A 51,122-nucleotide genomic window follows, 5' to 3' on the forward strand; every position below is an offset into this window, starting at 1 on the left:
CGACGTGCCGGACTCCATGGAGATGGCCGACGGACCCGAACAGCGCGCCCTCCGGGTGGAGATGTCCGCTGAGATGTCCCGGCTGCTCGACACGCTCCCCGAGAAGCAACGAGAGATACTCGTCCTGAGGGTGGTCGTCGGTCTGTCTGCCGAGGAGACCGCGGAAGCGGTGGGATCCACGCCCGGAGCGGTCCGGGTCGCGCAGCACCGGGCGCTCGCCCGCCTGCGCAGGTGCATGCCCGAGGAGGTGGTCTAGGTGCCCGACGACCCGCGCGACCATCCCTTCGGTCGTCGCGACGATGGCCACGCCGATGGTGCCGACAACCGCGCCAACGGTCACGAGCCCGAGGGCATGGGCACCGACCCCGTGCCGCTGGACGACGTCCGTGAGCCGCTCGACCTCGTCGCCGTGCAGGCGGACGACGAGCTGATCAACGCGCTGTCTGCGGGCCTCGCGGTCACCGCCCCCGGCGTGCACGGCTACGACGCCGACGACCACGTGGCGGCGATGCTCGCCGCGTGGAAGGCGGACGTCGAGTCCGAGCCGATCCCGCAGATCGACCTGGACACCGCGGTGGACGCCGTTCTCGCCGGAAGCCGCCCCGCCGCGCGCCGCCCCAGCACGCGGATGCGGCATCTCGTCCCGGTGGCCAGCGCCGCCGCGCTGATCGTCGTCGCCATCACAGGCGTCTCGATCGCCGCGCACGACACGCGTCCCGGCGACACCCTGTTCCCGATCTCCAAGGTGCTCTACGCCGAGGAGGCGCGGTCCTACGAGGCCCTGGACGTCGTCCACCACTCCCGGGAACGCGCACGGGAGGCCCTCGCCCAGGGCGACAAGGCCGGTGCCGAGGTCGCGCTGGCGGAAGGCCAGGTGGCGGCGGAGTCTGTGCTCGCCGAGCACGGCCGGGGCGAGGTGGAGCAGAAGCTGCACAAGCTCCAGGTCGTCGTGAACGACTCCGAGCAGGGCGTGCCCACGGTCGTCGAGGAGGAGGACAAGGACAACCCCTCCGGCGGGAGCGCGGCGAGCGAGCCGAGCGGGTCGGCCTCGTCGTCGTCGCAGTCGCCGGATCCGTCCGAGAACCCCTCGTCGGCGGCCTCGGAATCGTCCGAGCCCACGGAGCCCGCCCAGGAACGCCCCGGCGACCCGAGCGACCGGCCCGGCACCGGGGAACCCGACCCGTCCACGACGGGCGCCCCGGGCACGTCGAAGCCCGAGCCGGAGCCGACGACGTCGCAGCCGGATCCGCGGGCAGCGGAGACCCCGCCGCCGGGCCAGGGCGAGCAGACGTCCAGCTCGCCGCCCTCGGAGCCGGCGCGCCCGCCGCAACCGACGAAGGAACCCACGCAGGCGGAGCCGGAGCCGTCGACGCACACGTCGGCGCCGTCGCCCTCGTCGGCGGCGGATCGGCCCGCGCCGACGACGCACGAGCCGCCGGCGACCACGTCGGGCGACGACCCGACGAAGCCACCCTCGACCGCGCAGTCGTCACGCACGAAGAAGCCCGGAACGGGCATCTCGGGCGCGAGCATGTCGGCCACCGGAACGGCCACCCCGTCCGGAGAGCCCACCTCCTGAGCAGCCGCGCAGCACGACACGGCCCCGGTCCACGAGGACCGGGGCCGTGTCGCGTCGGGCGAGTTCGTGCGCTCAGCCGTGGGCGAGCTCAGCTGTCGGAGAGCACGGCGTCGGCGTACCCGCGGCAGTACTCCCACGTGACGTAGGTCGCGGGGTCCGGGTCGAACGCGGGCTCGTGCGGGCGCATCTGCCCCTCGTCCAGGAGTTGCTGCAGGCTCGCGCGCAACAGGCTCCACTCGTGGAAGTGCTGGTCTCCGCAGTCTCCGCAGTCCACCACGATGCCGCGCACGCCGCGGCCTTCCAGCAACGCCTGGTACACGGCGAGATCCGCGAGATCGGCGACGACTTCCTCGCGCTCGGCAGGGCTCAGGGCATCGAGGTCGCCGGCGTCGTCCATCGACAGCGCCGGATCCGTCGGGTCGCCTGCGAACGGGTCGGGCGGCAGCGCATCGGGGGACACACCGGCGACGATACTCGCCCGCAGCCCGTCGGGCCCGGTCCCGCGCGCACCTGTGGACAGCTCGGCGGCGCCCGGTCGTGGACCCGGTGGGCGGGTCGGGACGCGTCCGTCACACGACCGAACTCACCTCCGGGGGCGCCCGGATACGATGACACGCAGGCGGCCACCGCGCCGTCCGATCGCGTCGGTCGAACGCGTGACCGCGCATCGCCGAGCCGGGCGAGGAGCACCAGACGCTGTGATGAGCTCAACCGACCTCGACGTCACCTTTCCTCCCAAGTTCGCGATGCTCGGCCTGACGTTCGACGACGTGCTGCTGCTGCCGGCCGAGTCGGATGTCGTGCCGGGAGCTGTCGACACGTCCACCTGGCTCAGCCGCCGGGTGCAGCTGCGGGTGCCGCTCGTGTCCTCGCCGATGGACACCGTCACCGAGTCGCGGATGGCGATCGCGATGGCGCGTGCGGGCGGGCTGGGCGTGCTGCACCGCAACCTCGCCGTGGACGCCCAGGCCGCGCAGGTGGAGGTCGTGAAGCGCTCCGAGGCGGGGATGGTCACCGACCCGGTCACCTGCTCGCCGGAGGACACCCTCGCCGACGTGGACGCGCTCTGCGCCCGCTTCCGCATCTCCGGGGTTCCGGTCACCGACGCCGACGGCTGCCTGGTCGGGATCATCACGAACCGCGACATGCGTTTCGAGATGGACCACACGCGCACCGTCCGCGAGGTGATGACGCCGGCGCCGCTGATCACGGCCCGGGTCGGCGTCACGGCGGAGGCGGCGCTGGGCCTGTTGCGCCGGCACAAGCTGGAGAAGCTCCCGATCGTCGACGGCGCCGGCCACCTGCGCGGGCTCATCACGATCAAGGACTTCAACAAGACGGAGAAGTACCCTCTCGCCACGAAGGACCCGGACGGACGGCTGGTCGTCGCCGCCGCCATCGGGGTGGGGGAGGACGCGTACACGCGGGCGATGACGCTGGTCGAGGCCGGGGCGGACGTGCTGATGGTCGACACCGCGCACGGGCACTCGCGGCGCGTGCTGGAGACGGTCGCCAAGCTCAAGGCGCAGGTCGGCGGCAACGTCGACGTCGTCGGCGGGAACGTGGCCACCCGGGCGGGCGCCGCGGCCCTGGTCGAGGCCGGAGTGGACGCGGTGAAGGTGGGCGTGGGGCCGGGCTCGATCTGCACCACGCGGGTCGTCGCCGGCGTGGGCGCCCCGCAGATCACGGCGATCTACGACGCGGCGCAGGCGTGCGCGGCTGCGGGCGTGCCGGTGATCGGCGACGGCGGCATCCAGTACTCGGGCGACATCGCGAAAGCCATCGCCGCGGGCGCGTCGAGCGTCATGCTGGGCAGCCTGCTGGCCGGCACCATGGAGTCGCCCGGCGACGTCATCTTCGTCGGCGGCAAGCAGTACAAGACCTACCGCGGCATGGGCTCGCTCGGCGCGATGCAGTCCCGCGGGGACGTGCAGTCCTACTCGAAGGACCGCTACGGCCAGGACGACGTGCTGAGCGAGGACAAGCTCGTCCCCGAGGGCATCGAGGGCCGCATCCCGTTTCGCGGGCCCCTGCAGCAGGTGGTCCACCAGCTCGTCGGCGGGCTGCGCTCGGGGATGGGCTACACGGGATCGGCCACGATCGCCCGGCTGCAGAAGGCGCAGCTGGTGCGGATCACGGCCGCCGGGCTCAAGGAGAGCCATCCCCACGACATCACGATGACCGTGGAAGCGCCGAACTACGCCGCGCGGTAGCCGCTGATCGGCAGGGCTACGCTGGCTCCCCGTGCGGGACGCCGTCGAGATCGGGATGGGCCGGGAGGCCCGTCGCTCCTACGACCTCACGCAGGTCCAGATCGTGCCGTCGCGGCGCACGCGCAGCTCCCAGGAGGTCTCCATCGCCTGGCAGCTCGACGCCTACCGGTTCGAGATCCCGCTCGTGACGCACCCGACGGACGCGGTCGTGTCGCCGGCGAGCGCGACCGCGATCGGCAAGCTCGGCGGCCTCGCCGTCCTGAACGCCGAGGGCCTGTGGGCCCGGCACGCGGACCCGGCGGCCGCGCTGGAGCGGATCGTCGAGGCCGCGGCGGACGACGACCCCACGGCCGCGGTGCGCACGTTGCAGGCGCTGCACGCCGCCCCGATCCAGCCGGACCTGCTCACCGAGGCCGTGCGCACGGTGCGCGACGCAGGCGTCACCGTCGCCGCGCGGGTGAGCCCGCAGCGGGCCCGGGAGGTCACCCCCACGCTGCTCGCCGCCGGTGTGGAGATCCTCGTCGTGCAGGGCACGATCATCTCTGCCGAGCACGTCTCGCCGGGTGAGCCGCTGAACCTCAAGGAGTTCATCACCTCGCTCGACGTCCCGGTGGTCGCGGGCGGCGTCGGGGACTACCGCACGGCGATGCACCTCATGCGCACCGGCGCGGCGGGCGTGATCGTCGGGTACGGGCAGTCCTCGGCCACCACCACCGACGACGTCCTCGGCATCGGCGTCCCGATGGCCACCGCGATCGTGGACGCTGCGGCGGCCCGGCGGGACTACCTCGACGAGACCGGCGGGCGCTACGTCCACGTGATCGCGGACGGCGGCATGGCGGGCTCCGGGGACATCGCGAAGGCCATCGCGTGCGGTGCGGACGCCGTCATGCTGGGTGAGCAGCTCGCCGATGCCGCGGACGCCCCCGGCCAGGGGCTGTACTGGACCTCCGCCGCCGCGCACCCCTCGCTGCCGCGCTCGGACGTCTCCGGGTTCGGGCCCGGCGAGCGCGACCTCGAGACCCTGCTCTTCGGCCCGTCCACCTCCCCGTACGGGAACGTGAACCTGTTCGGCGCGCTGCGGCGGGCGATGGCCAAGTCGGGCTACTCCGACCTCAAGGAGTTCCAGCGGGTGGGGCTCACGGTCCGGGCCTGACGCGCGAAACACCTGGTCAGGAATCGAGAAGTCGTCCGAGGACGCCGGGGATCAGGCGCCGGGTCGGTGGCTGTGCGTCGACGGGTCGCCGTCGGTGGTGCGCGGCGGGGGCCCGTGGGCATCGTCGCGCACGCTCACCTGACCGTCCCGCCGGGCGCACATCCGCCCGACGACCACGGCAACGCCCAGGGCGACCGCGCACCAGAGCGCGACGGCACCGAGGACGGCGAGAGCGATGTCCACGTCACTCCTTCGTGAGGCTGCAACACCCGCTGCAATACCCATTGTGGGCCTCACGGGTCGAGTGTCGCCAGGGTGGCCCCACTAAGGGTGAACCGAACCCGTCGTTTGACGTGAATTGTTACTTTTAGTAGTGGATCAGCGACGCCCGAGTGAGTGGAATGCGAAGCCCGCGCGGCGCAGGACGTCCGCGTCGAGGAGGTTGCGGGTGTCGACGACGATCTGCTGCCCGACGAGCCCGGCGAGCCCCGGCCAGTCCAGGGTGCGGAACTCGGGCCACTCGGTGAGCAGGACGAGGGCGTCCGCGCCCTTGGCGACGAGCGCGGGATCGTCGACGACCGTCATCCCGGCCAGCTCGGGGGCGGACGACCCGGCCGGCACCGCGGGGTCGTAGCCGACGAGTTCGGCGCCTGCTTGGCGGAGTAGGGCGGCGACGGCGAGGGAGGGGGAGTCGCGCAGGTCGTCGGTGCCGGCTTTGAAGGTGAGGCCGAGTAGGCCCAGGCGTGTGCGTGAGAGTGATCCGGTGCGGGAGCCGGTGACGGCGACGCGGATCTTGTCGACCATGCGTTGGCGTTGGCGGATGTTGGTTTCGATGGCGGCGCGGAGGAGTCGGAACTCGAAGTCGGCGGAGTCGGCGACCTGGAGGAGGGCGTGGGTGTCTTTGGGGAGGCAGGAGCCGCCCCAGCCGGGGCCGGGGCGGAGGAAGGATTGGCCGATGCGTTGGTCGTAGCCCATGCCTTCGGTGACGTCGCCGATGTCGGCGCCGACGCGTTCGCAGAGTTCGGCGAGGGCGTTGACGTAGGAGAGTTTCATGGCGAGGAAGCAGTTGGCGGCGTATTTGACGAGTTCGGCGCTGGCGGCGTCGGTGAGTACGGTGGGTGCGCCGAGGCGGGCGTAGAGGGCGGCGACGCGTTCGGCGGCGTCTTGGGTGTTGCTGCCGACGACGATGCGGTCGGGGTTGAGGAAGTCGCGGACGGCGGAGCCTTCGCGGAGGAATTCGGGGTTGCTCACGACGGCGACGTCGTTGCGTCCGATGAGTTCGGTGGTGCGTTGTGCCGTGCCGACCGGGACGGTCGACTTGTTGACCACGACGCAGTGCGACGCGAGCGCCGTGCGGATCTCCTCCACGACGGCCTGTACCGCGGAGAGATCGGCGACCCCGCCCACGCCCATCGGGGTGGGCAGGCACAGGAACACGACCTCGGCAGGCCCGGCGGGGCCCTGGAGCGCGGCCGGTGCGCCGACGACGAACGACAGGCGCCCGGCGGCGAGGCCCTCGGAGACGAGCTTTCCGAGGCCGGGTTCGAGGACGTCCACCTCGCCGTGTGACAGGCGCGCGACCTTGGCCTCGTCGATGTCGGCGCACACCACGGTGTGGCCGAGGGAGGCGAGGCACGCGCCGGTGGTGAGACCGACGTAGCCGGTTCCGACGACCGCGATGCGGCGAGCGAACATGGGGTTCCCCTCGGTGTGCGCGGCGCTCGGGGGGAGCGCGGCGGGACGATCCGTGCCCCAGGCTTCCAGAGGTCGGCCGCTCGTGCACCCGCGCTGCGTCACACTCTCGTGGATCACCGGTCCGAGCGTCCATTGTCGACGAACAGTGATCTTTTGCCGAGCGATACCCGCCATCAGTGTGGATCAAATTCACATGTGTGGGGGGTAACGAGATGCGATCGAAGCACTGTGTAACGAGCCCGTCATACCGGCCGATAAGCAGACGGGGCAGGTTGGGTCAGCGAGACGGTGCGAGCGGGAGGGGATATGGACCTGGCACCCGACCCCGAACGGGGGGCTTCCGGCTGGGCCGGGAGCAGGGTGAACGCGATGGAGGCGCCGAGCGCGGAGCGGATCCGGCCCGTCCAGGAGATCGTCGGGCGGGAGGCGCCACGCGCCGGATGGGCGGCTGTACCGGGGATGCGGGAGCCGGCCGTTGCGTCGGTGCCCGTCGCCGTGCCGATGCCGACGGCCGTACCGGCGATGTCGACGGCGGTGTCGACCGCCGTGTCGACGGCCGGACCGGCCGCGTTCGACTCCGCGGTGTCCGCCACGGTGCCCGTGCAGGCGGTCTCGCCGATCGCTGCGCAGGAGATCACGGCGACACCGCTCGGGGCGCCGCGACGGTGCCGCACGGTGTCCCGCGGGGCGCGGCGGGCGATCCTCGTGAGCTGCGACGTCACGGCCTGGATCGCGGCGGTCGCCTGCGGCGCGGTGCTGAACGGCGAGCGCGCGCTGGATGCCGCATCGCTGCTCCCGCTCGGCGTCGTCGCAACCGTCGCCGTCGCCGCGTTGCTGCTGGCAGGCGGCCTGCGCGAGCTGTACGTGGGGCGCTACGGCGTGGGCAGTCCCGAGGACACCGCGAACGTCGCGGTGACGTTCGCCATCGCGGGTGCGAGCGCGTTCGTCGTCGGCGTGCTGGACGCGGCCGCGCCGTGGGCGGTGCCGCTCATCGCCCTGCCGATCGCGCTGGTGCTCGCGGTCGGGGCGCGCCTGTTCTTCCGCCTCAGCCGGGACGAGACCCCACCGGCCGACACCGCGCGCCGCGTGGTGGTGTTCGGTGCCGACGAGCTGGGCCAGCAGGTGCTGGCGTCGATGCTCGCCGACCCCGCCCGCCGCTACCGGCCGGTGGCGCTGCTCGACGACAACCCGGGCCTGGTGAACCGCCGGGTGCGCGGCGTGCCCGTCCGCGGCCGCGCGGACGACGTCGCCACGGTGGCCCGGCTGGAGGAGGCCGACCTGCTCGTGGTCGCGGGCCGCGCGCCCGACGCGCCGGTGACGCGGCGGCTGCAGGCCGCGGCGGCCAAGGTCGGCGTGGAGGTGCGGGTCGTGCCGCCGCTGACCGAGCTGGTCGGCGCAGGCTCGACGCGGCAGGAGGCCGAGCCGCGGCGGTTCGACGCCATCCGCGCGGTGGCGCACAACCGCGCCAAGCGGGTGTTCGACGTGATGCTCTGCCTGCTCGCGCTGCCGGTGCTGCTGCCGGTGCTGGTCCTGCTCACCGTGCTGGTCGCGCTGAGCGGCTCGGACGAGGTGATCTACCGCGCGCCGCGGCTGGGCCGCAACGGCCGCCCGTTCGCGATGTACAAGTTCTCCGGCATGGCCGGGGCCGCTTCGGGCCCGCGGGTCACCACGGCCGGTGACTCGCGGATCACGAAGGTCGGCCGGTTCCTGCGGGCGACCAAGCTCGACGAGCTGCCGCAGATGATCAACGTGCTGAAGGGTGACATGAGCGTGGTCGGGCCGCGTCCCGAGGACCCGCGCTACCTGCGCCACTTCACCGCCGAGCAGCTGCAGGTGCTGCTGGTGCGCCCGGGCATGACCTCGGCCTCCTACCTGCGGTTCGGCAACGAGCAGTCCTACATCGCGCGGGCGAACCCGACCGACGTCGAGCGGTTCTACCTCGACGAGGTGCTGCCCGAGAAGCTGTCGATCGAGCTGGACTACGTGCGCCGGTGGAGCCTGCGTCACGATCTGGCGATCATCGCGCGGACCTTCCGGGGCCTGCTCACATGACCGCCCTGCCCGCCTCGGACGTGCGCGTCGCGGCGAGCGCGGACGTCGATCCGACGGCGCGCATCGGCGCGGGCTCGTCGGTGTGGCACCTCGCGCAGGTGCGCGAGGGGGCCTCCCTCGGCCGCTCCTGCGTGGTCGGCCGGGGCGCCTACGTCGGCTCGGACGTCCGGGTCGGCGACCATGTCAAGATCCAGAACTACGCGCTGGTGTACGAGCCGGCGGAGCTCGCGGACGGCGTGTTCGTCGGGCCCGCGGCGGTGCTGACCAACGACCAGCACCCGCGCGCGGTCGCCCCGGACGGCACGCCGAAGGGCCGCGACGACTGGGAGCAGGTCGGCGTCACCGTCCGCGAGGGCGCGTCGCTGGGGGCCCGGTCCGTGTGCGTCGCGCCGGTGACCGTGGGCCGGTGGGCGACCGTCGGCGCGGGTGCCGTCGTCGTGGCGGACGTGCCCGACCACGCGCTGGTCGTCGGCGTCCCGGCGCGCCAGATCGGTTGGGTGGGCCGCGCGGGGGTGCGGCTGCAGCCCGACGGCGAGGGCGGCTGGCGTTGCCCGCGCACGGGGGAGCGATACCGGGAGGAGAGGGACGGGCTTGAGCTCGCGACCTGAGTACGAGCACGAGGCGATCCCCGCCAGCGGCCTGCAGCTCGGAGACGACGAGCGCGCCGCGGTGGAGCGGGTCCTGAAGTCGGGGATGCTGGCGCAGGGCCCCGAGGTGGCGGCCTTCGAGAGCGAGTTCGCCGAGACGGTGGACGGGCGGCCGTGCGTGGCGGTGAACTCCGGCACGAGCGCGCTGCACCTGGGTCTCCTGGCGCTGGGCGTCGGGCCGGGCGACGAGGTCGTCGTCCCGTCGTTCAGCTTCGCGGCCACCGCGAACGCGGTGGCGCTCACGGGCGCCACCCCGGTGTTCGCCGACATCGAGGCCGACCACTTCTGCCTGGACCCGGACGCGGTGCAGGCCGCGATCGGGCCGCGGACGGCCGCGGTGATGGCGGTGCACCTCTACGGGCATCCCGCGGCGATGGGGCGGCTGCAGGAGATCGCCGCGAAGCACGGGGTCGCGCTGGTGGAGGACGCCGCCCAGGCGCACCTCGCGCGGCTCGACGGCCGGCCCGTCGGGGCGCTGGGCGCGATGGCGGCGTTCAGCTTCTACCCGACCAAGAACATGACCAGCGGCGAGGGCGGCATGGTCGTGCTCGCCGACGAGGCCGCGGCCCGGACGGTGCGGCTGCTGCGCAACCAGGGCATGGAGCGCCGCTACGCCAACGAGATCGTCGGGTTCAACCTGCGGATGACGGACCTGCACGCCGCGATCGGGCGCGCGCAGCTGCGCCGGCTCGCGGGGTGGACCGAGGTGCGGCGCGCGAACGCGGCGTACCTGTCGGGGCTGCTGTCGCGGATCGACGGCAGCGCAGGCGGCACCGGGATCGTCGTGCCCGCGGTCGCCGACGGCGCGGAGCCGGTGTGGCACCAGTACACGGTCCGGGTACCGCACCGCGACGCCGTGCAGGCCGCGCTCACCGCGGCGGGGATCCCGTCGGCCGTCTACTACCCCACACCGATCCACCGGCTCCCCGCCTACGGGCTGGAGCTGGACCTGCCGAACACCGCGCGGGCGGCGGCGCAGGTGCTGTCGCTCCCGGCGCACCCGGCGGTGCCCGCCGGCGGCCTGGACCGGGTGGCCGCGGCCGTCGCCGCCGCCGTCGACGAGGCGAAGAGATCCGCGGCCGCGTGACCGGCGTCCGCGGGACGGACCACGGCGTGCCGGACATCCCGCAGCGCGCCACCCAGGAGGAGGGGACATGACTGCACCGCTGCGTGCGGGGCTGATCGGGCTCGGGCACATGGGCAGACATCACGCCCGTGTGCTCGGGCAGCTGCCCGATGTCGAGCTGGTCGCGGCCGCCGACCCGAGCGCCGAGGCGCCCGGCCGCGGGAGCGTGACCGTGGACGTGGTCGGCTCCGTCCCGGAGCTGCTCGACCGCGGGCTGGACCTGTGCGTCGTCGCGACGCCGACGGTCACGCACGAGGAGATCGGCCTGCAGCTGGCCGAGGCCGGGGTGCCGACCCTGATCGAGAAGCCGCTCGCGCACGACTCGAAGGCCGCGCAGAAGCTGGTCGAGGCGTTCGAGCGCAACGGCGTCGTCGGCTGCGTCGGGCACATCGAGCGGTTCAACCCGGCGCTGCGCGAGCTGCGCCGCCGCCTGGCCGAGGGCCAGCTCGGCGAGGTCTACCAGATCGTCACCCGCCGCCAGGGCCCCTTCCCGGCCCGGATCGCCGACGCCGGGGTGATCCTCGACCTCGCCACCCACGACATCGACCTCACGAGGTGGGTCGCGGGTTCGCTGTACACGTCGGTGTCGGCGCGCACCGCGCACCGCAGCGGCCGGGAGCACGAGGACCTGGTCAGCGCCGTCGGCACGCTCGAGAACGGCGTGGTCGTCACGCACCTGGTGAACTGGCTCTCGCCGCTTAAGGAGCGGATCACCGCGGTGACCGGGGAGAAGGGCTGCCTCGTCGCGGACACCGTGAGCGCCGACCTCACCTTCTTCGCCAACGGCACCCAGACGGTGGAATGGGCGCGGGTGGCGTCGTTCCGGGGCGTCACCGAGGGCGACGTGACGCGCTACGCGTTCCCGAAGCCCGAGCCGCTGGTCACCGAGCTGTCGGGGTTCGTGGCGGCCGTGCGGGGCACCCCCGGGGACACCGTGACGATGACGGAGGCGTTGCGCACGGTGAAGGTCGCCGAGCTGCTGGCCGAGTCCGCCTCGGCCGGGCGCACCGTCGAGGTCCCGGCGCCGCTCCCGGCGCAGCGGTCGGCGATGGACGTCGCCGCGGGGGTGGCCCGGTGAAGGTCGCCGTCGTCGGGCTCGGCAAGATCGGGCTGCCGCTCGCGATGCAGTTCGCGGGGCGCGGCCACCACGTCGTCGGCGTGGACATCGAGGAGCGCGTGCTCGCCGCCGTGCGGGACGCGCGAGCCCCGTTCCCCGGCGAGCCGGGGCTCGCGGAGCGGCTCGCCCGGGCCGTCGACGCCGGGGTGTTCGAGGCCACGGCGGACACGGCGGCCGCGGTCGCGGCCAGCGACGTCGTCGTGGTCGTCGTGCCGCTGTACGTGAACGACGCGAGCGAGCCGGACTTCGCCGCGATCGACGCCGCCACCGCCGCGATCGGCCGCGGCCTGCGGCCGGGCACGCTCGTCACGTTCGAGACGACGCTGCCGGTCGGCACGACCCGGGGCCGGATCGGCGCGCGCCTCACCGAGATCAGCGGGCTCACGCCGGGCGTCGACTTCTTCCTCGCGTTCTCCCCCGAGCGGGTGTCGTCGGGGCGGGTGTTCCGCGACCTCGCGCACTACCCGAAGCTGGTCGGCGGGGTCGACGCCGAGAGCGGCCTGCGGGCCGCCGCGTTCTACGCCGAGGGGCTGGAGTTCGACGAGCGCCCCGACCTCGACCGCCCCAACGGGGTGTGGGACCTCGGCTCGGCCGAGGCCGCCGAGTTCGCGAAGCTCGCCGAGACCACCTACCGCGACGTCAACATCGGGCTGGCCAACCAGTTCGCGCTGTACGCCGACTCGATCGGCGTGGACTTCCGCGAGATCGCGGCGGCCTGCAACTCCCAGCCGTTCAGCCACCTGCACCAGCCGGGCATCGCGGTCGGCGGGCACTGCATCCCGGTCTACCCGTGGTTCTACCTCGCGGGCGATCCGGACGCGACGGTGGTGCGCGCGGCGCGGGCGGCGAACGCGGACATGCCGCGGCGCAGCGTCGAGCTGCTGGAGCGCGTGCACGGCGACCTCACGGGCGCGTCCGTGCTGGTGCTCGGCGCGTGCTACCGCGGCGGGGTGAAGGAGACGGCGTTCTCCGGGGTGTTCGCGGTGGTGGACGCGCTGCGGGCGCGAGGGGCTCTGCCGACGGTGTCGGACCCGCTGTTCTCCCCGACGGAGCTCGCCGCGCTGGGGCTGGAGCCGCACGGTGACCTTCCCGGCCGCCCGGTCGACGCCGCGGTGGTGCAGGCGGACCACCCGCAGTACCGCGACCTCACGCCCGCGGACCTGCCGGGCGTCGCGACCCTTCTCGACGGCCGGGCGATCCTCGACCCGGCCCGGTGGCCAGGGGTCACGGTGGTGCGGCTGGGAGGGGGGCGTCCCTCCTAGCGCTCGTAGGGCCCGATGTCGAACCCGCGGCCCTGCGGGCGCGGCGTCAGGTCGATGGCCACCGGCGGCGCGAGGTCCGAGGTGCCGGTGTCGACCGCGGGGCTCCCCGGCTGGAGGTGGTAGTCGCCCGAACCGTCCTGCTGGTAGTCGACGAACTCCGGATCGGCGACGACGGTGTCGCTCTCGCGCCCCGTCGACAGGAGAATCCGATCCCTTTCGTTGTCCCAGAGGAGATTGTTGTCGAAACGGTTGTTCGGGCCGGAGTCACCGCCCTCACGGATACCATCGCGGCCGTTGCCGACCACGAGGTTGTTCGCCACCAGTGAATTGTCCACGGGCCGGTCGTCGTCGTTCGCCCCACCGATCACGATGCCGCCCTGCTCGTTGTGGAAGACGAGATTGTTGGAGATCGTGACCTCGTCACACGCGTGCCAGCACTGGATGCCGAACCCGGTGCTGTCGTAGGCGATGTTGTTCGCCACGACGCCGCGCTGGTGGCTGATGTAGATGGCGTGGTCGAGATCGTCCTCCCCGCACTTGTACGCGACGTTGCCGAGCACGTCGATGTCGGTGAGGCTGTAGTCGTCGTTGGCGGTGTAGATGCAGTTGCCGGGGATGTCGTGCACGCGGTTCTGCATGAGCCGCACGTGCGAGCCCTTGCTCCACAGCCCGTCGGCGTTCTCGCCGCTGATGTCGAAGCCGACGATGTCGACGTAGTCGCCGTCGTTCTCCCACGCCCCGACGTTGTCGCCCGCGCCGACGATGCGCGTGTCCAGTGACTCGGCGACGTAGACGATGCGCTCGTCGGCGGTGCCGGAGGCCTTGGTCTGGACGTCGCCGTTGTAGGTGCCGTTGCGGACGAGGATCGTCATCCCGGGCTCCGCGCGCTCGGACGCGGCGCCGATCGTGCGCAGGGGCGCGGCGGCGGTGCCGGGGGCCTCGTCGTCGCCGTTCGGGGCGACGACGAGCGACGCCGCGGGCGGCGCGGGCACGGGGGGCGGGGTGTAGACGGTGGGTACGCGCGGTCCGTCGCTGCTGCAGGCCTGGGTGGCGAGCAGGAGTGGGAGCACGGTGGCCACGATCGCGCGCCGGTACCTCATGACACTCCGTCCTGAACCTGCGAACCGCTGCCGCAACGTCGGTACCACAGGTACTCCTTCGCCATGCTACTGATCAGCCCGTTTGGCCGATGTGAGCCGTCGAGCGGGGGTGCTCCTGGCGGAGGGTGACTGTAGATCGGCAGCAGATGGCCCACTATCACTCGTCAGGGGGCAAGGAGGAGGAGCGCAGCTCGCGGTCCGACGCATCGGCGGCCTTCACACAGAAGCGGTACAGGACCGCGTACGCCACGACGTGCCCGGCGGCGAGGGTGGCGATCGCCACGCTCACCGGCGCGCCGAGCAGCCCGCACAGCAGCGGCCCGCCCGTGGTGAGTACGAGCCGCAGCACGACCCAGCCGAGCTCGCGGTGCTGCTGCTCGAGCAGGAACAGCGTCGAGGACACCGGCATCACCGCGCACTGGCCGAGGTAGGCCAGCGCCAGCAGCCGCGCGTACTCGCCGGACTCGCGCCACTCCGGGCCGAACACGACTGCGAACAGCCACGGCCCGGCCACGAGCAGCAGCACTGCTGGAACCGCGCCGGCGAGCAGCAGGCGCCGCACCGCGGTGCGGACGGTGCGCCCGAGATCGCCCTTCGACTCGCGCAGCGCACCGCTGGACTCGCCGGTGAACACCTGCATGACCGCCTGGCCGATGATCGCCGTCGGCCCGGAGATGACCCGCACCGTCAGGCCGAGCAGGCCGGCGCTCACGTCTCCGTACAGGGCCGCGACCAGCAGCAACGGCACTTCGAGCCCCGCCGAGTTGAGCAGCGCCGACGGCATCGCGAGCAGGGGGAACCGGCGGTAGCGTGACACCGCGGCACGCAGCCGGGCGAGCGTGGGCCGCTGCTGGCGCAGCAGGCCGTTGTGCGAGAGCAACCCGCCCATCGCCGCCACCCGCCCGACCCCGAGGCCGAGCAGCAGCCCGGTGCCCCCGGCGCCGGCGACGCCGAACCCGAGCTGGGTGCCGACCTGGCCGACCCCCTGCAGCAGGTTGCGCCGGGCGAGGGCGCCGTAGCTGCGGTCGCGCACCATCCACTCGGAGAACACCAGGTAGGCGCCGATCGCGGCGATCGTCAGCACGACGAGCCACCAGTGGTCCGCGAGGGCGGGCACCCCCAGGAGCTGGGCGAGCGGCTCGGCCGCCACGAGCCCGACGGCCGCGGTGAGCAGCGAGACGAGCACCACGGACGCGAGGGCGGCCCAGGCCACGGCGGCGGCGTCGCGGTCCTCCACCGGGAGCGGCACGGCCGCCTCGAGCGTGGCCGTGGAGGCCACCGCGACGATGCCGACCACGGAGGTGAAGACTGTGAGCAGCCCGAAGTCCGCGGGATCGTAGATCCGCGTGAGCAGCGGGTAGGAAAGGATCACGATCGCCTGCCCGGCGACGCTTCCGGTGACGATGCTCGCCACTCCCCGCAACGCCGCGGGAACGCGCAGTGAACGCACCTGTTCCCTCCGTCGTCGCCGTCTTCGGCACCTATCGTGCCACGTTCCCGAATGGCCGTGCCCGCCCGGCCGGAATGGTCCATCCGGCGGCCTTCGGGCCAGATGTGTAACGTCGGGTGGCCGGACTCCGTCATCAATGACGAACAATGCTTTCGTTGCGGGAGGGCAGCGTGGCCGAACTCACTGCGGTCATTCAGGCGGGCGGGCGGGGAACCCGGCTCAGCCCATATTCGACGGTCTTGCCGAAGGCGCTGATGCCCATCGACGAGCAGACGGTGATCGACAAGCTCCTCGACATGTTCAGCGAGGCCGGGGTCAAGCGGGTGTTCATCACCGTCAGCCGGTTCGGGCCGCTGATCCGCAGCTACTGCGGTGACGGCAGCCGGTGGGGCCTGGAGATCGAGTACATCACCGAGGACGAGCCGCTGGGCACCATCGGCCCGCTCAACGCGCTGCGCGACCGCCTCGTCGAGCCGTTCTTCGTGTCGAACTCCGACGTGTACTCCGACGTGGCGCTCGGCGACGTCGTGAGCGAGCACGAGCACAGCGGTGCGCCGCTGACGGTCGTCGTCACCCACCAGGACGTCAAGATCGCCTACGGGGTGCTGGACCACTCGGACGGCCGCGTGACGACCTTCCGGGAGAAGCCCACCGAGCAGTTCTCGGTGAGCACCGGCATCTACCTCATGGACCCGTCGATCTTCGAGCACATCCCGCCGTCGGGGTCGTTCAACTTCGACGACCTCATGCGCGTGATGCTGGAGCGCGACGCGCCGGTGCACGTCTACGAGCACCGCGGCGTGTGGGTCGACATCGGTCGGATCGAGGACCTGCGCAAGGCCCAGGAGCGGGCGGCGTCGTCGCTGCCCGCGGCGGAGTGAGCCCCGCGGCACCCACCGTGCCGCTGCCGCTCGTCGAGCTGGGGGCCCCGGTGCTGGGCGAGCCCGAGAAGGCCGCGCTCGCCGAGGTGATCGACTCGGGCTGGCTCACGATGGGCGAGCGCGTGCGCCGCTTCGAGCGCGAGTTCGCGGCCCTGCACGGGGTCGAGGACGCCGTCGCCGTCGGCTCGGCCACGGCGGCGCTGCTGCTGTCGCTCGCGGCGCACGACGTCGGTCCGGGCGACGAGGTGCTCGTGCCGTCGATGAGCTTCGTCGCCACCGCCAACGTCGTGCACCATGTCGGGGCCACGCCGGTGTTCGTCGACCTCGAGGCGGCGGACCGCCCGCACATGTCGCTCGCCGACGCGCGGGCACGGGTCACCGGCCGCACCCGGGCGGTGATCGTCATGCACTACGGCGGCTACGCGATGGACGTCCCGGCCTGGCGGGCGTTCGCCGACCGGCACGGGCTCGTGCTGATCGAGGACGCCGCGCACGCGGCCGGGCTCACCGGCCGCACCGGGGTGGCGAGCCATGCCGCGGCGTACAGCTTCTTCACCAACAAGAACATGACCACCGCCGAGGGCGGGATGGTGATCGTCGGGGACGGCGAGCGCCGCGAGCGGGTCCGGCGGATGCGCTCGCACGGGATGACCACCAGCACGCTGGACCGCGACCGGGGCCGCGCCGTCGGCTACGACGTCGTGGACGTGGGGCACAACTTCCGCATGGACGAGCTGCGCGGCGCGCTCGGCCTGGTGCAGCTCGCGCGGCTGCCCGGCTGGAACGACGCCCGGCGCGCGCTCACCGCGCGCTACCGGGAGGTGCTCGCGGCCGAGCTGCCCGGCGTGCGCGTGCCGTTCGCCGCCGACCACCCGACGACCGCGCACATCCTGCCCGTCCTGCTGCCGCCGGGTACGGACCGCCGCGCCGTGATGGCCTTCCTGCGCGAGGCGCGGGTCCAGTCGTCGATGCACTACCCGCCGATCCACGAGTTCGACGTCTACCGCCGCGCCGGTGCGCTCACCCTGCCGCACACCGAAGCCTTCGCGGCGGCCGAGCTCACCCTGCCCCTGCACCCTCTGCTGGCGCCCGCGGACGTCGACCGCGTCGTCCGCACCCTCGCCGAGGCGCTCGCCATCCCACGAGAGGACTCCCCATGACCCCCACCGTCGACCTGGCCGGGCGACGCGTGCTCGTGATCGGTGGGGCCGGCTACGTCGGCTCCGTGCTGGTCGCCCGGCTGCTGGACGCGGGCGCCCGCGTCCACGTGCTGGACCAGCTGATCTACGACAACGACTTCGCGCTGCACCACCTGCTCGACCGCGACGGCATCACCTTCACCCGCGGCGACCTGCGCGACGAGCGGGTCGTGGCCGCCGCCGCGGCGGGCACCGACGACGTCGTGCTGCTGGCCTCGCTGGTCGGCGACCCGATCTGCGCGAAGTACCCGGAGCTGGCCAGCGAGGTCAACGCGGACGGCGCGAGGAGGATCATCGACGCGCTGGACCGCCTGGGCGTGCGCCGGTTCGTGTTCACCTCCACGTGCAGCAACTACGGCATCCACGACTCGGGCTCGCTCGCCACCGAGACCAGCGCGCTGAACCCGCAGTCGCTCTACGCGCGGACGAAGATCGAGGTCGAGGAGCACCTGCTGGCCGCGGCGCCGTCGCTCGACGCGTCGGCGACGGTGCTGCGGATCGCCACGGCGTACGGGATGTCGGCGCGGATGCGCTTCGACCTCACCGTCTCCCAGTTCACCCGCGAGCTCGCCGCCGGCGGGGAGCTGCTCGTCTACGACGCCGACACGTGGCGGCCCTACACACACGTGCGCGACATCGCCAAGGCCGTCATGACGGTGCTCGCCGCCGGGGAGGAGCGGGTGCGCGGCGAGGTGTTCAACGTCGGTGACAACACCCAGCAGTTCACCAAGCGGATGATCGTCGACGAGGTCGCCAAGCACCTCACGAGCCCGCGGGTGGCCTACCGCGACGGCGATACGGACCCGCGCAACTACCGCGTCTCGTTCGACAAGATCGCCGACCGGCTCGGGTTCCGCGTCGACAACACCGTGCAGGCCTCCGTGGGCGCGCTCGTCGCCGCGGTGCAGAACGGGATCTTCGCCGACGCCGCGGGCAACCCGCGCTACGGCAACCACGAGGTGCGCCACCTCGGATGACGTCTCGGATGACACGGGCGGATTCGGCGACGAGCCGTTCAGCGACCGTTCAGGTCGACGCGAGGTCCCTGCCCGGGATGGAGCCCGGGGCCGATATGGTGGTAACACCCAGCGTGATCGGGTCGACACACCATCGGGGGGTACGAGCGATGCGCAACGGTGGCGTGGACGAGCGGGTGGCGGCGACGGGCGGTGCCGATCGGGGCGCTGGCGACGAGGCGGACCGGGACGCGGACACGGACACGGAGCGCCCGGTGGACCGGGGCGGGCGCTGCCCGTCCCACACCCCGTTCGAACAGCCCTGGTGGCTCGAGGCCGTCGCGCCCGGCCGCTGGGGCGCGACGGTCGTGGAGCGCCAGGGCGAGGTCGTGGCCCGGCTGCCGTACGTGCGCAAGCAGAAGCTCGGGCTCACCGTGCTCACCCAGGCTCCGCTCACCCGGTTCGTCGGGCCCTGGCTGCGGCCGTCGGAGGGCAAGTACGAGAAGCGGCTCGGCGTCGAGCGCGAGCTCATGGGGGAGCTGATCGACGGGTTGCCCCCGCACGACGTGTACCGCGGCAACTTCGCGCCCGCCGTCACGAACTGGCTGCCCTTCTACTGGGCGGGCTTCGAGTCCACGGTGCGCTACACCTACCGCATCGACGACCTGAGCGACCCCGACCGGCTGTGGTCCGAGCTCGGCGGCAACGTCCGCAGCCGGGTCAAGCGCGCGGCCAAGGGCGTGGAGGTCCGCACGGACCTGGAGTCCGAGCTCGTCCTGGAGGAGGTGCTGCGGATCAATCATCGCCTGTTCGAGCGCCAGGGCCTCGGGGTGTCGTTCGGCGACGACCTCGCGCGGCGCCTGGACGCCGCCTGCCGCGCCCGCGGTGCCCGCGAGATCGTGACGGCGTCGGACGCCAAGGGCCGCGTGCAGTCCGCGCTCTACCTCGTGCGCGACGCCACCACGACCTACCTGCTCTACGGCGGCACCGACCCCGAGTTCCGCTCCAGCGGCGTCAACAGCCTGGTGGTGTGGGAGGCGATCCGGCTGGCGTCGCAGACGTCGCAGCACTTCGACTTCCTCGGCTCGATGATCGAGCCGGTCGAGCGCGTCAACCGCTCCTTCGGCGCCCGGCAGGTGCCGTACTTCTTCGTGACGCGGGCGCGGCCCCGGGCCAGGGCGGTCTTCGCCGCCCGGCGCGGGGTGCGGAGGGCCCGGCGCGAGGTGCGGCGCGGTGCCGCGCGGCTGGTCGGCCGCCTGCCCGGCGGGGTGCCGCCACGCCCGAGTGGGTGTGCCTAGGGCCGGGAGGCCCGGGGCGACGGCCGCCCGAGGCGTTCGCGCACCGACACGAACGCCTCGGCGAGCAGGTAGCCCGCGTGGCCGGCGCGCACCCGCGCGAGCGCCTCGATGTAGGAGAAGCTGCGCGGGTGCCGCCCGCCGATCATCTCGGTGGGATAGCACTCCAGCGCCTTGACCTTGCGGTCCCACACGGGCTCGACATCGACGAACGTCGTCGGGTTGAAGACGTAGTCGCCGACCTGCGGCGCCTGGTCGGTCGACGACGGCGTCTCGAAGGTGAGGAAGCGCTCCACCGTGGCGCCCAGCCGCGTCATCGGGCGCAGGGCCGCGTAGACGGCCTTGAACACCACCTGGTGGTCGGTGTTCGCGTCGCCGCCGTGGTGGGTGTAGACGACCGTCGGCGAGTGCTCGTCGATCGCGGCCTCGACGGCCTTGATGAGCTCGATGAACGGCACGGACTCCAGGCGCTGGTCCGGGAAGTCGTGGAACAGCACCCGCGCCACCCCCATCTCCTCGGCGGCGGCGAGTGCGCAGTCGCGGCGGGTGGCGCAGCGGGGGGTCTCCGACAGCTTCTCCTGCTCGCCCTCGCTCATGATCAGCACCGTGACGTCGCTGCCCGCCTCGGCGTGCAGCGCGAGCGTGCCCCCGACGCCGAGCACCTCGTCGTCGGGATGGGCGACGACGCACAGCACGCGCTTGCGCATGGGGTCGTCGGACAGGTACCGCGGCGGCGGCAGCTCCAGCCCCGGGACGGCCCGGGCGCGCTCGACGAGGATCGGCACGCCGTCCCCGCCGAACGTGTGCGCCACCGGGTAGGGCGGGGCGAGCGCGCGCACCAGGTCGACGATCTCGTGAGCAGGCTTCGACCAGTCGATCTCGCCGTCCGCCGGGCCCCGGCGGCGGGTGTAGGTGGACTCGGGTCTGCCAGGGCCCTCCTGGCTGATCCGCGGTGCCGTCCCGTCCAGGACGCCGTCCAGGTGCTCGCGCAGCAGCGCGATCGTGGCGTCGTCGGCCTTGCGCAGGACGTCGGCGGCGTAGTCGTCCGGGGCGATCGGGAACGAGCGGGTGCCGATCACGTCGCCGGTGTCGATGCCCGCGTCCATGTAGAACATGGTCACGCCGGTCTCGGTGAGGCCGTCCACGACGGCCCAGATCAGCGGTGACGCGCCGCGGCGCCCGGGCAGCACGGCCGAGTGGAAGCCGATCACACCGCCGGGTGGGACGTCGAGCAGCGCCTGCGGGATGATCTGGGAGAACCCGACGACGAACACCACGTCCGGGGCGAGCGCGCGGATCTCGTCCACGTGGTCGCGGACGCGCCGGATCCTTCGCAGCACCGGGGGCGACGCGAGATCGTCGAACGTGCGGAAGCCGGACACCCCGGCGCCGGCCTCGTCGTCGAGGACGAAGACCCCGACGAGGTCGACGCCCGGGTGCGCGAGCAGGACCTCCACGGTGCGGCGGCCGTCGTCGAGGCCGCCGACGAAGACGACCCTGCGCCGATCGGGGTGGGGATCGGGTCGTGCGTCAGACATGGGTGAGTTCCCCTGTGCGTGCTCGGGCCACCTCCGGGGCGGCCGGGTCCGGTGGATCGGGATCGGCCGGGTGCTCTCGCTCGGGCTGCCCGTTCTCGTCGACGGGCCCCGCGCGGGGGGCGAGGGCGCAGAGCACGATCGCGAAGAAGAAGCCGTGGGTGAGGATCGCCGTGAGGATCGCGGACTCGGCCAGCGCCAGCCCCGGCATCACGAAGATCAGGCAGGAGAACACCCGGTCCAGCCCGCGGGTGGCGTCGTCGATCGCCCAGAGCAGCAGGACGAGGATGATCGTGGCGCCGAGCATCCCGGCGTAGCCGAAGTTGGCGTAGCCGTCGGCGAGCCAGCTCGCGTTGGCGTGGGTGAAGGGGTTGTCGAAGAACTCCGCCCCGACCAGGTCCGGCGGCTCCTTCTGGTACGGGTACGGGAAGAAGTCGGACAGGATCGAGTAGCCGAGCTTGGCCTTCGGGATGGGGTCGAACGTCTGCACGTACCCCATCAGCACGATGCCCGGCGTCACGAGCACGCGGCGGATGAACAGCGACGTGAGGTCGTTGGAGTGCTGCCACAGGTCGATCGTCATGATCACGATCGAGCCGAGGACGCCCGCGCCGAGGATGGTGGGCCCGACGGGGTGGCGGCGCTTGAGGAAGAAGTACGCGGCGAGCAGCGCGACGGGCGCGAGGACGGCCGTCTTGTTGCCCTGCAGCGAGTACAGGTACAGCTGGCCGAGGACGCCCGCGGCGAGGGCGAGCCAGCGCTTCCACACCAGCCCGCGCAGGATCAGCAGCGGGTTGATGATCTTGTCCAGCATCGGGACGACGTAGGCCAGCGCCGGATCGGAGGACTCGGTGGCGCGAAACTCGCCGCGCACGCTGTAGACGTCCTCGAACGACGGCAGCGACCACTTGACCCCGGCGTAGGCCAGCACGATCAGGTTGAGCCCCACCCAGAACGCACCGATGAGCCGCCACCAGTTGGCCGCGGTCATCGGCGCCAGCGGGATGAAGCCGCGCAGGGTGCGGCGGGTGCCCAGGAGCACCACCAGCAGGAAGCAGCCGCCGACCCACATGCCCAGCCGGAACGCCTCGGGCCGGTCCAGCGCGGGCGCCATCTGGGGCACGATGATCCCGGGCAGCACCGCGACGAGGTACAGCAGCCACGCGATCATGTGCGACGGGCGGCGGATCTCGCGCGGCAGCAGCAGCGCGAGCAGCACGGTGACGCCGATCGCGATGCCGTAGTAGACGGGGTCCGGGTCGCGGTAGGCGTACTGCAGGTAGCTGAACAGCGGTGCGATGTGGTTCACGTACGCGTAGTGCAGGACCCCGATGTAGGCCAGCACCACGAGCACGACGATGGGCGCGCGAGCGAACAGGGGGCGCCGGTCGGCGCCGGTCCGAGCCGGCACAGCACCGACCGTACGCGATTCCCCGAGTGGGGGCGGGCACAATGGGGCAACGGCTCACTGGATGAGGTGAGCGGAGCTGTGCGACCACCTCAGGTGATCGACATCGAGTGAAGGGGAGCACCACGTCCGTGAACGACCCCCGGACCCGCCGTCCCAGGATCCGCCATCTGACCTCCGTGCACCGCGTCGAGGACACCCGCATCCTGCGCCGCGAGTGCGCGAGCCTCGTCGAGGCGGGCCACGACGTCGCGCTCATCGCGGGGCAGCCGCCGCACGAGCCCGTCGCGGGCGTGCGCATCATCGGCGTGGGCCTGCCGCGCCACCGCATCGACCGCGCCACCCGCGTCGCCTGGCGGGTGTTCCGCGCCGCCCGCCGCGAGCGTGCCGACATCTGTCATTTCCACGATCCCGAGCTCATCTGGGTCGGCATCCTGCTCACCGTGCTCGGGCACAAGGTCGTCTACGACGTCCACGAGGACGTTCCGCTGCAGGTCATGAACAAGTGGTGGATCCCCAAGCCCGCCCGGGGCGTGCTCGCCGCCGGCGTGCGTGCCGCCGAGTGGGTCGCCGGGCGGATGTTCTCGGCCATCGTCGCCGCGACGCCGTCGATCGCCGAGAAGTTCCCGCCGGAGAAGACGGTCGTCGTGCAGAACTTCCCCCACGTCGAGATCGCGCAGCGCCCCGAGCCCAAGCCGGTGGAGGAGCGGGCCTACGCGTTCTCCTACGTCGGCGGCCTCAAGGCGGTGCAAGGTGCGCGGGAGATGCCGCAGGTGGTGGCCGCCCTGCCCGCCGGGGCGAGGGCGATCGTCGCCGGGTGGTTCGACGACGCGGCGGTCGAGCGCGACGCGCGCGCCCATGAGGGGTGGCAGCGCATCGAGTTCCTCGGCGGCGTCACCCACGAGCGCGCCATCGAGGCGATCCGCGACTCCGTCTGCGGGATCGTCATCGACCACCCGATCAGCAACTACCTGGACTCCTACTCGACCAAGATGTTCGAGTACATGGCCTGCGGGGTGCCCGTCGTGGCCTCGGACTTCCCGCTGTGGGTGCGGCTGGTCGGGGACGCGGACTGCGGCGTCACGGTCGACCCCCTCGACCCGCTCGCCGCCGCCGCGGCCGTCGAGGCCCTGCTCAAGGACCCCGACGAGGCGCGCCGTCTCGGCGCGAACGGCAGGCGCGCCATCCAGGAGCGCTACAACTGGGAGGCCGAGTTCAGGAAGCTGGACGCCCTCTACCCGGCGCTGTACCTGGCAAACTAGCGGGTCCCGCGCCCGGACCCGGCGGATCGGGCGCGCGCCCGGTCCACCGGTCCGCGACGGCGTCGATCGCCAGCGCGGTGCCGAGCACCGCGGCGAGGGCCACGCACGCCCCGCCGATCGCGTCCGTGGCGTAGTGCCAGTTCGCGACCACCACCAGCACCGCGAACATGGCCGCCGCCGCGGCCCCGACGGCCAGCACGATCGCGAGCGCCCGCCGCGGGTCCGGCCGCAGCACCAGCACGGCGAGGATCGCGAGCACCAGCGCCGTGGACGTGGCCCCGCCGGTGTGCCCGCTGGGATAGGCGTACTCGCCGCGCAGCGTGCGCCCGATCAGCGGCTTCGTGAAGGTGGTCACCAGGCCGGTGATCCCGGGGCCGAGCAGCGCGAGCGCCGCGGCGCGCGGCCGCCGCATCCACAGGCACAGCAGGGCCACGACGACCGCGATCGTCACCACCGAGGCGGGGCTGCCGAGCTCGAGCAGCATCCGCAGGGCTCGGCTGCGCGGTGTGACGTCGGTGAGGACGTCGCGGGCGTGGTCGTCGAACCAGCGGGGGTCCGAACCACCGGCGTAGCGGGCCGCGAGCACCAGGAACACCGCTCCTGCCGCGAGCGCGACCGCCAGCGCGCGTCGGCGCACCCCGCGTGGGATCAGCGCGGGCGAGGACGTCCGGACCAGGGGGCGGAGCACCCCACCGACGCTACCGATCCGTGGCGCGCCACCGCCGCGCGAACTTCACGAGGCCCCCCAGGAACCCCGCCCCGTAGCCGACGTGCACGGCCGCGAACACGACCGGCAGCACGGGCAGGTGCCGCCAGCCGTCGCGGGCGGCGATCCGCACCGACACGCCCAGCGCTCCCGCGAGCCACGCGCCGATCCCGGCCAGCCAGAGCCGCCGCGCGGTGCGGCTGAACGGGGCCAGGAGGGCCCCGCCGACCAGGCCCGCGACGAACGCGGGCGGGGCGAAGTGGCGCGCGCTCATCTGCCTCGGGTGCTTCTGCAGCACCCGCACCTTCCACCAGCCGTACTGGCGGTACTGGCTGAAGAGCTTCGTGAGCGAGCCGCGGTTGTAGTACTCGGAGCGGATCGCGTCGGTGAGCAGGATCCGGCCGCCGTGGCTGCGCAGCCGGTAGTTGAACTCGTCGTCCTGGTTGCGGACGAGCTCGGGGTCGAACGGGCCGATGCGGTCGAACACCTCGCGGGGCCAGGCGCCGAGGAACACCGAGTCCACCCAGTGCTCGCCGGTGGCGTAGTGGAACAGCGAGTCGCCCACCCCGAACGGTGAGGACGTGGCGAGCGCCACGGCCTGCGCGACCCTCCCGGACCCGACCGCCTCCATCCGCCCGCCGACGTTGTCCGCGCCGGAGGCGGCCAGCGCGGCGATGCACTGGGTGACGTAGTCCGGCGCGATGACGCAGTGGCCGTCGACGCGGACGATGACGTCGCCCTTCGCGCGCTCCAGGGCGGCGTTGAAGCCGGTCGGGACGATGCGGCCGGGGTTGTCCACGATCTCGACGGTGTGTGCGGGATGCGCGTGCGCGAGGGCCGCGACGGCCTCGCGGGTGTCGTCGTCGGACATGCCGTCGGCGACGAGGACCTCCATCAGCTCGGCCGGGTAGTCCTGGGCCAGCACGGCGCCCAGGCTGCGGCCGATGAACGCGGACTCGTTGCGGACGGGCATGATCACCGTCACACGGGGACGGCCGTCGGGTGCGGTCACGGTCCGATACTGGCCCGGCCGTGTCGGGGCACGCCACGCGGGTCCTGACGGCAGCGCCTACCATCGATCGAGTGATCGCACCGAAGCGCGTTCTCGCTCTGTCACCACACACCGATGACGTGGAGCTGGGATGTGGCGGAACCATCGCCCGATGGGCTGAAGAGGGCACGGATGTCTTCACCGTTGCGTTCTCCACCGCCGAGGCCTCGCTGCCACCCGGCTCCGCCCGTGACCGCCTCGCGGGCGAGTGCGATCTCGCGCTGGACGAGCTGGGCGTCCCCCGCGAGAACCGCACCGTCCACGGCCTGCCCGTGCGCCACTTCGACGGCCACCGCCAGGAGGTCCTCGAACACCTCGTGCGCCTGAACCGCGAGATCTCCCCCGACGTCGTCCTCGTGCCGTCCGGCGCGGACCTGCACCAGGACCACGCCGTCGTCCACGCCGAGGCGCTGCGTGCGTTCAAACACCTCACGCTGCTCGGCTACGAGGCGACCTGGAACACCATCACGTTCCCGGCGGAGGCGTTCGTCGTGCTGGACGAGCGGCACGTCGCCTGCAAGTGGAGGGCGCTGTCGCGCTACGCCAGCCAGGTCGAGCTCGCCCGGCCCTACTTCACCGAGGAGTACATCCGCAGCCTCGCCACCGTGCGCGGGGTGCAGGTCAAGGCCCGCTATGCCGAGGCCTTCGAGGCGATCCGGGTGCGACTGTGAGCGAGGACCGGGTGAGCATCGCAGCGAGCTCCGGCGAGCGAGGAGCGGAGGCCGGTCCGCAGCGAACGATCGATACTGTGAGCGAGGACCGGGTGAGCATCGCAGCGAGCTCCGGCGAGCGAGGAGCGGAGGCCGGTCCGCAGCGAACGATCGACACTGTGACCAAGGACCGAGTGCGCGTCGTCTCCGCCCACCAGCCCAACTTCGCCCCGTGGCTGGGCTTCCTCGACAAGCTCGCCGCGTCGGACGTGATGGTGCTGCTCGACACCGTCCAGTTCGCCAAGCGCAGCTACCAGAACCGCACCCGGGTGAAGGGCCCCGGCGGGCCGCAGTGGCTCACCGTCCCCGTGATCACCAAGGGCCGCTACGACCAGCGCACGATCGACGTCGAGATCGACGAGAGCCGCGACTGGCGCGCCACGCACCCGCGGACCCTGCACGGCCTCTACGCGAAGGCGCCGCACCGCGCCGAGGTGCTGGAGCTCGTCGAGCAGCTCTACGCGGACGAGAAGCTCGCGACGCTCACCGACTTCAACGTGGCGTTGCTGCGGGCCGTCGTGGACCGCCTCGGGATCACGACCCGCCTCGTCGCGGCCTCGGAGCTCGACGCGCCGGGTGCCTCGTCGCGGTTGATGCTCAACTGCACCACGGCGGCGGGCGGCAGCGTGTACCTGTCGGGTCCCACCGGGCGGGACTACCTCGAGCCCGCCATGTTCGACGAGGCCGGGGTGGAGCTGCGCTACCACGCCTTCCGGCCGTTCGAGTACCCGCAGCAGTTCGGGGGCTTCGAGCCGGGGCTGTCCTGCCTGGACTACTTCGCGAACGTCGGCTTCACACCCTGGTGGGAGGGGCGGTGAACCTGCCGCTGTTCCACCGCGACTGGTGGCTCGACGCCGTCGCGCCCGGGAGCTGGGACGCCGTCGAGGTCGCCCGCGGCGGCTCCGTCGTCGCCCGGCTGCCCTACGTGGCGCGCGGACCCCGCCGGATGCGGATGCTCACCCAGCCACCGCTCACCCAGTTCCTCGGCCCGTGGACCGCGCGGACCCCCGACGCGAAGCCTGCCACGGCGCTCGGCGACGAGATGGCGCTGCAGGCGGAGCTGGAGGCCGGGCTGCCTGCGGCCGCGGCGTTCCGCCAGAAGTTCTCCCCGGACGTCACGGGGGTGCTGCCGTTCCTGTGGGCGGGCTACCGCGCCGAGGTCCGCTACACCTACCGGCTGGAGGACCTGGACTCCGAGGAGGGGCTGTGGTCCGGGCTCGCGGGCAACATCCGCCGCGAGATCCGCAAGGCCCGCACCCGCGTCACCGTCCGGGAGGACCTCGGGCTGGACCGCCTGCAACAGGTGTGGGCCAAGACCTTCGCCCGCCAGGGGCTGCCGTCGCCGGACCACGCGCTGCTCGAGAGGATCGAGGCGGCCTGCGCGCCCCGGGACAGCCGGGCCACCCTGTTCGCCGTCGACGACGCGGACCGCGTCCATGCCGTGGCCTACCTCGTCTGGGACGGCGAGGTGACCTACTACCTGCTCGGCGGCGGCGATCCCGAGCTGCGCACGAGCGGGGCGTCGAGCCTGCTCATGTGGGAGGCGATCCTGCGGGCCCGCAAGGTGGGCCGCGTGTTCGATTTCGAGGGATCGATGCTGCAGCCGGTGGAGCGCTTCTTCCGGGCGTTCGGGTCGCGACAGACGCCCTACCTGCTCGTCTCGCGGGTGAACCGGACCGCGGCGGCGGCGCTCGCGGTGCGCGGGCTCGCCCGGCGGCAGGGGGAGATGCTGCGGACGCTGCCCGGCCGCGCCCGGCAGGCCGTCGCCGCCGGCCGCGACACGGCTCGCACCTGACCGGCGGGCCGGGCTACCGGAGCCGGTGCGCCGCTCGCCGCCGCCGGGCGGCGCTGACCAGCGACCGGCCCCGGCGCAGCACGGGGTTCTGCGTGGCCCGCAGGAGCCGGTGCGCCGGCGTCGAGCGGTCCGCCGCCCCCGGGTCCGCCGCGGGCGAGCCCACGTCGCGGCGGGCCTGCAGCGCGTACGCCACGTCCAGCGGGGCGTGCACGAGGTGGTGGTCCATCGACTCGAACCAGCGGGCGCTCGCCGCCGCCTCGGCCTGCCAGCGCGCCACCTCGGGGCGGCGGACGGTGGCGTAGCGGCGCATCGCCGCCTCCAGGTCGCCGGGCAGGTGCAGCGCGGGATCGGACAGCGCGTCCGCCAGGGCGATCGCGTCCTCCAGCGCCAACCGCGTGCCCGAGCCGATCGAGTAGTGGGCGGTGTGCGCCGCGTCGCCCAGCAGGACGACGGGGGTCCCGTCCACGTGGCCGTACCAGCGCTCGTTGGTGAGGGTCGGGAAGTGGCTCCAGCGCGCCGGGTGCTGGCCGGGGCGGTGGTCCAGCAGCGGCTCACCGGCGAGGTGACCGGCGAAGACGCGGCCGAGCAGCTCCAGCGCCGCCGCGTTGTCCATCTCGTCCATGCCCAGGCCGCGCCACGTCTTCTCGGCGCACTCGACGATCACCGTGCTCGCCGCGGGTGCGAACTGGTAGCCGTGGTACCAGAGCCAGCCGGCGTCGGTGCGCTCGCAGCCGAAGGTGAAATCCGTCAGCTCGTGGCGGGTGCCCAGCCAGATGTAGGCGTTGGAACCCGTGGTGATCGTGGTGCCGAAGTCCCCGGCCGCGCGCACCGCGCTCGCGTTGCCGTCCGCCGCGACGACCAGGTCCGCGTCCAGGCTCGCGACGTCCGTGACCGGCTCGGTGAACCGCACGTCGACCCCGACGGCCCGGGCGCGCGCCAGCAGGACGTCCAGCAGCTGCTGGCGGCCGATGCTGTAGCCGTAGCCGCCCAGGTGCACGATCTCGTCCGCCACCCGCAGCTGCTGTCCCGGCCACGTCACGGACCGCGCGCCGATCTCGCGCGCGCTCTCCGGGTCCGTCCGGTGCAGGGCGTCGCGCAGGGAGTCCCAGTAGACGACGCCCCACCCGTAGGTCGTGCCGGGCGGGTTGCGTTCGAGGACCGTGATCTCGCGCGACGGGTCGCGCAGCTTCGCCACCAGGGCGAGATAGAGCCCGGCGGGGCCACCGCCGACGCAGGTGATCTTCACAGGTCCGCCTTCACGTGTGCATGCACCACCCTTGCTCGTTCGGGCGCCGGGCCCCCGCCGTTACCGTGTCCCGGCGACGGCGGCGATCGTCTCCGCGTACCACCGGCGCTGGCGTGCGGTGCGCAGGACCTCGTCGTTGTGCCACAGCACCCCCAGCGTGCCGCCGAACCGCCGGCACTGCCGCGCCACGTCCAGGATCGTCTCGCGGGCGGCGTCGGGGCGGAGCCCCAGGTAGCCGAAGAGCGTCACGTCCATCACCTGGAAGGGCCGCTCGACCAGCCGCAGCCTGCGGCGGCGCAGCAGGTCGAACGCCGGGTAGGGATGGCAGGTGCCGGTGCGGAAACCCGCGATCTCGCTGAACGCGAGCGTGCAGTCGTAGTCCAGCCCGGCGTCGTCCCAGTGGCGCCAGGTGTCCGGGTTGACCCACTGCAGGTAGTGCTGGCGCCCGCCCCACCGCTGCTGGTCCACGCCCTGCGCCTCGGCGAGCGCGCGCAGCCGGCCGAACTCCGCCTCGGTGCGCCCGCCGTCGCGGTAGGTCCCGAACCCGGCGTGCAGGCCCACCTCGTGCCCGCGCTCGTGCACGTGCCCGATCAGCTGCTGCACCCAGGGATGGCCCAGCAGGTCGTCGTGGACCTCGTTGGCGGCGAGGAAGTAGAAGGCGCTCTGCAGGCCGTGGCGCTCGCTCACGTCGCAGAGGAAGTCGAACGTGGCGTGCGGGTCGCGGTCGAAGCGCTCCCGGCGGGCGTCGGTGACCGCGCGGGCGCGCCGCAGCACGAGCCCGGCGTCGCGGCGGTGCACGACGTCGCCTGCGAACTGGCGGGCGAGCAGGCGCGGTCCGCGGCCCAGGGTGGAGAGCGGCTCGTCGACGTCGTGGCTCAGCAGGACGCCGTACGACGTGGGGCGCCGTCGCAGGCCCGGCCACGTGCGCAGCAGTGCGGCCCAGAGCAGTTCGATGCACAGGTCCGCGAGCGGGACGCCGAGCAGCCCCTCGCGACCCGCGATCGACCGGGCCGCGGGGAAGCGGTCGTAGCGGTCCCGCGGGCCGTCTGCGATCTCCTCGTAGCGGGTGAGCAGCGCGAACACCGTGCCGAGGACGTCGACGTGCAGCGTGACGCCCTCCGGTCCCGCCTCGCCGGCGCAGCTCGCGCCCGGGCGCGACCACAACGCAGGGATCCGCTCCCCGAGCGGGGTGTCCTCACCCAGGGTGCCGACGGGCAGCCGGGGCAGCGGACCCGGTGGCAGCGACGCGGCGGTGAGCCACGCCTCGTCCGGGGTCGCAAGCAGCACGTCGGGCAGGACGACCGCACGTCCGTCGGCCGCTTCGCCCACGGTGATCCGCACGTCGGGGCCGTCGTGGGTCCGCAGGCGCCAGTCCAGCCCGAGGCGCTCGCTCAGGACGACGTCGAGGACGTGGCGGCGTTCGGGTTCGCGTCCCGGGGGGACCGCGACGGACAGGGGCGCGCCGATCACTCGATCAAGAGTAACGACAGGTTCGGGACACCGCCGGGCGGGTGACAACCGGTCGGTGCAATGATGGGCCACACTCACACTCCGTGGCGCGTAGAGTCGACCCCGGACCGGACGGTCCCACCCAGACCGTCGAACGGCGACCTCAGGAGCGCAGGTGACACCGCGGCAGTACCTCGACATCCTCCGGGCGCGCTGGCGCATCGTCGTCGCCTGCTTCGTCCTGGGCATCCTGGCCGCCGTCGGCATCACGCTGATCACGCCGCAGCGCTACTCCTCCGAGGTCTCGATCTATCTCGCCGCCCAGACGCCGGCGGGCGACCCCGGCGCCGCCGTGGACGGCGGCGATCTCGTCCGCCAGCGCGTCTCCACCTACCTGGAGATCATCTCCAGCCAGCGGCTCGCCGACGAGGTGGCCCAGCAGCTCGGCGGCACCGTGACCGCCGACCTCGTCCGCTCCGAGATCAGTGCCACGTCCGAACCCGACTCCACGCTGATCACCGCCGTCGTCACCGACGACTCGGCGCAGCGCGCCGCCGACGTCGCCAACGCCGTCGCGGCACGGTTCGCCGCCACCGTCGTCGAGCTCGAGACGCCCCCGGGGACCACCGGCCCGCCGCTGGTCACCGCCCAGGTCTTCCAGGCCGCCCAGCCCGCCACCTCACCGTCGTCGCCGGATCCGGTGACGAACGTGGTCCTCGGTGCCCTCATCGGCCTGCTCGTCGGTTGCGGGCTCGCGGTCCTGCGCCACGTCCTCGACACGTCGGTCAAGTCCCGCGAGCAGGTCCGCGAGCTGCTCGGCGTCCCCGTGCTCGGCGAGATCCAGGCCGATCCCGGCTTCGACCGCACCCCGCTGATGGTCGAGACCGCCCCGGCGACCCGGGCCGCCGAGTGCTTCCGGCAGCTCCGGACGAACCTCCAGTTCCTCGACGTCGACCGCAACCGCCGCGTCTGGCTCGTCACGAGCCCCACGCCGGGGGCGGGCAAGACCACCACCGTCGCGAACCTCGCGCTCGCGCTCGCGGAGGCGGGCGGACGGGTCCTGGTCGTCGAGGCCGACCTTCGCCGACCCCGCGTCGCCGAACTGCTGGGCGTGGACCGCGCGATCGGGCTCACCAACGTCCTGGTCCGGCGGATGCCCGGCGGCCAGGCCGTCCAGCGCATCCGACCCGGCCTGGACGTCCTCGCGAGCGGCCCGCTACCCCCCAACCCGAGCGAGGTCCTCGGCTCGGCCGCGATGGCCGGGCTGCTCACCCAGGCGCGCGACCGCTACGACGTCGTCCTCGTCGACGCCTCGCCGCTGTCCCCCGTCACGGACGCGGCCGCCGTGGCCCGCCAGGTGGACGGCGTGCTGCTCGTCGTCCCGTACGGCAGGGTCACCCGCCAGCAGGTCCGGGTCGCGCGCGAGACGCTGGAGACGGTGTCCGCCCCGCTGCTCGGCGCCGTGCTCACCCGGACCCCGGCCGCCAAGCACCGCAAGGACGGGCCCGACGCCGCCTACCTCGCCGTCCGCTCCGAGCTCGACGTCCCCGCGGGCGAGCGGCCCCTGCTCGCGCCCGCCTGGACGCGCCCTGGCGAGCCGCCGCGCACCAACGGGGCTATGCCGGGACCGTCCGGCGGCCCGAACGGGGGGCCCGCGCGGCCCGCGCCGGTGACCACCGCGATCCCGCGGCAGAGCATGTCCGTAGCCGGGTCCCGACCGGGAGCGCCGGTCGACGGCGACGGGGCCCACCCGGCGATCGTGTCGGCGCCGCAGACGGCCGGGCCCCCACCGGCGCCCGCGGCCGGGCGGCCGACGGTGGCTCCGACGGCCACGTCCGTCGCGAACGCCACGCAGCCGATGACGTCCGCGGCCGTGGCCGGTGCGTCCGAGGAGGCAGGCCCGTTCGCCGCCGCGCGCGCCCCGAAGCCCGTGCCCGACGACGGGAACGGCCGCAAGGCTGCCGACGAGCCGGACGAGAAGTAGCCTCGGCCTTCCCACCGCGGCCCACCGCGACCCGACGCCGGGCCGCTGCGGTCGCGGCGCAGGGCCAGTGACCGGTGCAACGAGGTGACCCGGTGCCGTGACCGAGCCGCAGGAGCCGCCGCCCGACCTGCCGACCTGGCAGCCCCAGGCGGCGTTCGAGGTGCTGTTCGTGTGCACCGGCAACCTCTGCCGCTCCCCGTTCGCCGAGGCGCTCATGCGCAGGCTCATGGTGGACCGGCTCGGTCCCGAGGCGCTCGCGGCCTTCCGCTTCTCGAGTGCGGGCATCCGCGCCACGCCCGGCCACCCGATGCACCCGGGCACGCGCGCCGCGCTCGACGTCTGGGGCGTCCCGGACGACACACCGTTCGCCTCCCGGCGCCTCGACGAGAAGATGATCATCAGATCGGATCTGGTGCTGGCCGTGGAGGAGTCCCACCGCGCCGCGATCGCTTGGCTCGCGGGCGATGCCGTGCACAAGGTCTACGGCCTGCGCCGGTTCGCGCGGATGCTGCAGGCGCTCGACCAGCGACGCCTGCCACCGGACCCGGTGCACCGGGCGCTGCGGATCGTCGAGTGGGCGCCGCGGCTGCACGCCGGCCTGCCGGCGGTGCCACCCGAGCAGGAGGCCGTCCCCGACCCCGTCCAGGGCGGCCCGCAGGAGCACCTGCGCTCGGCGGACCTGGTGTTCGACGCCGTCGCGACGATCGTCGACGTCATCGCCCCGCCCGGCGTCCCGCTGTACGACACCCAGACCTTGTGGTGACCGCCGGCGCCTCCGTGCCGCCCTCCGTGCCGCCCTGGTGCCGACCGCCGGGAAATGTCGGTGGTATCGGTTAGCGTCGCCGCCATGCTTGACCACCTCGGAGTCCAGGTCGCCGACGTCGCCGCCTCGCTGCGGTTCTACCTGCAGGTCTTCGGGCCGATCGGAGCCCACGAGATGATGCGCTTCCCGATGGGGGAGTCGTTCGTCGTCGGCCTCGGGGGCCCGGACGGGCAGCCCGACCTCTGGCTCGTCCCCGCCGGGGGCGCGGAGACGCGCGAGCTGCACGTCGGTCTGCGCGCGCCGGACCGGGCCGCGGTGGACGCCGTGCACGAGGCGGCGCTGGCCGCGGGGGCCGAGGTGCTGCACGCACCGCGCGAGTGGCCCGAGTACCACCCGGGCTACTACGGCGTCTTCCTGCGCGACCTGGACGGGCACAACGTCGAGGCCGTGCACCACGGGGCACCGGCGTAGCCGCCCCGCCGGTCAGCGCGGCGTCGCCTCCGGCGCGGGGTGCGATCCGGGGTGGGCCTCGTCGAGGCGCGCGGTCGCCCACAGCGCCCAGTCGTGCGCGGCCTGCGTGGCGCGGATGCCGTACTCCAGCGCGAGCCGGCCGAAGCCGGCCCGCCCGTCGAGCGCATCCGGCGCGCGGTCGCGCAGCTCCCGCAGCTGCTCGGCGTCCCGTGCGGTGTGCTCGGCCATGCGGCGCAGCACCTCGCGGGCGTCGTCCGGGTCCAGGGCGGAGAGCAGGAACATCCGCAGCACCGGCTCGTTGCGCACCCGCCCGCGGCCCTCGGGCGGGAGGAGCAGCCAGCGGCGCAGCTCGGCGCGGCCCTCCGCGGTCACGGCGTACGTGCGGCTGCCGCGCGGGCCCTCCTCCACCACCTCGACGAGCCCGCGCTCGGCGAGCCGGTTCAGCTCCGGGTAGATGCTCGTGTGCCCGGCCTGCCAGGCGTAGCGGCCCACGGTGCGCTCGAACTCCTTGGTGAGCGCGTAGCCGCTGGCGGGCTCGACGGCGAGCAGGCCGAGCAGGGCGTGGGGCAACGACATGGCGGGATCCTAGCCACACCGGCCGAGTTCGACATGTCGTCACTGGCATGTCTGGGATACGGGGTGTGACCCGGGCGCCGCACCGGGCCCGTCGGCCCCGGGGGCGGCGCGGCTCGCTACATCTAGGCTCGCGGGCGTGCAGCCGCCCACGGTTCTCGTCGTCGACTACGGGGCGCAGTACGCCCAGCTCATCGCCCGCCGGGTGCGCGAGGCGCAGGTGTACTCCGAGATCGTGCCGTCCACGACACCGGTCGCGGAGATCGTCGCCCGCAAGCCCGCGGCGCTGATCCTCTCGGGCGGGCCGTCGAGCGTGTACGCCGACGGGGCCCCGCGCATCGACCCGGAGCTCTTCAGGGCCGGGATCCCGGTGCTCGGGCTCTGCTACGGCTTCCAGGCGATGGCGTTGGCGCTCGGCGGCGAGGTGGCCCCGGACGGCACCCGCGAGTACGGCCGCACGCAGCTTGAGGTGTGCGGCGGGACGTTGCACGACGGGCTGCCGGCCCGCCACCCGGTGTGGATGAGCCACGGCGACTCGGTGGTGCGCGCCCCGGAGGGGTTCACGGTCACCGCGTCGTCGCAACGGGCGCGGGTCGCGGCGTTCGAGGACCCCGCGCGGCGGCTCGCGGGCGTCCAGTACCACCCGGAGGTGGGGCACTCGCCACACGGCCAGGAGGTGCTGCGTCGCTTCCTGCACGAGTTCGCCGCCATCACGCCGGGCTGGACCACGGCGTCGATCATCGACGACACGGTCGCCGCGGTCCGCGAGCAGGTCGGGGGCGGCCGCGCGGTGTGCGGGCTGTCGGGCGGGGTGGACTCGGCGGTCGCGGCGGCACTCGTGCAGCGCGCGATCGGCGACCGCCTCACCTGCGTGTTCGTCGACCACGGCCTGCTGCGCGCCGGCGAGCGCCAGCAGGTGGAGCGGGACTTCGTGGCGGCCACCGGCGCGTCGCTGCACACCGTCGACGCCCGAGAGCGGTTCCTCGCCGCGCTCGCAGGCGTCACCGACCCCGAGGGCAAGCGCAAGATCATCGGCCGGGAGTTCATCCGGGTGTTCGAGGCCGCGACCGCGGACATCGCCCGCGACGAGCAGGTCGGGTTCCTCGTGCAGGGCACCCTCTACCCGGACGTGGTGGAATCCGGCGGGGGCACCGGCACGGCGACCATCAAGAGCCACCACAACGTCGGCGGGCTCCCGGACGACATCGAGTTCGTGCTGGTGGAGCCGCTGCGGGCGCTGTTCAAGGACGAGGTGCGCCGCGTCGGGGCCGAGCTGGGCCTGCCCGAGACCATCGTGCACCGCCAGCCGTTCCCTGGCCCCGGACTGGGGATCCGGATCATCGGCGAGGTCACGCAGGAGCGGCTGCAGACGCTGCGCGCCGCGGACGCGATCGCCCGCGAGGAGCTCACGTTCGCGGGGCTGGACCGCGACATCTGGCAGTGCCCCGTCGTCCTGCTCGCGGACGTGCGCAGCGTCGGGGTGCAGGGCGACGGGCGCACCTACGGGCATCCGGTCGTGCTGCGCCCCGTGAGCTCCGAGGACGCCATGACGGCGGACTGGACGCGCCTGCCCTACGACGTGCTGGAGCGCATCTCCACGCGGATCACGAACGAGGTCGCGGAGGTCAACCGCGTGGTCCTCGACGTCACGAGCAAGCCGCCGGGGACCATCGAGTGGGAGTGACCCACCCGGTCCCGGACGATGCCGCGGGTGACGCGACGGGTGGCGCCTGCGCCCGGCTCAGGTGCTGCGCCGGCGCTGGCGCAGGCCGCTGACCAGCAGCCACGTGCCGACGGCCGCGGCGCCGCCCGCGAGCACCCAGCGCGGGTCGACGGCGCCGAGGTCGAGCGTCACACCGACGAAGGTGGCGACGGCCGCGACCAGGGTGAGGATCCCGAACACCAGCAGCAGCGCGTCCGGGCGGCGGGACGCGGCGTCCGAATCGGGCGCAGCGAACCCGGCGGGCACAGCGGGCTCGGACGTCGTGATGACGTCGTCGAGCGGCAGGTAGCCGGGTACCGCCCCGGGCGGGCCGACCGGGCCGGCCGGTGCCGGGGGCACGAACGGGGCGTCGCGCCGCTCGATCGGCGGGGTGGCCGGGGCCTGCTCGGGCCGCGCGTCGGCCGCCTCGGGGATCTTCTCGTCAGCCACGGTGCACCTCCACGTTGCCGAGCCCGGCGGACAGGTCCAGGACGATCGGGCGGCCGGAACGCACGCCGTCCGCGCCCAGGTCGTCGACCACGTCGAGCGTCGCGCCGGGCCCCCCGGCGCTGCGCCCGTCGAACGCGATGTGGCCGATCCCGACCTCGCCGCGCACCGTCACATCTGCGTTCGGCGGCACGAGGATCTGGACGTCACCCGCGCCGCTCTCGACCGCGGTACGGATCGGTGCGGCGGTCGCGCCCTCGGGCACGGTGAGGTCGAGCCCGCGCAGGTCGAGTTCGAGCGAGCCGGCGTCCATCCGGTACTCCGGCAGGACCTCGGCGGCGGTCACCGGCGCGAAGCGCAGGTCGGTGGCCTGCACGGAGAACCGCTCGTGCGGGAAGGAGAGCACCCCCCACGCGATGAGCGCCGTGACCACCGCGAACGGGATCAGGCCGCGGCCGGCGTGCAGGAACGCGCCGACCAGGAGCCCACCGGCCAGGACGGTGAGCAGCGCGCCGAGCAGGATCGCAGGCCCACCACCGGTGAGGAGCAGGATCGCCCCCGTGAGCCCGCCGACCACGAGCGCGGCCGCGAGCGTGTACGCGGTGACGCGCGGCTTCGGCGGTGCCGGTGGCGCGGGTACGGGCGGCGGCTCAGGGAGGTCCCACAGGGACGGGGCGACGCCCAGCGGGTCCCAGGCGGGCGGGCGCCGTCCCGGGTCGGGATCGGGCGAGGGGACACCCGCCTCGTCGGCCGTGGCCGTCCCCGCGGCCGGGGCGCCGGCGGGAGTCCCGGTCGGTGTCCCCGTCGGGGCCACGGCGGGCAGCCCGGCGGCCGCTCCCGCAATGCCGAGGTGGGCGCGGTTCTGGTGCAGCAGCACGAGCAGCCCGGCCGCGACGATGCCGGCGAGCAGCGCGCTCAGGTTGAAACCGATCACCGAGCCGATCCCGGCCACGGTCGCGATCACCAGCCCGATCGTGGGCAGGACACGGGCCGTGGCCCGCCGCCCCTCGCCGTCGGGCAGCGCGACCCAGCCGGCGATGTAGAGCAGCCCGCCGATCCCGGCGAACGCGAGTGCGGCGAAGGCGACCCGGACGAGTACCGGGTCGACGTCGTAGCGCCGCGCGATCGCCGACGCGACACCCGCGACCTGGCGGTCGTCGGGCGGCCGTGCGGGGCGGGTCTCCCACATCTCCCGCAGCGTGGTCTGAAGGTCCGTCTTCGTCATGGCTCCAGCGTCGGTTCTGCGGGGCCCTCCGGGCCTCGGGGACGGCCCTGAGACACCCCCGAGATTGTCCCGATGTCGCCCCTCGCGAGGCCGTGTGACGATGGGGTCGTGACCGGCCCGACCGCACCACCGACCGCGACACCGACGGTACGCCCGCCGACGCCGCCGCTGCAGCGCCGCCGCAGCGGGCGGTTCGTCGCGGGCGTCGCAGGCGGCGTGGCCGACCATCTCGAGATCGACGTCTTCTGGGTGCGGCTCACGTTCGCCGTCCTCGTCCCGCTCGGCGGGCTGGGCGTGCCCGCCTACGGGTTGCTGTGGATGTTCGTCCCGCAGGAGCGGGGCGACGTCGTGCGGGTCGTCCCGGCGGCCGAGCGCCGCCAGGCGTGGGGCCTCCTGGCGCTGGCCGTCGCGGCCGGGCTGGTGGCCTCCGCGCTCGGTGACAGCGTCGTCGGTGTGGTGCTCGGCCCGCTCGGGGTCGTCGCGGTCGGCGCGGCCGTCGTGTGGCGCGAGGCCGACACGGACCGCGCCGCCCAGCCCGGCACGCCCACCTCGCGCTGGCGGCGCCTCACCAGGCCTGCCGCGGTGCTGCGGGTGGTGTCGGGGATCGTCTTCGTCGCCACCGGGCTGGGCGTGTTCCTGCTCGGCAACCTGGACGTCGGGCAGGTGCGGTTCGGGTTGCTGGCGGTCCTGGCGACCCTGCTCGGCGTCGCGGTCCTGACCATTCCGTGGTGGTTACGGCTCGTGCGCGATCTCGGCGAGGAGCGGCGCGCGCGGATCGTCACCGCGGAACGCGCGGAGATCGCCGCGCATCTGCACGACTCCGTCCTGCAGACCCTCGCCCTCATCCAGCGCCAGGCCGAGCACCCGCGCGAGGTGCTGCGTCTCGCGCGTGGCCAGGAACGCGAGTTGCGCACCTGGCTCTACGGTCCCGGTGGCTACCACTCCCCGGGCGGCGCCGCGCTGGACGCCGGGTTCACCGAGGCGCTGGCCGCCGCCGCGGCGGAGGTCGAGGACACCTACGCCGTCACCGTGGCGCCCGTCGTCGTCGGCGGCGACCGCACCCTCGACGACGGCCTGCGCGCGCTGGTCCTCGCCGCGCGCGAGGCGATGGTGAACGCCGCCAAGCACGCCGAGGTGGCCGAGGTGTCGGTGTACGCCGAGGTCGAGACCGGCGAGGTGCACGTGTTCGTCCGGGACCGCGGCGTCGGGTTCGACCCGGACCGGGTGCCGGAGGACCGCCACGGCCTCGCCGACTCGGTGCGCGCCCGCATGCGCCGCCACGGCGGTACCGTCGCGCTGCGCAGCGCGCCGGGCGAGGGCACCGAGGTGCACCTGGCCATGCCGGTCGACACGCCGCCGGAATCGCCGAACTCGACGCCGGACCGGGCGCCCGTGGAGCCGTCGAGCCGGGCGTCGGCCGGGTCGCCGGTGGAGCCGCCGGACGAGTCGCCGACCGTGTCTCCGGCCGAGGCGCCACGCTCCGAGCCCGTCGCAGAAGGGACCCCACGATGACCGGGCCCACCGCATCGACCACGCAGGACGAGCCCATCCGCGTCGTCCTCGTCGACGACCACGCCCTCTTCCGCGCCGGCGTGCGCGCCGAGCTGGAACGCGGCGTGCCCGACGTGCGCGTCGTCGGTGACGCGGGCTCCGTCGACGAGGCCGTGGCGACCATCCGCCACCTCACCCCGGACGTCGTCCTGCTCGACGTGCACATGCCCGACGGCGGTGGCGCCGAGGTGCTGAGGCGGGTGCGCCCCGAGCTGCCGGGGGTGGTGTTCCTCGCCCTCTCCGTGTCCGACGCCGCCGACGACGTCATCGCGGTGATCCGCCTCGGTGCGCGCGGCTACGTCACCAAGACGATCTCCGCTCACGATCTCGCCGACGCCGTCCGGCGCGTGCACTCCGGGGATGCGGTGTTCTCACCGCGGCTGGCCGGCTTCGTGCTCGACGTGTTCTCGGACCGTCCCGGGGCCGTCCCCACCGATCCCGAGCTGGACAGCCTCACCCCCCGCGAGCGCGACGTGCTGCGCCTGCTCGCGCGGGGCTACGCGTACAAGGAGATCGCGGCGGAGCTCTTCATCTCGGTGAAGACCGTCGAGACGCACGTGTCGAGCGTGCTGCGCAAGACGCAGCTGTCGAACCGCTACGAGCTGTCCCGATGGGCGTCGGACCGGCGGCTGGTCTAGCGGGTCCGGCCGGTCACGGCGTCGAGAGCCGGTTCTCCGCGAGGGCGAGCGGGTCGTAGCCCGGGTTCTGGAACATCTCGTGCATCTGGCGGCGGCGCACGCCCATGTTGCCGCCGTCGTACACCGGGAAGCACAGGACGTCCTGCATGATCCCCGCGATCGGGGTCAGGTCGGTGTAGGCGTCGACGCCGACCAGCCGCATCGCGTCGTAGACGGCCTGGACCGAGGTCTCGGACGCGAAGACCTTCGTGATGTTCGCGAGCTCGCGGTCCTTGCCGCCGGTCTTGTCGAAGTGGTCGGCGGCCTTCCAGGTCAGGTAGCGGGTCGCCTCGATGCGGATCTTGAGATCCGCCAGCATGTAGCCGACGTTCTGGTACTCGATCACGGGGTGTGGGCCGGAGCGGTTGTCGGTCCTGGCGAATCGGTAGGCGTGGTCGAAGGCCGCCCGCATCCGCCCGACGCAGGCCGCGCCGATGGGTGCGCAGGTCCAGGAGAACGCCGTCTTGACGATCTCCAGCCCGTCGCCGGGCCGTCCCAGGATGTTCCCGGCGGGCACCCGGACGTCGGTGAACTCGAGGCGTGGCGAGATGGTGGCGCGGTGGCCGATGGTGTCGATGATCCCGGTGATCTCGACGCCCGGGGTGCCCTTCTCGATGACGATCACGGCGAGCGACTCCTGGGGCGGCGCGTCCGGATCGGTGCGGCAGACCAGGGTGATCACGTCGGGCAGGGCGCGGTTCCAGCCGGTGCCGTTGGTGGTGTAGTGCTTGGCCCCGTTGATGACCCACTCGTCGCCTTCGAGCCGCGCGAACGTCTGGACGCCCACCTTGGGATCGGGTGAGTCGAAGTTCGCCCCGCCGGTGACCTCGGTGAACCCGAAGGCGGCCAGCCGCGGCTCGCTGTCGGTGAAGGGGCGCAGGAAGCGCTCCTTCTGCTCGTGGGTGCCGAAACGGATGATCGGCTGCAGGCCCAGGCCGGTGGCGAGCACGGCCGTCGGCGTGTTGATGTCGACGCGGGCGAGTTCCTCGGCGGCGAGCACGAAGGCGAGCGAGGTGAACAGCTGCCCCCCGTACTCGTCGGGGATCAGCGCCTTGAGGAATCCGGCGTCGACCATCTGCTGGTAGAACGGCTTGATCGCGTAGAAGCGCTCCTCAGGGCCCGGGATGTCCGAGAGGGCGGCGGCGACACCGCTCAGCACGCCGTCGGCGAACTCCCGAGCCCCGGCGCGCAACTGCAGCTGCTGGTCGTCCAGGGTGAAGTCGAGTGACATGTCCGGTTCCTCGTCGGTGGGCCCCGTTCTCCGGCGGCCGGGGCGACGGGACCGAGTGTGGAGCGTCGGTGGTCCGTGCCACTTGGACGAGGACGCAGGGCGCCTGGAACGGGACTGCACGACGCCACGCCGGGCGGTGCTCCAGCGACCGGTCCGCCGGTCACCCGGTCGGCGCGACGGTCCCGGCGGGAGGGCCGTCACCGTCCGCGGAGCCGCGGTACTGCGAGGGCAGGCAGCCGTAGCGGGCCTTGAAGACCCTGTTGAGATGGGACAGGTCGCAGAACCCCCACCTGCTCGCGAGCTCGGTGAACGAACGGTGGCCGCCGCCGGAGCGCAGCTCCCGCGCACACCCCTCGACCCGCAGTGCCATGACGGTCTGGGCGAAGGTGGATCCGGTGCCTTCGTAGAGCCCGTGGAGCTTGCGCACCGAGATCCCGAAGCGGCGGGCCACGTGAGCCGCGGGGAGGTCGGCGTGTCGCAGGTTCGCGGCCACGTAACGATTGATCGACGCCCGCAGCGTCGCATCCAGCCGGGCGCGGCCGGTGTCGCGCAACGCGTCCCCAGCGCCCGCGGTGGCGGCCAGCAGCGCGGTGAACGCGGTGTCGGCGGCATCCGCTGCGGACCGGTCGAGGGATCCGACGTTGTCCCAGATCGACATCATCGTCGAGGCGACGACGCTGGGCAGCCCGCCCGCGCGGGCGTCGTGGGTCACCGCCGTGAAGCCGTGCGGATCGGCGAGCAGCGGCACCAGCTGCGAGCGCGGCACCCGGAACGACACCACGTGCCATTCCCGGGTCGCGGGCTCCCCGATGAACTCGAGGCTGTACTCGCTCGTGGTGTCGAACATCGCGAAGCCGCCCGGCGGGACGACACAGGTCCGGTCGCCCTGGCCCGCGAGGCAGTGCCCGCGCAGCTGGAGGTTGACGAAGACCTGATCGGAGCCCGTCCGCCGGACCTCGGCCTCGCCGTGGGTGATCAGCTGGGTGGTCGAGACCACCTCCGCGCAGTTGGTGCCCGTGAGCGGTGTGGACCGCACCCAGCTGGTGATCCCCGGGTCCCGGGGGCCGGGTGGGCGGTGCGCCGCCCGACGTTCGGTGGCGAGCGGGGTGAAGGCCTCGCAGATCACCTCTCGCCAGTAGCTGAACTGCTCACCGACCGGCCGGTCCGTCGTCGTCCAGTACGGCACCGCCAGCCTCCCAGCCTGGGCATCGGGCGCCGAATCCGCGCCCGGATCGAGGTCGGTACCGCACGATACGCTGGTCCGGAGGCGAGGGCGACGGACCCCGGAGCGCCGTCGCCGCTGCTCAGCGGGCGACTCGGCACCGCGGTCTCGGGCCGGCCATGGGTGATCAGCCGCCGAGCAGGCCCGACGCCACCTTCCCGACCGAGCCGAGCAGGCCACCGCCGCCACCGGCGGTGCCGGTGTCCAGCGAGCCGACGGCGGAGTCGCGGCCCTCGCCCTCGCCGGATCGGGAGGAGCTGCCGTTCCCGCCGCCGAGGAGCCCCCCGACGGGGTCGGTCAGCTTCTCCGTGGTGTCGCCGAGGGTCTTCCCGGTGCCCGCGACGGTGTCGCCGAGCGTCTTCCCGGTGCCCTCCACGAGGCCACCCACCGCCTCGCCCGCGTCCGAGACGACCCCGCCCGCGGGGCCGCCGACGAGGTCACCGACCGCGTCCGTCGCGCCGCTCGCGGTGGCACCGAGTCCCTTCGTCGCGCCCGACACGGTGTCGCCCAGCGTCTTCGTCGTACCGGAGACCGTCTGACCGACGTAGTCGCCCGCGCCGGTCACGACACCGCCGAGGACACCCGGCGTCGTCGCTGCCGACACCCCCGGCACGCCGGTGTCACCGGGCGTGCGTGCGACCGCGCCCGGGAGCAGGATCGATCCGGGGTCGCCGCCACGGGCCGCCTGGGCGGCGGCCTCGAACCCCGCCAGCGACACCGCGTCCTGCGGGAGCGGGGCGAGCCCCGGCAGCGTGCTCGCGCCCCCGTCTACCGCGCCGGCCTCGGGCGCGGGCGAGATCAGCCCCGGCTCCGGCGGGCCGCCGGTCGAGTCGGTGACCACCGCGGCGCCGAGGACCGACGCGATCGCGACGAAGGCGCCCGCGGCGCCACCCGCCCGTCGCCCGAGCCGGCCGGTGATCCAGGACGGCTCGCCGTCCGCGGCCGCGATCTGGTGCCCGCGCGGCTGCAGCGGCCGATCCGCCGCGTGAGGGACCCGGACCCCCTCGCGGCGCAGGAGCGCCACGACCGAGATGACGTTCTCGGGCCGGTCCGTCGCAGGAATCTCCTGCTCGTCACGCTGTCGGGGGACACGCTGGCGCGGAACGGCAACGACATGCGCGTCATTGGGCGGGGCGGGCACGGGGAGCGTCCTCCTGGAGAGTGAATGCCGTCCCGACCGGTCTACCGGAGTGCCGTGATCAGGGGCAATTGCTGTTCGCCCGTTCATCGACCCTCACCCGAACGGCGTTATCGCCGTTCGTCCGCCCAATTCGACCGTTCACCCGATCGCGACGATCTGGAAGGCCTCCGCGTACCGCTCCTCACCGAGTTCGAAGTGGCGCGCCCAGTAGCTGCTCCACTGCCGCAGGCGCGACTCCAGGTCGTCCATGTGTCCGGTCTGCGAGACGTGCGCGCGCAGCGCGGCGACCTTCCGGTCCAGGGTGTCGGTGATGTCGACGATGTGGTCCACCCGTTCCTCGGGTGGCGCCATCAGCCACATCTCCCGCACGGTCCACGCCTCCAGGCCTTCGGCGAGGAGTTCCGGATGGGCGAAGGGGTTGCGCGCATCCGGGTACACGGCGGCGAGCGCGGCCTCCCCGGTCGCCCGGTGGTCGGGATGGGAGGCACCCAGCCGGCGCCACCAGATCTCGGGCGACTGGGTCAGGACCCGGTCGGGGCGGAAGCGCCGGATCTCGCGGCTGATGTCGCGGCGCAGCTCGATGCTCGGGGTCAGCCGGCCGTCCGGATAGCCGAGGAAGACGACGTCCTTCACGCCCAGCTCGGCCGCCGCCTTCCGCTGCTCCGCCTCGCGCAGCGGGGCCATCTCCGCGCGCGGGGTGTCGTCGAACCCGCCGGCGTCGCCCGAGGTGCAGATGCAGTACGCCACCTCGATCCCCGCCGCCGTCCAGGTCGCGACGGTGCCGCCCGCGCCGAAGTCCACGTCGTCCGGATGGGCGGTGACCACCAGCGCTCGCTGGACGTCCTCCCGCACCCGTACCTGCCGGGTCGGAAGGCTCACGAGCTGCGGAACCGGGCGCGCGTCGCGTTGAGCGAGTTGCGCGCCACCACACCGCCGCCCGCGCCGAGCAGGAGGCCGAACACGTCCGCGACCGGCCCGCCCGACGTGAGCAGCAGGCCGACCAGCGCCAGCGCCGCCGCACCGCCCGCCACCGGCAACGTGCGGTGCACGTCGTCCACGAACGGTGCGCCCGCCGCGCCCCGCTTCGCCGCTGCACTGCGCAGCATCCCGAGGTAGCCGAGGTTCGCCAGCGCGACCAACAGGCCGACGAGTGCCACGACGGTCGCCGCGATCCCGATCACGGTGGTCATGGTTCCAGCCTGCCAGACGGGGCGGTGGTCCGAGGGGCCCGGCGCGACGGCGGGTCCGATGGGCCGGAGGGGGCCGTCGGAACGCCGGCCTCGACCATGATCACCAGGAGTGGGGCAGGACGCGCATATTCGAGCGTGCCGTCACGGTTTTGGTGATCATGGCTGGGGGTGTCGGTGTGTGCGCAACGCCGACGCTCGTGCGCGCAACGCCGAGGCTCCGGCGCGCTCAGTCGCCGAGCAGTCCTGCGGCGATCTTGCCGACCGTGCCGCCGCTCCCTCCGGAGTCGCTGTCGCCGGATCCGCCGGATCCGCCGGAGTCGCGGGAGTCGTCGCTGCCGGAGTCGCCGGAGTCGCTGTCGCCGGAGTCGCTGTCGCCGGACCTTCCGGAGTCGCTGTCGCCGGAGTCGCGGGAGTCGTCGTTGGCGGACCCGCGGGAGTCGCTGTCGCTGGACCCGCCGGAGTCGTCGTCCCCGGACCTGCCGGACCCGCCGCCGTCGGACCTGCCGCCGTCGGACCCGCCGGAGCCGCCGCCGTCGGACTCGCCGCCGTCGGACTCGCCGCCGTCGGACTCGCCGGAGTCGCGGTCGTCGGACCCGCCGCCGGATCTGCCGGACTCGCCCGACGTGCTGCCGGACCCGCCGGAGTCGCTGCTGTCGGATCCGCGGGAGTCGTCGTCACCGGAGCCACCGGACGTGCCGGACCCGCTGCCGTCCGACCCGCCGGACGCGCTGGCGGCCCCGCCCGATCTGCTGCCGGAGTCGGGATCGTCGGCGTCCTTGCTGCCCGAGCCGAGCACCCCGTCGAGGCTGCCGGTGCCGCCGCTTCCGCCGCCGGAGCCACCCGAGGCCGTCGAGCCGCGGGTGCCGAGAAGGCCGCCGAGGGTCTCCTCGACGGTGCCGCCCGCGTCCTCCGCGGCGTCCGTGACGGGCTCGGTCGCCTTCTCGGCGCCTCCGGCCGCGCCGACAGGACCGGTGAGGCCTTCGAGCGCGCCGACGACCGGCGCGGTGACATCGCCTGCGGTCTCGGTCAGGGGCTCTGTCACATGACCGGTGAGGCCCTCCGCCACGTCCTCGGCCGCGCCCGTCACCGGGGCCGTCACGTCGGTGGCCGCCCCGGCCACCGGGGCGAGGAGCCCGCCGGCGGCATTCGCCACGGGCTCCACCGCCGCGGCCACCGGCTCCAGCACCGGAGCCGTCGTCTCGCCCAGCGGGCCGGTGACCCCGCCGACGGTGTCGAGAACCGGGTCGAGCGCGCCGTCACCGAGCACCGGGTCCAGCGTCGGCGCGACCCCGGCCAGGACGGGATCGAGCACGGGCGCCGTGACGCCCTCGACGGCGTCCACGACAGGTCGGGCGAGGTCGACCACCGGCTCGGCGACCGTGTCCACGACGTCGACGACCGGCCCGGTGACGGTGTCCACGGTGCCGAGCAGCGGGCCGGTCACCGTGCCCACGGGTCCGGACACGGGGCCGAGCACGTCGTCCACCGCGCCGCCGACGGCGCCTCCGACCTCGTCCACGACGTCCACCAGGCCGCCCACCGGGGCCGGCAGCAGGTCCTCCACGGGGTCGACGACGCCACCGATCACACCGGCGTCCGGGTCCGTCACCGAGTCGAGGACCTCCTCGACGGGCCCGCCGGCGCCGGGGTCCCCAACGGCGCCCGGCCCGTAGGAACCACCACCCGGATTCCCGCCCGGCGCGTCACCCGGGCCCGCGCCCGGAGCGCCACCGGGATCGCCCGGATCCGCGCCGGGAGCTCCAGGACCTGCGCCGGGAGCGCCGGGACCCGCGCCCGGCCCCCCGGGCGTCGCACCATCGGGGAGCGGCGCGCCGATGACGACACCCGGCTCGCCTGCCCCGGGCGCGGCGGCGGATCCACCGGGCAGGGCGCTCGCCGACGGGAACGCGCTGGTCTGGACCGGGGCAACCGGGCCGGTCAGGCCGCCCGGGCCGGCGAACGCGGTGAGCGCGAGCGGCGCGCCCGGCGAGTTCGGACCGAGCAGGGCGATGACGGGCGGAACGCCGGTGCCGCCGTGGCCCGGTGCCTGCTCCGGGACGATGACGGAGGGGTCGGCCCGGTCACCGCCGGTACCGTCGGTGATCGCCGCGGCGCCGAGGACCGATGCGGCAGCGACGAGCAGCCCCGCCCGCCGGACGGCGGTGGCGTCGAGCCACGCCGCGCCGCGCTCCACCGGCTGCAACTGGTGCGCGCGGGGCCGTAGCGGCCGGTCCGCCGCGTGCGGGACGCGGTAGCCCTCGCGGCGGAGGATGGCGAGCACGGAGATCGGAACGTCCCCGCCCGCCGGCCCGCGCTGGACCGGAATCGACGGAGCGTCACCGGTGGTGGGCGGTGTGTGACGATCCGGGCGGTGCGTCGAGTGGTGGGCAGTCGGGACCACGGGGGAGCGTCCTCCTGGCGAGTGAGTGCTCCTTCGGGTTTACCTGAGCGTCATCTACCGGAGCAATTGTTGTTCGCCCGTTCACCCGACGTCACTCGAATGGCACTGCTGCCGTTGGTCGCTCGAAACGAACCGTTCGCCCTTTCGAGACACCTGAATGCGGCAGCCTTGGTGGACCTTCCGGCTCAGTTCGCCGTCCTGACCAGCGATGTCGATCAGTGTCCGCCGAGGCGCCCGCGTCCGAGCCGCAGCAGGATCATCCCGAGCTCGCGGCCCTCGGAGCCGAGCTCGCGGAACCGGGCGAGCACCGCCATCTCCCGGTTGTAGACGATCCGCGGGCCGCCCGCCGCCATCCGCGCGCGCCCGATGCGCTGCGACACCTCGCTGCGGCGTTTGATCAGCCGCAGGATGTCCGCGTCGAGCTGGTCGATCTCCAGGCGGAGCGCGTCGATCTCCTCGGCCGCCGGGATGTCGGCCGCGTTCTCGGCGCTGCCTTGGGAGTCGTGGGTGGTGGTCACGCTCATGGTCTCCTCCGTCTCGTCCCCGCCGTCCGCCGGATCCGAGCCGGGCCGCTCACAGAAAGGCCCCGGGTCCGTCGGACTCCGGGGCTGCATCGTGGGTGTGCTTAGACGACCACGGGCACCGGGGTCCGGTACCCGTAGAAAAATCGCCTCAGCGCTGACACGTGGACGAGTGTGCCACACGATCGGCCGCGCGGTCGATGCGGGAGGGCGCCCGGCGGGTCACCAGGTTGTCGGCGGACGCCGGTACCGTGTGTTCCCACGATGAGCGCGCTGTCCGAACTCCCCGTCAAGCCCCGTTCCGCGCGGGGTGCCGCCCTCCTGGAGGGCCTGAACCCGCGGCAGGTCGAGGCCGTCGTCCACGCGGGTTCGCCGCTCCTGATCGTGGCCGGGGCGGGTTCGGGCAAGACACGGGTGCTCACCCATCGCATCGCGTGGCTGCTCGCGGAGCGCGGGGTGCATCCGGGCGAGATCATGTCGATCACGTTCACCAACAAGGCCGCCGCCGAGATGAAGGCGCGGGTGGACGCCCTCGTGGGCCGGCGGGCGAACGCCATGTGGGTGTCGACGTTCCACTCGATGTGCGTGCGCGTGCTCCGCCGGGAGGCCAAGCACCTGGGCGTGCGCAGCGCCTTCTCCGTCTACGACGCGGACGACACGCGCCGGCTCGTCGGGCTCGTCGCGCGGGATCTGGAGCTCGACCCCAAGCGCTACGCCGCGCGCGGGCTCGCGGCCCAGATCTCGAACCTCAAGAACGAGCTGCGCACCGCGGAGGACGCCGCCGCGCGGGCGAGCAACGACTACGAGCGCCGCGTCGCCGAGGTCTACGCGATCTACCAGGAACGGCTGCGCACCGCGAACGCGTTCGACTTCGACGACTTGATCATGGAGACGGTGTCGCTCCTGCAGCGGCTCCCGGCCGTCGCGGAGTACTACCGGCGCCGCTTCCGCCACGTGCTCGTCGACGAGTACCAGGACACCAACCACGCGCAGTACGCGCTGGTCCGCGAACTGGTGGCGCCGGCGGTCGACGGAGCCGAGCCGGGCGAGCTGTGCGTGGTGGGCGACTCGGACCAGTCGATCTACGCGTTCCGCGGCGCGAGCATCCGCAACATCGTCGAGTTCGAGCAGGATTTCCCGAACGCCCGCACGATCCTGCTGGAGCAGAACTACCGCTCCACCCAGACGATCCTGTCGGCGGCCAACGCGGTGATCGCGCGCAACGCGAACCGGCGCGACAAGCGGCTGTGGACCGACGCCGGGGACGGCGGCAAGGTCGTCGGCTACGTCGCGGACAACGAGCACGACGAGGCCGCGTTCGTCGCCCACGAGATCGACCGGTTGGTCGACAGCGGCGATGTCCGCAACTGCGACGTCGCGGTCTTCTACCGCACCAACGCCCAGTCGCGCGTCTTCGAGGACGTGTTCCTGCGGGTGGGCCTGCCGTACAAGGTCGTCGGCGGCGTTCGCTTCTACGAGCGCAAGGAGGTGCGTGACGCGCTGGCGTACCTGCGGGTGCTGTCCAACCCGGAGGACACCGTCAGCCTGCGCCGCATCCTCAACACGCCGCGCCGTGGCATCGGCGACCGGGCCGAGGAGCTGGTGGCGCAGTACGCCGATCGGGAGCGGATGTCGTTCGCCGCGGCCCTGCGGCTCGCCGCGGAGGACCGGATCCCCGGTCTGGTGACGCGCTCGCAGCGGTGCATCGCGTCGTTCGTGCACCTGATGGACGGGCTGCGCGAGCTGGTCGACCGGGGCGAGCCGACGGCGGAGATCCTCGAGGCCGTCTACGCCCGCACCGGCTACACCGCCGAGCTGGAGGCCAGCGACGATCCGCAGGACGGGTCGCGGCGGGAGAACCTCGCCGAGCTGGTCACGGTCGCGCGCGAGTTCGCGGGCGACGCCGCCGTGGCCGACCTGGACGACTCGGACCCCGACTCCGACACTGCGGTCGGCGCCCCGGAGCCCGGGTCGCTCGCGGCGTTCCTGGAGCGGGTCGCCCTGGTCGCGGACGCCGACTCGGTGCCGGACTCCGACGCCGGAATGGTCACGCTGATGACGCTGCACACGGCGAAGGGCCTGGAGTTCCCGGTCGTGTTCCTCACCGGCTGGGAGGACGGCGTGTTCCCGCACCTGCGGGCGATGTCCGATCCGGCGGAGCTGGCCGAGGAGCGGCGCCTGGCCTATGTCGGCATCACCCGGGCCCGGGAGCGGCTCTACCTGTCGCGCGCGCTCATGCGCTCGTCGTTCGGGCAGCCGAGCGCGAACCCGGCGTCGCGGTTCCTGGACGAGGTGCCGTCCGATCTCGTCGAGTGGCGGCGCTCGGAACCGGAGCGCTCTGCGCCGGTGGGCCGGTTCGGCTTCGGGCGCCGCCCCGAGCCACGCGACCGCGGGGACTGGCGGGCGCCCGCGGCGCGCACCCCCGCGGCGACGATCAGCCTCGAGGTGGGCGATCGCGTCAACCACGACAAGTACGGCCTGGGCACGGTCGTCGCCGCTGACGGCGCGGGGCCCCGAGCGACGTTGACGATCGACTTCGGAAGCGCCGGCACCGTCCGGCTGATGCTGATCGGGGGCGTGCCGCTGCAGAAGCTCTGACGGCGCTCCGCCGGGTTCTGACGGCGCTCTGTCGGGTTCTGCCGGTGCCGGGCGGCGGGGTGCGCGTCCCAGGCCCGCGTCGACCGGTCTCGCAGGCCGCGCTGCCCTGCCTTGCGGGGGTGCGCCTCGCCGGCCGCGCCGCCGTGCCTCGCAGACCCCGGGCACGCCTCGCAGGCCGCGCCGCCCTGCCTCGCAGACCCCGGGCACGCCTCGCAGGCCGCGCCGCCCTGCCTCGCAGACCGTGGACACGCCTCGCAGGGGCTGCGGCGTCTGCGAACCGTGTCGGGCCTGTGCGAGGTGGCTGCAGAACCCCGCGTCGGCACCGGGGCACGGGCCGGGCGACCCGCGCCGTCGCGCCTCGCCGGTCGCGCCGTCGCACCTCGCAGGCCGCGCCGCCGTTCCTCGCAGACCACCCCGGGCACGCCTCGCAGGCCGCGCCGCCCTGCCTCGCAGACTGCACCGCCGTGCCTCGCAGACCGTGGGCACGCCTCGCAGGGGCTGCAGCGTCTGCGAACCGTGTCGGGCCCCTGCGAGG

At 73.5% G+C, this 51,122-nt stretch carries 45 protein-coding genes; 24 read left to right on the plus strand and 21 right to left on the minus strand.

The window, feature by feature from the left end:
- Positions 1 to 256 (plus strand): sigma-70 family RNA polymerase sigma factor (locus tag AB7J25_RS13400; protein WP_428508727.1); only part of this gene is annotated, 256 nt, incomplete at its 5' end.
- Positions 257 to 1,579, plus strand: a complete 1,323-nt coding sequence (locus AB7J25_RS13405) for an anti-sigma-D factor RsdA (protein ID WP_428508729.1) — start codon at positions 257 to 259, stop codon at positions 1,577 to 1,579. It abuts the gene before it with no gap.
- A gap of 88 nt (positions 1,580 to 1,667) precedes the next feature.
- Here AB7J25_RS13405 and AB7J25_RS13410 read toward each other — a convergent pair whose 3' ends face one another.
- Positions 1,668 to 2,039 (minus strand): DUF5319 domain-containing protein, encoded by a 372-nt coding sequence (locus AB7J25_RS13410; protein ID WP_428508731.1) that lies wholly within the window; start codon positions 2,037 to 2,039, stop codon positions 1,668 to 1,670.
- Between the two features lie 241 nt (positions 2,040 to 2,280).
- Between AB7J25_RS13410 and guaB the strand changes: the two genes are divergently transcribed.
- Both guaB and AB7J25_RS13420 read left to right on the plus strand, forming a co-directional pair.
- Positions 2,281 to 3,792 carry an IMP dehydrogenase gene (gene guaB / locus AB7J25_RS13415; RefSeq protein WP_428508733.1) on the plus strand — a complete coding sequence of 504 codons (1,512 nt, stop codon included), beginning with the start codon at positions 2,281 to 2,283 and terminating at the stop codon, positions 3,790 to 3,792.
- Between the two features lie 31 nt (positions 3,793 to 3,823).
- On the plus strand, positions 3,824 to 4,948 hold the full coding sequence (locus tag AB7J25_RS13420) for a GuaB3 family IMP dehydrogenase-related protein (protein WP_428508735.1): 1,125 nt from the start codon (positions 3,824 to 3,826) through the stop codon (positions 4,946 to 4,948).
- A 51-nt stretch (positions 4,949 to 4,999) separates the two neighbouring features.
- Here the strand turns inward: AB7J25_RS13420 and AB7J25_RS13425 are convergent, their stop codons facing one another.
- Complete coding sequence (locus tag AB7J25_RS13425) at positions 5,000 to 5,191, minus strand: hypothetical protein (RefSeq protein ID WP_428508737.1); 192 nt, start codon at positions 5,189 to 5,191, stop codon at positions 5,000 to 5,002.
- 135 nt (positions 5,192 to 5,326) lie between these two features.
- Positions 5,327 to 6,643 (minus strand): UDP-glucose dehydrogenase family protein, encoded by a 1,317-nt coding sequence (locus tag AB7J25_RS13430; protein ID WP_428508739.1) that lies wholly within the window; start codon positions 6,641 to 6,643, stop codon positions 5,327 to 5,329.
- A gap of 369 nt (positions 6,644 to 7,012) precedes the next feature.
- On the opposite strand from AB7J25_RS13430, the gene AB7J25_RS13435 reads away from it, so the two are divergent.
- From AB7J25_RS13435 to AB7J25_RS13455, 5 genes are all read left to right on the plus strand, one after another.
- Positions 7,013 to 8,695: a sugar transferase gene (locus AB7J25_RS13435; RefSeq protein ID WP_428508741.1), complete on the plus strand. Its 1,683-nt coding sequence runs from the start codon at positions 7,013 to 7,015 to the stop codon at positions 8,693 to 8,695.
- Positions 8,692 to 9,303 (plus strand): acyltransferase, encoded by a 612-nt coding sequence (locus AB7J25_RS13440; protein WP_428508743.1) that lies wholly within the window; start codon positions 8,692 to 8,694, stop codon positions 9,301 to 9,303. Before AB7J25_RS13435 ends, AB7J25_RS13440 begins: the two co-directional genes overlap by 4 nt.
- Positions 9,287 to 10,429, plus strand: a complete 1,143-nt coding sequence (locus tag AB7J25_RS13445) for a DegT/DnrJ/EryC1/StrS family aminotransferase (protein WP_428508745.1) — start codon at positions 9,287 to 9,289, stop codon at positions 10,427 to 10,429. The genes AB7J25_RS13440 and AB7J25_RS13445 overlap by 17 nt, the downstream gene beginning before the upstream one ends.
- Positions 10,430 to 10,496: 67 nt before the next feature.
- Positions 10,497 to 11,546: a Gfo/Idh/MocA family protein gene (locus tag AB7J25_RS13450; protein WP_428508747.1), complete on the plus strand. Its 1,050-nt coding sequence runs from the start codon at positions 10,497 to 10,499 to the stop codon at positions 11,544 to 11,546.
- Positions 11,543 to 12,847: a nucleotide sugar dehydrogenase gene (locus AB7J25_RS13455; RefSeq protein ID WP_428508749.1), complete on the plus strand. Its 1,305-nt coding sequence runs from the start codon at positions 11,543 to 11,545 to the stop codon at positions 12,845 to 12,847. The genes AB7J25_RS13450 and AB7J25_RS13455 overlap by 4 nt, the downstream gene beginning before the upstream one ends.
- Here AB7J25_RS13455 and AB7J25_RS13460 read toward each other — a convergent pair.
- Together AB7J25_RS13460 and AB7J25_RS13465 are read right to left on the minus strand one after the other, a co-directional pair.
- Positions 12,844 to 13,947, minus strand: a complete 1,104-nt coding sequence (locus AB7J25_RS13460; protein WP_428508751.1) for a NosD domain-containing protein — start codon at positions 13,945 to 13,947, stop codon at positions 12,844 to 12,846. The two genes, AB7J25_RS13455 and AB7J25_RS13460, sit on opposite strands and share 4 nt — an antisense overlap.
- Positions 13,948 to 14,104: 157 nt before the next feature.
- The gene (locus tag AB7J25_RS13465) at positions 14,105 to 15,397 is read right to left on the minus strand and encodes a lipopolysaccharide biosynthesis protein (RefSeq protein WP_428508753.1); all 1,293 of its coding nucleotides are present in this window, start codon (positions 15,395 to 15,397) and stop codon (positions 14,105 to 14,107) included.
- 146 nt (positions 15,398 to 15,543) lie between these two features.
- Here AB7J25_RS13465 and AB7J25_RS13470 point away from each other — a divergent pair, with 146 nt between their 5' ends.
- From AB7J25_RS13470 to AB7J25_RS13485, 4 genes are all read left to right on the plus strand, one after another.
- Positions 15,544 to 16,278, plus strand: a complete 735-nt coding sequence (locus tag AB7J25_RS13470; RefSeq protein WP_428508755.1) for a nucleotidyltransferase family protein — start codon at positions 15,544 to 15,546, stop codon at positions 16,276 to 16,278.
- Entirely contained in the window at positions 16,275 to 17,438 is a 1,164-nt protein-coding gene (locus AB7J25_RS13475; RefSeq protein WP_428508757.1) for a DegT/DnrJ/EryC1/StrS family aminotransferase, read from the plus strand. The genes AB7J25_RS13470 and AB7J25_RS13475 overlap by 4 nt, the downstream gene beginning before the upstream one ends.
- Positions 17,435 to 18,454 carry an NAD-dependent epimerase/dehydratase family protein gene (locus tag AB7J25_RS13480; RefSeq protein ID WP_428508759.1) on the plus strand — a complete coding sequence of 340 codons (1,020 nt, stop codon included), beginning with the start codon at positions 17,435 to 17,437 and terminating at the stop codon, positions 18,452 to 18,454. The genes AB7J25_RS13475 and AB7J25_RS13480 overlap by 4 nt, the downstream gene beginning before the upstream one ends.
- 149 nt (positions 18,455 to 18,603) lie before the next feature.
- A complete protein-coding gene (locus AB7J25_RS13485; protein WP_428508761.1) occupies positions 18,604 to 19,731 on the plus strand; it encodes a GNAT family N-acetyltransferase in 1,128 nt (375 codons plus the stop codon).
- Here the strand turns inward: AB7J25_RS13485 and AB7J25_RS13490 are convergent.
- Positions 19,728 to 21,266, minus strand: a complete 1,539-nt coding sequence (locus AB7J25_RS13490) for a PIG-L family deacetylase (RefSeq protein ID WP_428508763.1) — start codon at positions 21,264 to 21,266, stop codon at positions 19,728 to 19,730. The two genes, AB7J25_RS13485 and AB7J25_RS13490, sit on opposite strands and share 4 nt — an antisense overlap.
- The gene (locus AB7J25_RS13495) at positions 21,259 to 22,674 is read right to left on the minus strand and encodes a hypothetical protein (RefSeq protein WP_428508765.1); all 1,416 of its coding nucleotides are present in this window, start codon (positions 22,672 to 22,674) and stop codon (positions 21,259 to 21,261) included. Before AB7J25_RS13495 ends, AB7J25_RS13490 begins: the two co-directional genes overlap by 8 nt.
- Positions 22,675 to 22,802: 128 nt before the next feature.
- Here AB7J25_RS13495 and AB7J25_RS13500 point away from each other — a divergent pair, with 128 nt between their 5' ends.
- The gene (locus AB7J25_RS13500) at positions 22,803 to 23,933 is read left to right on the plus strand and encodes a glycosyltransferase (RefSeq protein WP_428508767.1); all 1,131 of its coding nucleotides are present in this window, start codon (positions 22,803 to 22,805) and stop codon (positions 23,931 to 23,933) included.
- Here the strand turns inward: AB7J25_RS13500 and AB7J25_RS13505 are convergent.
- On the minus strand, positions 23,887 to 24,621 hold the full coding sequence (locus AB7J25_RS13505) for a phosphatase PAP2 family protein (protein ID WP_428508769.1): 735 nt from the start codon (positions 24,619 to 24,621) through the stop codon (positions 23,887 to 23,889). The two genes, AB7J25_RS13500 and AB7J25_RS13505, sit on opposite strands and share 47 nt — an antisense overlap.
- A gap of 10 nt (positions 24,622 to 24,631) precedes the next feature.
- Positions 24,632 to 25,651: a glycosyltransferase family 2 protein gene (locus AB7J25_RS13510; RefSeq protein ID WP_428508771.1), complete on the minus strand. Its 1,020-nt coding sequence runs from the start codon at positions 25,649 to 25,651 to the stop codon at positions 24,632 to 24,634.
- A gap of 71 nt (positions 25,652 to 25,722) precedes the next feature.
- Between AB7J25_RS13510 and AB7J25_RS13515 the strand changes: the two genes are divergently transcribed.
- The 3 genes from AB7J25_RS13515 (at position 25,723) to AB7J25_RS13525 (ending at position 28,195) form a co-directional block, all read left to right on the plus strand.
- Complete coding sequence (locus AB7J25_RS13515) at positions 25,723 to 26,361, plus strand: PIG-L deacetylase family protein (RefSeq protein ID WP_428508773.1); 639 nt, start codon at positions 25,723 to 25,725, stop codon at positions 26,359 to 26,361.
- A gap of 158 nt (positions 26,362 to 26,519) precedes the next feature.
- Positions 26,520 to 27,218: a WbqC family protein gene (locus AB7J25_RS13520; protein WP_428508775.1), complete on the plus strand. Its 699-nt coding sequence runs from the start codon at positions 26,520 to 26,522 to the stop codon at positions 27,216 to 27,218.
- Positions 27,215 to 28,195, plus strand: a complete 981-nt coding sequence (locus tag AB7J25_RS13525) for a GNAT family N-acetyltransferase (protein ID WP_428508777.1) — start codon at positions 27,215 to 27,217, stop codon at positions 28,193 to 28,195. Before AB7J25_RS13520 ends, AB7J25_RS13525 begins: the two co-directional genes overlap by 4 nt.
- Positions 28,196 to 28,208: 13 nt before the next feature.
- On the opposite strand, the gene AB7J25_RS13530 is transcribed toward AB7J25_RS13525, so the two are convergent.
- Positions 28,209 to 29,441 (minus strand): FAD-dependent monooxygenase, encoded by a 1,233-nt coding sequence (locus AB7J25_RS13530; protein WP_428508779.1) that lies wholly within the window; start codon positions 29,439 to 29,441, stop codon positions 28,209 to 28,211.
- Between the two features lie 60 nt (positions 29,442 to 29,501).
- Entirely contained in the window at positions 29,502 to 30,911 is a 1,410-nt protein-coding gene (locus AB7J25_RS13535; protein ID WP_428508781.1) for a polysaccharide deacetylase family protein, read from the minus strand.
- Positions 30,912 to 31,065: 154 nt separating this feature from the next.
- Here AB7J25_RS13535 and AB7J25_RS13540 point away from each other — a divergent pair, with 154 nt between their 5' ends.
- The 3 genes from AB7J25_RS13540 to AB7J25_RS13550 all read left to right on the plus strand — a co-directional run bounded on the left by AB7J25_RS13540 (position 31,066) and on the right by AB7J25_RS13550 (position 34,108).
- Positions 31,066 to 32,874 carry a polysaccharide biosynthesis tyrosine autokinase gene (locus tag AB7J25_RS13540; RefSeq protein ID WP_428508783.1) on the plus strand — a complete coding sequence of 603 codons (1,809 nt, stop codon included), beginning with the start codon at positions 31,066 to 31,068 and terminating at the stop codon, positions 32,872 to 32,874.
- A gap of 97 nt (positions 32,875 to 32,971) precedes the next feature.
- On the plus strand, positions 32,972 to 33,637 hold the full coding sequence (locus tag AB7J25_RS13545; RefSeq protein WP_428508785.1) for a hypothetical protein: 666 nt from the start codon (positions 32,972 to 32,974) through the stop codon (positions 33,635 to 33,637).
- Between the two features lie 84 nt (positions 33,638 to 33,721).
- Complete coding sequence (locus AB7J25_RS13550; RefSeq protein WP_428508787.1) at positions 33,722 to 34,108, plus strand: VOC family protein; 387 nt, start codon at positions 33,722 to 33,724, stop codon at positions 34,106 to 34,108.
- Between the two features lie 12 nt (positions 34,109 to 34,120).
- Here AB7J25_RS13550 and AB7J25_RS13555 read toward each other — a convergent pair whose 3' ends face one another.
- The gene (locus AB7J25_RS13555) at positions 34,121 to 34,684 is read right to left on the minus strand and encodes a PadR family transcriptional regulator (protein WP_428508789.1); all 564 of its coding nucleotides are present in this window, start codon (positions 34,682 to 34,684) and stop codon (positions 34,121 to 34,123) included.
- Positions 34,685 to 34,820: 136 nt separating this feature from the next.
- On the opposite strand from AB7J25_RS13555, the gene guaA reads away from it, so the two are divergent.
- On the plus strand, positions 34,821 to 36,365 hold the full coding sequence (guaA, locus tag AB7J25_RS13560) for a glutamine-hydrolyzing GMP synthase (RefSeq protein WP_428508791.1): 1,545 nt from the start codon (positions 34,821 to 34,823) through the stop codon (positions 36,363 to 36,365).
- Positions 36,366 to 36,422: 57 nt separating this feature from the next.
- Here guaA and AB7J25_RS13565 read toward each other — a convergent pair whose 3' ends face one another.
- Both AB7J25_RS13565 and AB7J25_RS13570 read right to left on the minus strand, forming a co-directional pair.
- Complete coding sequence (locus AB7J25_RS13565) at positions 36,423 to 36,833, minus strand: hypothetical protein (RefSeq protein WP_428508793.1); 411 nt, start codon at positions 36,831 to 36,833, stop codon at positions 36,423 to 36,425.
- Complete coding sequence (locus AB7J25_RS13570) at positions 36,826 to 38,055, minus strand: PspC domain-containing protein (RefSeq protein WP_428508795.1); 1,230 nt, start codon at positions 38,053 to 38,055, stop codon at positions 36,826 to 36,828. Before AB7J25_RS13570 ends, AB7J25_RS13565 begins: the two co-directional genes overlap by 8 nt.
- A 108-nt stretch (positions 38,056 to 38,163) precedes the next feature.
- On the opposite strand from AB7J25_RS13570, the gene AB7J25_RS13575 reads away from it, so the two are divergent.
- Positions 38,164 to 39,567, plus strand: a complete 1,404-nt coding sequence (locus AB7J25_RS13575; RefSeq protein WP_428508797.1) for a PspC domain-containing protein — start codon at positions 38,164 to 38,166, stop codon at positions 39,565 to 39,567.
- On the plus strand, positions 39,564 to 40,244 hold the full coding sequence (locus AB7J25_RS13580) for a response regulator (RefSeq protein WP_428508799.1): 681 nt from the start codon (positions 39,564 to 39,566) through the stop codon (positions 40,242 to 40,244). Before AB7J25_RS13575 ends, AB7J25_RS13580 begins: the two co-directional genes overlap by 4 nt.
- Positions 40,245 to 40,257: 13 nt before the next feature.
- Here AB7J25_RS13580 and AB7J25_RS13585 read toward each other — a convergent pair whose 3' ends face one another.
- From AB7J25_RS13585 to AB7J25_RS13615, 7 genes are all read right to left on the minus strand, one after another.
- The gene (locus tag AB7J25_RS13585; protein WP_428508801.1) at positions 40,258 to 41,514 is read right to left on the minus strand and encodes an acyl-CoA dehydrogenase family protein; all 1,257 of its coding nucleotides are present in this window, start codon (positions 41,512 to 41,514) and stop codon (positions 40,258 to 40,260) included.
- Positions 41,515 to 41,674: 160 nt separating this feature from the next.
- A complete protein-coding gene (locus AB7J25_RS13590) occupies positions 41,675 to 42,700 on the minus strand; it encodes a helix-turn-helix domain-containing protein (RefSeq protein WP_428508803.1) in 1,026 nt (341 codons plus the stop codon).
- A 163-nt stretch (positions 42,701 to 42,863) separates the two neighbouring features.
- On the minus strand, positions 42,864 to 43,760 hold the full coding sequence (locus AB7J25_RS13595) for a hypothetical protein (RefSeq protein ID WP_428508805.1): 897 nt from the start codon (positions 43,758 to 43,760) through the stop codon (positions 42,864 to 42,866).
- A gap of 255 nt (positions 43,761 to 44,015) precedes the next feature.
- Positions 44,016 to 44,756, minus strand: coding sequence for a PIG-L deacetylase family protein (locus tag AB7J25_RS13600; protein WP_428508807.1), 741 nt, complete (start codon positions 44,754 to 44,756; stop codon positions 44,016 to 44,018).
- On the minus strand, positions 44,753 to 45,067 hold the full coding sequence (locus AB7J25_RS13605) for a hypothetical protein (RefSeq protein ID WP_428508809.1): 315 nt from the start codon (positions 45,065 to 45,067) through the stop codon (positions 44,753 to 44,755). The genes AB7J25_RS13600 and AB7J25_RS13605 overlap by 4 nt, the downstream gene beginning before the upstream one ends.
- Before the next feature lie 226 nt (positions 45,068 to 45,293).
- Positions 45,294 to 47,348 (minus strand): hypothetical protein, encoded by a 2,055-nt coding sequence (locus AB7J25_RS13610; protein ID WP_428508811.1) that lies wholly within the window; start codon positions 47,346 to 47,348, stop codon positions 45,294 to 45,296.
- 335 nt (positions 47,349 to 47,683) lie between these two features.
- Positions 47,684 to 47,992, minus strand: a complete 309-nt coding sequence (locus AB7J25_RS13615; RefSeq protein ID WP_428508813.1) for a chorismate mutase — start codon at positions 47,990 to 47,992, stop codon at positions 47,684 to 47,686.
- Between the two features lie 261 nt (positions 47,993 to 48,253).
- Between AB7J25_RS13615 and pcrA the strand changes: the two genes are divergently transcribed.
- Complete coding sequence (gene pcrA, locus AB7J25_RS13620) at positions 48,254 to 50,587, plus strand: DNA helicase PcrA (protein ID WP_428508815.1); 2,334 nt, start codon at positions 48,254 to 48,256, stop codon at positions 50,585 to 50,587.
- Positions 50,588 to 51,122 lie beyond the last annotated feature (535 nt).

Source organism: Pseudonocardia sp. (assembly GCF_050246655.1).
Lineage (GTDB): Bacteria > Actinomycetota > Actinomycetes > Mycobacteriales > Pseudonocardiaceae > Pseudonocardia.

Bases quoted from the DNA above. Each gene is read 5' to 3' on its own strand.
- AB7J25_RS13440 (WP_428508743.1), top strand. From the start codon at position 8,692: ATGACCGCCCTGCCCGCCTCGGACGTGCGCGTCGCGGCGAGCGCGGAC.
- AB7J25_RS13550 (WP_428508787.1), top strand. From the start codon at position 33,722: ATGCTTGACCACCTCGGAGTCCAGGTCGCCGACGTCGCCGCCTCGCTG.
- AB7J25_RS13580 (WP_428508799.1), top strand. From the start codon at position 39,564: ATGACCGGGCCCACCGCATCGACCACGCAGGACGAGCCCATCCGCGTC.
- AB7J25_RS13485 (WP_428508761.1), top strand. From the start codon at position 18,604: ATGCGCAACGGTGGCGTGGACGAGCGGGTGGCGGCGACGGGCGGTGCC.
- AB7J25_RS13470 (WP_428508755.1), top strand. From the start codon at position 15,544: ATGCTTTCGTTGCGGGAGGGCAGCGTGGCCGAACTCACTGCGGTCATT.
- AB7J25_RS13585 (WP_428508801.1), bottom strand. From the start codon at position 41,514: ATGTCACTCGACTTCACCCTGGACGACCAGCAGCTGCAGTTGCGCGCC.
- AB7J25_RS13570 (WP_428508795.1), bottom strand. From the start codon at position 38,055: ATGACGAAGACGGACCTTCAGACCACGCTGCGGGAGATGTGGGAGACC.
- AB7J25_RS13615 (WP_428508813.1), bottom strand. From the start codon at position 47,992: ATGAGCGTGACCACCACCCACGACTCCCAAGGCAGCGCCGAGAACGCG.
- AB7J25_RS13605 (WP_428508809.1), bottom strand. From the start codon at position 45,067: ATGACCACCGTGATCGGGATCGCGGCGACCGTCGTGGCACTCGTCGGC.
- guaB (WP_428508733.1), top strand. From the start codon at position 2,281: ATGAGCTCAACCGACCTCGACGTCACCTTTCCTCCCAAGTTCGCGATG.
- pcrA (WP_428508815.1), top strand. From the start codon at position 48,254: ATGAGCGCGCTGTCCGAACTCCCCGTCAAGCCCCGTTCCGCGCGGGGT.
- AB7J25_RS13430 (WP_428508739.1), bottom strand. From the start codon at position 6,643: ATGTTCGCTCGCCGCATCGCGGTCGTCGGAACCGGCTACGTCGGTCTC.
- AB7J25_RS13460 (WP_428508751.1), bottom strand. From the start codon at position 13,947: ATGAGGTACCGGCGCGCGATCGTGGCCACCGTGCTCCCACTCCTGCTC.
- AB7J25_RS13435 (WP_428508741.1), top strand. From the start codon at position 7,013: ATGGAGGCGCCGAGCGCGGAGCGGATCCGGCCCGTCCAGGAGATCGTC.
- AB7J25_RS13480 (WP_428508759.1), top strand. From the start codon at position 17,435: ATGACCCCCACCGTCGACCTGGCCGGGCGACGCGTGCTCGTGATCGGT.
- AB7J25_RS13555 (WP_428508789.1), bottom strand. From the start codon at position 34,684: ATGTCGTTGCCCCACGCCCTGCTCGGCCTGCTCGCCGTCGAGCCCGCC.
- AB7J25_RS13490 (WP_428508763.1), bottom strand. From the start codon at position 21,266: ATGTCTGACGCACGACCCGATCCCCACCCCGATCGGCGCAGGGTCGTC.
- AB7J25_RS13450 (WP_428508747.1), top strand. From the start codon at position 10,497: ATGACTGCACCGCTGCGTGCGGGGCTGATCGGGCTCGGGCACATGGGC.